We start from the raw sequence: 55215 nt of genomic DNA on the forward strand, positions 1-55215 counted from the left end.
CAACGCCGACTGGAACGCATCCCGGAACATCTTGCACCTGTACCGGATCGGCCACGCCATCGTGGAGGTCCCGGCCGCCGGAAGGCGCGGTCGTAGGGCGGTTAAAACCGTCAAACCTGTCACCGCAAGGTAGACGGGAATCCCCTTCCTGAGCTTGCGAAGGGAGGGGAGAACTTCAAGTCTCGTAGTAGTTTGAACGATCGAGGACGGCCTGGCCGAAGTGGTGAGGGAGGTGCCAGGTGACAGGCGGTAAGGACGACCGGGGGGAGGCCCCGCGGCGGGCGCGGGGTGAGCTGGAAGCAGAGGTGCTGGCTGCCTTGTGGTCGGCGGGCGGTCCGGTGCCCGCGGCTGCGGTCCAGGAACAGGTGCCCGGGGCCGCGTATACGACGGTGCTGACGATCCTGACGCGGCTGTGCGACAAGGGAATGGTGACCCGGCAGCGGGAGGGGCGCAGCCATGTCTATGCGCCCGTGGATGATCAGGCCGGGCATGCGGCTGCGGGGATGCACTCACTGCTGGACGAGGGTGGGGACCGTGCGGCGGTGCTGGCCCGGTTCGTGTCGGATCTGTCGACGGAGGACGAGCAGCTGCTGGAACAGTTGTTGCACGGCGACTTTCCTGACCGGGGCTGAGGCGTGTTGGGGCTGTCCGAGGCCGTCGTGCAAGCCCACGCCACCGCCACGCAGCTGCGCACGCGCTGCCCGCTCTTCTCGGGACCTCGTCACATGGAACCCTGACAGTTGGGCATGAGTGCCGGCCTTCCGGGCCGTGTCAGCTGTGAGCGGACGGCGTCTGCTCTGGCCGGCGTGCCGCTGCAGCACGGCTCATGAATCGCCGCGCCGGCGGTGTTCGCCGTAACACCGGGAGGCCCGTGGCTGTCGGCGCTGGTTCTGGGGCGTCGTCCGATGGGATTTGGCGGGTTCGTGGCGGATGAGTGCGGCCCCGCCAGAAGGACTGGGGGTCGTGGTGGGTCGTGGTCGGGGAAAACCGCGAGAGGGTTCTTCACTCGTCAGCAGGCGGCGGCTCCGGGCAAGCTCCGGCATCAGCCGGTGATCGTGACGTGCGTCGCAGGCCGGGCGCTGATCAACGGGTACGACCCACGGCGTCCGAAACGCGGCCATCCCCCGCACGCCTCGTGGCGGGTTCGTCCCTTCCCGCAGCCCCGGACGGTCGGGCTCTTCGTCGTGGACGGAGGAGAGACGGGACGCGCCGGGCACGTCAGTGCTCGGCGCGTGTCCTTTTCGGGCGGTGGTTACCGGGCGTGCTGCGTGGCCGCACGCGGCTCGGCGGTCAGCAGCGGGTGCAGCGCGCCCCGGTTCAGGGCCGCGACCAGTGGCGTGGCCCAGCGGCGCAGCGCGAGGCTGGTGAGGTAGGCGACGGGGAGGGCGAGGATCGCGGAACCGAGGACGTCGTGCGGGTAATGGTCGCCGACGTAGATCCGGGAGAAGCCCTCCACCACGGCGAACACCGCGGCGATCGCGCTCAGGCGGCGATCCAGCAGGAACAGGGCGGCCACGGTCGCGGCGGCCACGGTGGCGTGCCCGCTGGGGAAGGCGTAGTCGGACGGCGCCGGGCAGGAGTCGACCAGATATGCGTGAGGCATCGACCGGCAGGGTCGCGCCTCGGCCACGATCTTCTTGACCACCTCGGCAGCCGCGAAGGCGACGACGACCGCGACCGGCGCGGCCAGGGCGACGGTCATCGCCTCGGTACCGCGGCGACGGGCGTTCCACCAGCCCATCACCATGAGCACCGCGAACACACCCAGGCCGAGGTTGGTCCACACCTCCATGGGCGTGTTGAGCCACTTGGTGTCGTGGGCGAAGTCCGTGATGGAGGTGAACAAAGAGCCGTCGATACCGGACCCGTCGAAGGCCAGTTGCGCGGTGGCGGCCGCGGTCATGGGCACGTCCTTCCGTGTCAGTGAGGCGGCGCGGAGCTGCCCGGCGTCGCCGGCCAGTCCCCATGCCCGCGATGGCACGCTGGGTGACATCACGGTGAACCGGTGGTGGCCGTCCATTCAATCTACTACATGTAGTAGAAATTCGTTTGCGGCCCAGGCGGACTGCTCGCCGGATGAAGCCCCCTCACCCCGATCGCCGCACTCCTTGCCACCGTCGCCCTGTGTCCGGCCAGAGTGCGCGGCCAGTTCTGCTGCGCCGGACACCTGTCCACACAGTGGGGGTCGCCGGTCAGCCTCCAGTAGGGCGGCGTCGTAGCAGAGAGAGCGCGGGGCCGAGGGCGAGGATGGCGGCGAGGACGGCGTAGCCGTGGGTGAGGGTGGTGAGGGACGCAACCGTAGCGACGAGCAACGGCCCTCCCGCGTCGCCGAGTTCGCGTCCGAGTTCGGCAGCACCCATCGTCTGCCCGAGACGCTCGGCAGGAGTGCTCGAGGCCAGGGCGGCAAAGCCGAGCGGGGTGATCAGCCCGGTTCCGGCGCCGATCAGCGCGGCCCCCAGGAGGATGCCGGTAAGCCCCGGCAGCATGGCGCACCCCGAACCGGCGGCGGTGAGAAGCAGCCCTGCCGTGATGCCTGTACGGGTCGTGAGCCGGCCTTGGTCCAGTGCCCGTCCGGCCTTCGGCTGGACCACGGCCGCGCAGGCGGCCAGCACCGACACGGCGGCACCGGTGGCGATCGTGCCCAGACCGGCTGCCCGCCCGGACACGGGCAGGAAGCCCACCCCGACCGACAGGGCGGCGGTTGCCGCGGCCAATGCCGAGGTTGGGGCGAGGAACGCCGGGTCGGCCAGTCGTCGGGCCAGGTCCAGCACCGTCTGCCGGGCCTTGGGCAGCGGCGGTACGACCGGGACGGCGAGCAGGGCCCACACGGCGACCGTCGCACCGAGCACGGCCAGCACGACGAACAGCAGCCGCAGGCCGCCGGCCCACACCAGCACTCCGCCCAGGAGCGGGCCGAGGGTGTAGCCGATCGACTTGTAGAAGCCGTAACTGCCGAACGCCCGGCCGTGTTTGGCGGCCGGGTTGAGCCGGGCGACCAGTGCGGAGGCGGACGGGGAGAACGCGGAGGCCGCGGCGCCCTGGCCGAGCCGTGCGGCCCACAGCCAGCCGGGGCTGTCGGCGACGACGTACAGGGCGGATGCGGCGGCGAAGGCGACGAGTCCGCCGAGCAGGACCGGGCGCGCGCCGATCCGGTCGGCGAGCGTCCCGAAGACCGGCTTGAGCAGTACCTCGGCGCCGTCGTACAGGGCGAGCAGACCGCCGAGCACCAGCAGTGAGGTGACCGCGCCCTTGGCGTGGCCGCCGAGATTGGCGGCGATCCCGTGCGCACCGAAAGCGGTGGTGAACCCGGCGGCGTACAGCGGCCACATGTGGCGGGCCGGAGCCGTCTGCCCCGTCGGCGCCGTGCTCACTGTTCCGACTCCGGGGCCTGGTGCAGCGCGGCGAAGACGCGCTCCGCGTAGTCCTCGCAGACGGCCACGCACTGCTTGAGCCGCTCGCCGGCCTCGGCCGCCTCCGGGGTCCCGAACACGTCGCGTGCCGTCAGGTCACGGTGCCAGCGTCGCAGCCGCTCCAGCGACTGCTCCTCTTCCTCCAGCTCGGCCAGCGTGAACTTGGCGATGCGGATCTCCTTGGCGATCTCCGCCTCGAACTTGCCGCAGTCGGCGAGGAACTCCGCCCAGTCCGCGGACCGGGCGGCGCCGAACATCTCCTGAAGGCGGACGGCGTCCTGGGGGTCGCGCCCGGACGCGCTCAGCGTCACGACCTGGCCGTCGGCCTGCTCGGTCAGCGTGACCGCCCGCGCGATGCCCTCGGCGAAGACGGGCACATCGGGCATGGCCCAGATGCCCTGGCCGAGCGAGAGCGCGCCGATCCTGCGCAGTTCCCGCCAGACGCCCACCCGGTGCCGTGACGGCTGTGCAGGGAGTTTGATCAGGAGGATGAGCCAGCAGCTCTCTATGCTCGACACATTCTGAAATGTATCAGGCGTTACATCGTGGGACGGCCGCGCGGGTGAACGCTGAAGGCGTCCGTCGGCCCGGGCGGAGATGCCCGGGCGGCCGAGGCGGCCCAGGCGGCCGAGGCGGCGCAGTATTCGTGCGGCCAGGCCACGCGACCGGGCCTTGGTGCGTTGCCGGGCGCGGGAGTTCTGGGAGGCGGCCAGGTGGACGAAGAGATCCTCGTAGGTGTCGACGATGCGCGCGGGGTCGCAGCGATGGGCGGCCCGGCGGGCGGCACGGCCCATGCGGCGGCGGGCTCGTCGTCGATCAGCTCCCTGTCTGGCCGAAGACTCCGCTCCGGCATCTGCGACCAGCACGGATGCCTGTCGTCGGCTCCGTGGCCTCGACGCGGGAGGGGTGATCAGTCCGACGCGCGCCGGCGGCGCACTGCGGCGCGGGCCACGAGCGCGAGAATCAGCACGCCCAGGGCGATGAGGAGATAGGTCGAGTAGCGGTTGACCTCGGTGTAGATGGTGGTGATGTGGTTCCCGGCGAGATAACCGACGCCCGCCCACAGCCCGACCCACAGCGCCGCCCCGAGGGCATTGAAGGCGACGAAGCGGGGCCAGGGCATCTCGGCGGCGCCGGCGACGATGCCGTTGACCTGGCGCAGCCCCTCGATGAAGCGCGCGACGGTGACGACCTTCCCGCCATGGCGGGTGAAGAATTTCTCGGCCTTCTCGTACCGTTCGGGCGGGAGGAAGACGTACTTGCCGTAGCGCCGCACCAGGGCGTGTCCGCCGGTGCGGCCGATGAGGTAGCCGACGTTGTCGCCGAGGATGGCGGCGAAGAAGCCGAGGGCGATGACGGCGACGATGTTGAGCTGCCCGGCCCCCGCGTACACGGCCGCGGCGATCAGGATCGTCTCGCCGGGGGCGGGGACGCCGAAGTCCTCCAGGAAGATCAGGCCGCCTACGGCCCAGTAGCCCCAGTGGTCCAGGATCGGTGCGATGTCACCGAGAACCCCGGGCAACGGTGGTGAACTCATGCGGATCTCGGTCCTTCCGCAACATGGCGAGTCCGGTGGTCATGTGTTTCGGACCGGGCCGCGCCGGGGTGGTCGTGTTCAGGGTATTGCTCGACAGGCGGCCCGTCTGACGGCGCCAGCGGTGGCGAGCTGACGGTGTGGGCGCGGCAAGGCCGGGAACGGCTGCCTCTCCCGGCCGCGCCCCGCAAGCTCCGGGCGGCCGGTTTCATCCGGTCAGGGCGACGAGCCGATACGCCACGTAGGCGGCAGCCGGTCCGAGTGCCAGGAGGGTGGCGGCCGTCAGCCCTCCGCGGGTCGCAAGCCTCTCGCGCGCCTTGTCGGAGACGACGGCGGCGACCCCGAGCAGCATGACGGACGGCAGTATCAGTTCGACGCCCAGATCCAGCAGGATCGCGGCGTCGAAGGCGGCGGTGTGAGAGATCGAGGGGATCATCCGACGTTCTCCGGGTCGGGAGTGGACTGGGTGGCCATACCGTAAGCTACTACATGATGTAGAAAGTGAAGTCATGTCCGTGGCGGCTACAGCTCCCCGCCGACGTGTGGACGTTCTGCCTCGCCCGCGCATGGGCGGCGTGGTAGGTCGGCGGGGAGAAGCGGGGAAGGAACCCGGAAACCATGTCCCTGGGATCACTGTGTCCAGGCAGCGGCGCGAGGCAGCCGCGGTGAACGCCACCTGGCTGCTGTCCACTTACGGCGCGTTCGGGGTCCTGCTCTGCGTCTTCGCCGAGACGGGGCTGCCGGTGGTCGGCTTCCTTCTGCCGGGTGACACCTTGCTGGTCCCGGCCGGGCTGTTGTGCGCTTCCACCGCCCGTAGCGGTCCTCATCTGCCGTTGCTGTCGGTCTTGTTGTGCGCCGCGGCGGGCACCGTCGTCGGCGCCCAGGTCGGGTTCTGGACCGGACGGCGAGCAGGCCGTGCCGCTCTCGCCCGGCTCGGCAACCCGCGCCTTCGCGCAGGTGTGGAGCGAGCGGAACTGCTGCTGTCCCGCTACGGCCATGCGAAGGCGGTGGTGCTGGGACGGTTCATACCGGTAGTGCGCACCGTCCTCAATCCGGTGGCCGGGGCACTTGGGGTCCCGGCGCGAACCTTCGTCCTCTGGCAGGTGATCGGCGGCCTGGTCTGGTCGCAATCGCTCGTACTCGGCGGCTTCTGGCTGGGCGACTCGGTACGTCATCCGGACGCCTACCTCGTGCCCGCGGCGGCCGCGGTTGTCGTCGTCTCCCTGGCCCCTGTGGCACTGGAAGTGCTGCGTGTGCGCCGCACGAATCGCGCCGACCGTGATTCCGGCACCTGATGAACCTCGGCATCGGGTTCGACCGGGGTGGTGCCGGCCTGCGCTGCCGGTGACCTGGGGCTGCTGACGAATCCGCCGGCGGGCTGGCTCGGTGCGGCAGCCGGTCTGCAATCCGCGGTGGGCGTATCGGGTGTGATCGCTCTGGGCGCAGGGCTGCCCGGCGGTGCGGATGTGGCCGGCGAGAGGGCCGGGGACCTTGTGATCGGCGGGGGTCCGTGACGGAGAATGCCTCCATGATCGAAGGCATCCACACCGAGAACGCCCCGTTCGTACGCTTCTCCGACGGCACCGAGCCTCCGTTGTCCCAGGCAATCAGGACCGGTGATCTCATCTTCACCTCCGGTCAGGGGCCACTCGACCCTGTTACGCACGAGATACCGACCGACTTCGAGGACCAGGTGCGGCAGGTTCTGCTCAACCTCGTCGCGGTCTTCGTGGCAGCCGGCAGCAGCAAGGACCTGATCGTCAAGTGCACCTGCTATCTCGGTGACCGTGGGCACTTTGCCGCCTTCAACCGCGTGTACGGGGAGTTCTTCGCCGACTGCTCTCCGCTGCCCGCCCGGACCACGGTCGTTACACAGCTCGTGCGCGATGGCGTGCTCGTCGAGATCGACGGCGTTGCTGCAGTGACCGCGACGGGACGGTAAACGGCCGTGCAGGCCAAGCGTCTTCACGGTTGCGTCGTGGCCTGTCTGCGGTAGTGGGCGGTGCGGGCGGGCTTGGTGGCGTCGTCGCCGGCCGGGCCAGTGCAGGCGGTGTGCGGCGTCGTGGACGGGCCGGGCGCCCGGCGCGGTGAGCAGGTGCTGCTGTTGCGGCGGCGTAGAGGTGATGGCGGGTGGGTAAGGGGACGTCCTTCGCGGCGCGGTGCAGCGGGGCGGTGGGGATCAGCGAGGCGGTGAAAGCGGCGGCGAGTGTGGTGGGCGTGCCGCAAGAGAAGCGCGCCCGGCAGTGTGGTTCGCCCGGGTATCCGGCCCAGACCTGCCAGGTCGGCCCATTGGGACCGGTGCTGGCGTACCGGTGGCGCACGCTGCCGAGGCCCTCCACTGCGAGGAAGGCCCGTGTGCCCTCCGTTTTGATGCTGTGCCACCAGCCGTGGGCGAGAGCGGCGTGTACGCCTCGTGCGGCGCGGTCGCAGGGCGACTGCGTCCCTGTGAAGGCGCGGAAGGGAAGAGGGACATTCACCCGTGCGGGAGGCTCGTGCGCCGAACGGGACGTATGTGGGAGGCAGGGGTGGGGCGTAGGGAAAGCCCCTGCCTCCCACGGGACGGGCCGACGGCGCCGGAAGGCCGACGGCCCGCGTCCGTCGGTTCACGCCCTCGCGGGCCGAGCACCCGCTTCAACGAGGGCTGGATCCGCGATGACGTTCATGCCGAGTCGGATCAGGTACCGAAGCGTCGTTGCCGGCGGTGGAATCCTTCCAGGGCGACATCGAAGTCGGCGCGGGAGAAGTCCGGCCACAGGGTGGACACGAAGCACAGTTCGGCGTACACGGTCTGCCAGGGCATGAACGTGGACAGACGTTGTTCCCCGGACGTGCGGATGACCAGGTCGGGGTCGGGCAGTCCGGCGGTGTAGAGGCAGCCGGCGATGTCGTCGGAGGTCAGGGTGGAAGGAAGGGTGTGAAGGCCGCCCTGCCGCTGGTGGTGAGCGAGCAGCGCCCGGACGGCGTCGGTGATTTCCTCCCGGCCGCCGTAGCCCACCGCGACGTTGACGGTGCGGTGCGCGATATGAGCTGTGCGCTCGCGGATCTGTAGCAGTTCGTCCTCGATCTGCGCGGGAAGCCGGTGCAGGCTGCCGATCGGGCGGATCCGCCACTGTCCTTCGTCGGCGAGCCGGCTGAGGGTGCGGACGATCGTGTGCAGGGCGTCGGCCAGGACGGCGGAATCCCTTCGCTCCACGTTGTCGGCGGAGGCACCCATGAGAGTCACGACGTCGAGATTCTCCTCCACGCACCAGGACAGGAACTGCAGCACCTTCGCCGCGCCCGCCCGGTAACCCTCCTGGGCGGGCAGATGCCGGCGGGCGGCCCAGCGGCGGTTGCCGTCCAGGATCGCCGCCACGTGCCGTAGTGTCCGCGGGCCCGCTTCCGGTGCCGGTGTCGGCCCGACGTCCGTGGTCACCACAGAGGTGACCTGCTCCGCGGTCTGCCGAAGGGGATAGGTGCTCACCGTCCTGCTCCACGGGTAACCAGGTTCAAGGCGTAGTCGGGGTCGCGGACGCCGGGGACGTACGGTACGAGTTCGACGTCCCAGTCGGTTTCTCCCGCTAGATGGGGCAATACCTGTTCGACGATGCGGTCGTAGGCGAGGCACTCGCAGCGGGCGCAGTCCAGGTCGGCCGGCCTGCCCAGCGCGGTGCCGGCCCCGTGGCGGACCGCGGTGTGGATCGACTGCATGGTCGAGTCCTCGGTGAGCTGGCCGATACGGCTCTCTTCATTGGCTTCGTAGTTGGCGGCGCTCATCACGCACGCCGAATAGCCGCCGTCGGCATCGAAGCTCAGACGGTGTCGTGACGAGAGGCACCGGTCGAGGACGGGGATCGGGGTGAGCTTGCCTGAGCGGATGACTCGCTCGGTGGCGGTGTAGCGGCGGGAGGCGTGCGGGACATCGACCACGAACGTGTCGTCGGTCAACTCCTCGGCCCACGCCAGGTCTTCGGTGATCTGCCGCTGCTCGTCGGGAGTGAACGCCGAGGTGACCACGCCGTAGGTCTCCTGGTGCAGCGTCGCCCAGTCGACACCCAGGTCGGCCGCCATGCGGGCGAAGTCGCGGATCTGCGTGTGGTTGGCCCGCTGGATGACCATGGAGACGCCGATCAGCGGCCCGGCGTCGGAACGTTTCTTCACCAGGCCGCGCACCGCATTGATCCGGGACTTGAGGCCGGTCGCCGTATGGGTGGCGCGGAACGCGTCCTCCGTGGTGGCGTCCAGACTGATGCGGACGCTGACCGCGCTGGCCAGCGTGGCCTCCTGCACCGCAGGTCGCATCAGCGGCAGCCCGGCGGTGTACATGTGCACCTTCATGCCGAGATCGGCGATGCCGTGCATGAGTCGTGGCGCGTCCGGCACCAGTAGGGGCTCACCCGATCCGGACAGTCCTACCAGGCGGAAGGTGTCGGGGTAGGCCGCCTTCAGCTCCGCCAGCCGGGCAAGAGTGACGTCGACGTTCTGGTGCAGGTGCAGGCCCTGTCGGTAGCGCTTCGTGGCGGTGAAGCACATCGGACAGTCGTCCGTGCAGGCGTTGGTGACGTCCAGGAAGACCAGGTAGGGAGAGGCGAGTCCGGTGCGGACCAAACGGTCGATGTACCACCGGGGGTTGAAATCGGCGAACTCGGTGATGATCGAGGCGCACGGGACGGTCAGGGCCGCCCCGTCACTGCCGCGAGTGACCGTCATCGCGGTATAGCGATGCCACCACTGCTTGCCGACGAAGGCTTGATCACGAGGGGGTTGCGACACAGTGGTGACAGGAGACATGGCTCCTCCTTGCTCGCTGACATCGGACTGGCGTGTTTCCACACGGCCATGTCGGTAGGTATGTGGTTTCTCACCACCCATGTGATGAGAGTCATATGATTACCTATCAGAGGTTGAAAACGTAAGGGTTTTGCAATGTCTGAGCGTGCGGCTCGTCCGGTCAGCTTTTCCTCATCTGGATGTCCAGAGCCACGTGACACACCCTTGCTGAACGCGGCGGCCCGCTCTTCGGCGAGCCGTCTTCACTCTGGAGGGGCGACCAGCGAGTTGCCCCTCCAGAACCGGTCGACTGCCTCCGCCCGGGGACTTCCAGGCCGGAGGCCGGCATTGCCGTGGCCGGCGGAGTGCACCAGGGGCCGGACCGCGGGTTGGGGTGGGGGCGGGATGTCATTCGGCGATGTCCTTCACCGGTACGCCTCCGGGGTCCGGTACATGACGCCGAGTCAGAGGACCGGGACGCTGCTCCAGGGCCGGACGGCCTCGATCGCAGCCGCGACGCGGAACGCCGTGGTGTCGTCGTAGGTGCGCCCGACGACTTGCACCCCCGTCGGCACTCCGGTCGAGGCGAAACCCGACGGCACGCTCAGCACCGGGCAGCGGCTGGCGATGTTGAAGACCGTGGTCATCGCGGATTCCAGGTAGAAGTCCAGCTCGACGCCGTTGATCACGACCTTGGTCGAAAGGTAGTCGTCGTCCGCGCTGAGCGCCGGGACGGCGGTGGTCGGGCAGAGGAGTACGTCGTAGCGGTCCAGCAGGGCGCCCAGCGTCGTCTGCACAGCGGCCTCGATCTCAAGACCCTGCAGGACGCTGCCGGGCTCGCTGACGGCTTCGGCGGCCCGCCGGGCGAAGTCGAGCGCGTACGTGGTGAGCTGGTCGCCGTGCTCGGCGGCGACCGATCCGATGTAGGGGCCGAAGATTGAACCGAAGTGGATCATCGCTGCCCGCATCACGTCCGCCCGCATGATGGGGACCTCGACCTCCTCGACGACGGCCCCGGCCGCGCGCAGCGACTCCGCGACCGCGCGGGTGTTGGCCTCGACCTCGGGGTCGACCGGCCAGTCCCCGAGGGTGACCGAAAGCGCCACCCGCAGGCCCTCGGCGCTCTCGAACCGCTCGGGAAGGACGAGTTTGGGCCGCAGCGAGACCGCGTCGAGTGGGTGAGGCCCCGCGATGACGTTCTCCAGCAGGGCGCAGTCGCTGACGGTGCGCGCCATGGGACCGTCGTGGCAGTACGTGTCGAGGTTGAACGGCGTCATCGCCGGCACGCGTCCGTACGGCGGTTTGAAACCGACCGTGCCCGTGTTCGAGGCGGGGATGCGGATGGAGCCGCCGATGTCGGAGCCGGTCGCGAGCGTCGTCTCACCGGCCGCGAGTGCGGCGCCCGCGCCGCCCGAGGAGCCGCCCGGAGTGAACTGCGGGTTCCACGGGTTGCGGGTGACACCCCACAGCCGTGACTGCGTGTACCCCGCACAGCTGAACTCCGGGGTCGTGGTCCGCGCGTGCACGATGCCGCCGGCGGCCTGGACCCGCTCGATGACCGGGTGTGTCTGCTCGGCGATCTCGTCCTGGAACGCCAGGGATCCGTCCGTGCTGCGACGGCCCGCGATGGGCTGCTCCTCCTTCGTCGCGACGGCGAGACCCTCCAGAGCGCGGGGCGCCTCGCCCTTGCCCGCATAGCGTGCCTCGGCCTCACGGGCGGCGGCGAGCGCCTCCTCGAAGGTCCGCTCGGCGAGGGCGTTGACTTTTGGCTCGACGGCTTCGGCGCGCGCGATGACCGCGGTCATCAGCTCGACCGGTGACAGGGAGCGGTCGCGGAACCGGCGCAGGGCCTCGGTGGCGGGCAGGTAGGCGAGGTCGGTGAGGTCGGTCATGTGACGGTCCTTTGGGATGAGTCAGAAGAGTCAGGCAAGCGCGCGGCGGCCCGCGGAGATGCGGGCCGGATCCCATCCGGGCCGCGGTACGGAGTCGAGCAGGAGGCGGGTGTAGGGATGCTCGGGGCTGGTCAGGACGGCTGTCGTGGGGCCGGATTCGACGATCTTTCCGGCCCTGAGCACGACCACCTCGTCGGTGATGTGCCGGACGACCGCGAGGTCGTGGCTGACGAAGAGGAAGCCGATGCCCTCGTCCCGCCGGATGCCGGCGAGCAGGTCGAGGATCTGCGCCTGGATGGAGACGTCGAGAGCGGCGACGGCCTCGTCGAGGATGAGCACCTGTGGCCGGGCCGCCAACGCCCGGGCGATCGCCACACGTTGACGCTGCCCGCCGGACAGCTGGCGGGGCAGCGCCGCGGCCTCGCGCTCTCCCAGTCCGACCTGGTCGAGGAGTTCGGCGACCCGCCTGCGCCGCGCAGGCGCGTCCAGCGGGAAGTGCAGGCGCAGAACCTCCTCGATGCACGCGCTCACGCTGATGCGCGGGTCGAGGGACAGGTACGGGTCCTGGAACACCATCTGGACCTCGCGGGCGCGGGCCAGACGCTCGGCGCGGCCGCGGGCGCGTGTCGAACGGTCGCGTCCGCCCAGGCGGACGGTGCCGGCATCGGGTGTCTCGAGGCCGACGAGCATGCGCGCCGTAGTGGTCTTGCCGCAGCCGGACTCCCCGACGATGCCGAGCGAGCCCCCCGGCGGCAGGGTGAAGGAGACACCGTCGACGGCCGCGTGGCCGCCGAACTCCTTGCGCAGTCCTTCCACCACGAGACCGGACGCGCCGCTGTCTTCTCTCACGGCAGTCACAACGGGATCCCTTCTTCGGCGCGCAGGCAGGCGGCCAGGCCCTCGCCGCCGTACTGCTGCAGGACGGGCTTCTCGGCCGAGCAGCGCTCCTGCGCGTGCGCGCAGCGCGCGGCGAACGCGCAGCCGGGCGGCGACTCGGTGAGCGAGACCGGGCGGCCGGGGATGGGCCGCGGTGGCGCCGCGTCGGGTTCGACGCGGGGTGTGCAGGCGAGGAGGCCGGCCGTGTACGGGTGGCGCGGGTGTTCGAACAGGTCGCCTGCGGCCTGCATCTCGACGATTCGTCCCGCGTACATGACGTAGACGCGATCGCAGATGGCCGAGGCCAGTTCCAGGTCGTGGGTGACGAAGAGCATCCCCGTGCCGCGCTCGGCCTGCAGGCGGGTGAGGATCGCGATGACCTCGGCCTGGGTCGTGACGTCCAGCGCGGTCGTCGGCTCGTCGGCGACGAGCAGTGAGGGCCGGCTCGCGAGTGCGGCCGCGATGACGACCCGCTGGAGCATGCCTCCGGAGAACTGGTGCGGGTGGCGTCGCAACGCCCCTCGCGGGTCGCGGATGCCCACGGCGTCGAGGAGTTCCTCGGCACGGCCCGTCGCCGCCGCCGCGGGCACGCCGGCGGCGCGCATTGCCTCGGTGAGGAAGTCGCCCACGCGCCGCATCGGATTGATCGAGGCACGCGGGTCCTGGAAGATCATCGAGACCTGACGGCTCCTCAGTTCCTTGAGTCCGCCCCGGTCCAGCGTCAGTACGTCACGGCCCGCCACACGGACCTCGCCGTCCGTCCGCGCCCTTTCGGGCAGCAGCCCGAGCACGCTGCGGCACGCGACCGACTTGCCCGAACCGGATTCACCGACCAGACCGACGGTCTCGCCCGCCGCGACGCGCAGTGACACACCGTCCAGGATCGGCCGGGCCGCGCGCCCCTCAGGCAGCCGCACGGTGAGGTCGTCGATCTCGAGAAGAGTCTGCTGCACAGTCATCCGCCTCACCGTTCCCGCTTCGCGACCCGGTCGGCGATGCCCTCGCCGACGATGCTGAACGCCACGACGGCGAGCACGATGCACACGCAAGGCGCGAGCGCGGGAAGCATCGCGCCCTGCAACAGCGCGCCCTCACCCTCGTTGATCATCGCGCCCCAGTCGGCGGTCGGCGGCTGTACCCCGAAGCCGAGGAAGGAGAGCGCCGCGAGGTCCATCAGGGCGTACCCGAAGTTGATCGCCGACTGGGCGAGCACCGTCGGCGCGATGTTGGGCAGCAGGTGCCGGACGCAGATCGTCCAGCCCGACCAGCCCTGGACGAGGTACGACTCGATGTACGGACGGGCCTTCTCCTGCTGGGCGATGCTGCGCACCAGGCGGCCTACGTAGGGCGTGTACGCGACCGCCATGGCGATGACGGGCGCGGTCATGCCCGGTCCGGTGACCGCCACGAACATGATCGCCACAAGCAGGCCCGGGAAGGAGAACACCAGGTCCATCGACCGGGAGAGGACCGCGTCCACCCAGCCGCCGCGCCAGGCGGCCACGACGCCCACCAGAATGCCCAGCAGGGTCGACAACGCGACGACCACGAGCGGTCCGAGCAGCCCGGAGCGCGCGCCGTACAGCAGGCGCGACAGCACGTCGCGGCCCGACTGGTCGGCACCCAGGAGGTGGTCGGCGCTGCTCCCGGCCAAGGTGGCCTGAAGGTCGAGGGCGTCGGGGTCGTACGGCGCGAGCAGCGACGCGAACAGGGCGACGGCCACCAGCACGGCCAGCAGCAGGACAGCCGCGGTGAACAGCGGCCCCTGCCCGAACACCCGCAGGCGGCGCAGACCGGGACGCCTGCGCAGGTCGGTGACGTTGGCTGCGGTGGTCATGAGGCACCTCGCCGGGTGAGGGTCAGCCGGGGGTCGATGAGCGGCGTGACGAGGTCCACAACCAGGTTCACCAGCACGAACGCCGCCACGGTGATCAGCGTGATCGCCTGCACCACGGGGAAGTCCTTGACCGTCACCGACTGCACGAGCAGTGAGCCGACCCCGGACACGTTGAAGGCGGTCTCCACGATCGAGGTGCTCACCAGGAGCCCTGCGAGCATCGAGCCGCCGACGGTGACGATCGGTCCGAGCGCGTTGCGCAGCACGTGCCGGCGCACCACGTCGCCCTCGCCGACACCGCGGGAACGCGCCACCTCCACGTGCTCCCGTCCCAGTTGATCGAGCATCGAGGAGCGGGTCACCCGGGCCAGCAGCCCGGCGAGGGTGACCGCGAGGGCGAAAGCGGGCAGGGTCAGGTGGTAGAGCCGGTCCGCGAAGCCGGTGCCGCCGTCGCCGGGCCCGGGGAACCAGCCCAACTGCACCGAGAACACCGAGACAAGCACGATGGCGCTGACGAACGGCGGGGTCGCCGTGGCCACGCCGGTGCACAGGAGCACCACGCGGTCGACCGCCCCGGGGCGCAGCGCGGCGAGGATGCCCGCGAGCACGCCGCCGAGGCAGACCAGGACGGCCGAGTAGCCGATGAGCAGGGCCGTGCTCGACAGGCGCGAGCCGATCAGGGACCCGACGTCGTTCCGGAACTGGACGGAGCGCCCGAAGTCGCCGTGGAGCACATTGCCGACCCACTTCAGGTACTGGGTGAAGAACGGGTCGTCGAGGTGGTACTGGGCGCGGATCGCGGCCTTGGTCTCCGGTGACACCGGGTGGCCCTTGAGAAGGAAGGACACAGGATCCCCGGGGGCCAGGTGTACCGCGCTGAAGACCAGGAAGGAGGTGATCAGCAGCACGGACACCAGCCCCAGGAGCCGTCCGAGGAGGTAACGGGTCATCAGTTCGCCGAGCCGATCTTCGCGGCCCACGGGTAGTACAGCTGGGCGATGCCGGCCGGGGCACCGGTGATCCGGCTGCCCAGGAACACCGAGTGGGGAGCCTCGTACAGAGGGATGGCGGGCAGGTCGCGCAGCGCGATCTTCTGCAGCTCGGCGGTCAGGTCGGCACGGGCGGCCGGGTCGGCGACCGCCGTCGCCCGGTCGAAGAGCGCATCGAACTTCGGGTTCGAGTACTTGCCGTAGTTGCCGAAGTCGCCGGTGCGGAACGACTGGTAGAACTCCAGCGGGTCGGGTGAGTTGATGTAGCCGTTGGTGAAGACCAGGTCGATGCCGGCGCTGGCGTGCGGGTCGGTGAAGAGCGCGGTGTACGCGTCGGGCGCGACCGGCTTGATCTGCACGTCGAGACCGATCTGCTTGCCGGCTGCCTGCACGGCGTTGGCGACGACGGTGATCTCCGGAGTGAGCGTGCTGCTCGCGATGACGACCTTCTTGCCGGTCGCACCGGCCTCCTTGATCAGCTTCTTGGCGCCGTCGATGTCGTACGCCAGGTCGGGAAGGGCGGAGAAGTAGCGGTCCGTCCGGTCCGGGGCGGTCTGCCAGGCGCCCCGCGCGGCCGGGGCCTTGGCCGGGACGGCCACTCCCGCGACCGCGGCCTTGATGATGCTCTGCCGGTCCAGCGCCAGGGACAGGGCCTTACGGACCCTCAGATCGCCGAGCGTGCCCTTGAGGTTGAACACGGCGAGGTCGGAGGCCGCGGTGTTCGGGCCGAAGTACAGCTTGCCCCGCGAGGTCGACTTGAGCTGCCCGATCGAGGTGGACGGCACCAGGTACCCGCCGTCGACGGATCCGGAGAGCCAGGCGTTGGTGCGCGCGGCCGGGTCCTGGATGAAGACGAACTTGACGCTTCGCGCCTTGGGGGTCAGCGTGCTGTCCCAGTACGTGGGGTTCTTCTTCAGGGTGATGCTGTCGCCCTGGGCCCAGGTGTCGAGCGTGTAGGGGCCGGTGCAGTCGACGCCGGCTTTCGGGTTGCCGTAGTCCCGTCCGGTCCTGGCGAGGAACGCGGCGCTCTCGATGGTGCCGGGGGAGGCCGCCATCAGTTCGTTGAGCAGGACGTCGGGCTTGTTGAGCTTGATCGTCACTTCGAGTGGGCCGGTCTTGGTGACCGAGTCGACGTTCTTGAACGCGCTGCCCCACGCCGAGCCCACCGCCGGGTCGAGATGGCGCTTGAGCGAGGCGACGACGTCGTCTGCGGTCATGGTTGAACCGGAGTGGAACTTCACGCCGCTGCGCAGGGTGTACACCCAGGTCAGCGGGTCGGGATGGGCCGACTTCACGGCCAGGCCCGGCTCGATCTTCATGTCCGGAGTGATGCGGAACAGTTGCTCGCAGACGTTCGCCAGGACGGTGTTGGGCGGGTAGTCCCAGGCCTGTGTGTAGTCGAGGGAGTAGGGCTCGGCGTAGAGCGACCAGGAGAACGACGGGATCGAGCCCTTGGCCGCAGGTGTGTCCGCGGAGACCTGGTAGGCGGTGCCGCCCTTGGCGGACCCGGCGCCGGTGGACGAGGCGCCGGAGCAGCCGGTGACGGTCGCGGCCAGGGCGACGGCTCCGGCGAGCAGGGAGGTGGATCGGGAGGCATGCAAGGAACCGACCCCTTTCCGGGGGTGGAGGGTTGTGGAGGTGGCAGCGAGTATTGATGCGGGAACGTTCCCGCACAAGGGTTTGCGGGAACGGTTTTTTAAAGGTCAGGGACGCGTGGACGGCGGCACGCCGGACTGGCAGCATCAGCGCATGACCGAAACTCCGCGCCGCACCGGCCACGGCGTCCCGGCCGCCGTGCCCCGGGTCCGCCTCGTCGACGTCGCCCGCGAGGCGGGTCTGTCCAAGACCACCGTCTCCGCGGCGCTCAACGGCACCGGACGCCTCTCGCCGGCCGTGCGCGAGCGCGCCCGCGAGGCCGCACGCCGCCTCGGCTACCGGCCCAACCCGACGGCGCGGCTGCTGCGCGCCGGGCACGCCAGGCTCATCGGCTACGCCGTGGGGGAATACCCCACGGGCCCCGGGTCCTACATGGACTCCTCCTACTTCACCCAACTGACCAGCGCCGTCGCGACCGCGGCCCTGCGCCACGGCTATGCCCTGGTGCTGCTGCCCACCGGCTCCTCGCCCGGTGAGTGGGCCGACCTGCCGCTCGACGCCGCGATCGTCGCGGACCCGCTCCTGAACGACCCCCTGGTGGAGTACTTCGTCACCGCCCGCATACCGCTCTTCGCCGACCGCTCGGTGGAGGGCCGCCCCGGCACGCACTGGGTGGACGTCGACGCCGACGCCGCCGTACGCGAGGTGCTGGACCACCTGCACGCACAGGGCGCGCGGCGCATCGCTGTCGTGGCACCCGACACCCCGACCCGCTTCTACACGGGCGTCCTGGACGCCTACCGGCGCTGGTGCGCCGAGCAGGGCGCCACACCTTGCGTCACCTTTTCGGCGCGGCCGGGGAACGGCCCTGCCATCGAGGCGGTCGAGCGGTCCCTCACCACGCCCGACCAGCCGGACGCCCTGTTCGTGCTGACCGAGGCCAATCCGCCGCTGGTGCTCGACGCCGCACGCCGGCTGGGCCTGTCGGTCCCCGGAGACCTGCTGGTGGTGTGCGCGAGCGAGGACACCTCGGCCGCCCACGCGGACCCGCCCGTCACGACCCTGAGCCTCCAGCCGGTGAGCGTGGCAGAGAAGGGCGTCGAACTGCTCGTCGCGGCCTTGGAGAGCGGGAGCCAGGAGCCGACGGGCACGCTGGTGCGGACGAAACTGGAGATCAGGGCGTCGTCGGAGCGCGGGGGCGATTCCACGGCTGCGGCCGCGCCCCGACGGCGCGGCCGTCAGGAGGCGGGGTGCACGAGCGTTTCCCCTACGTAGGTCCGCGGAACCCGGGCCGTGTGGATCTCCTCGGCCGGGGCGGTGAAGAGGTCCCGGCCGAGGACCACGAGGCCGGCAAGGCGGCCCGGCCGCAAGATGCCGGCGTCGTCCGGGCCGTTGACGTGGGCCGAACCCGCCGTGTAGGCCGAGGCCGCGGTGGCGAGGTCGAGGCGCTGTTCGGGCAGGAAGCCCCGGTGGTCGGTCGCCCCGGGCCCCGTCCGGTTGAGGGCGGTATGGATCCCGGCGAGCGGGTCGGGGCTGCTCACGGACCAGTCGCTGCCCGCCGCCAGGGTCGCGCCGGCCCGCAGCAGGGAGCCGAAGGGGTCCTGCCCGGCGCCGCGGTCGGGCCCCAGGGGAGAATGGTCAGCTCGTCCATCTGCGGCTCATGTGCGGCCACAGCGGCTGGATGTTGGCGATCGCGGGATGTCGTCGGGATGGACCACCTGCAGGTGGGCGCGGTGGTGCCGGGTGGCGCGGCGGCCGCTGGCGGTGCGGGCCGCCGGTGCCGGCATGGGAGAACCCCGACCCAGGGGCTGGTACCGGCATCGCTCCGCGCGTCGGCCGAGCTCGCGCCGAACCGTGTACTCCAGGACGGCTCAGAAGTGGCGACGGGCTGGGTGGACAGTGCCGACGTCGATCAGTGGCGCCAGGAAGTGCAACAATCCTCCAGACGCTGGAAACACCCACTGATCACTCATTGCGAACGGTTCACGGAAAGCGAGCCGGAACCTGGGAACGGACAGCACTTCGACGCCGGTTCGGGAGGCGTTCGGTTGCCGCGGCCAGGGCGAGATGTGCGCGAGTTTCGACAGCGCTGGGCCTTTCTTGCCGGGCCGAGTGCTGTCGTCGCTCGTCCTCGGGCAAGGTCGTTCCCGCTCAACGAAGGACATAGAGGGCGTCCCCTTTCTTGCGCACGTCCCGTGCGGTCCGGTCAGGACGTGGGCGCGTCCGGCTTCGGCTTCCGTTTCACGTCGGTCACCTCCACGCCCTCCGTCTCCGGGGCCCCGAACGCTTCGACGGTCACTCCCCTACTGGTGCCGGTGACCTCCAAAGCCAAGTGGCTGTCTATGAAGCGCAGGTCGAGTCTTGCCCGTGGCGCGCCCGCGTGGTTCGGCATCCGGTGAATCCGCGACGCCGGGTAGTCCAGGCTCTTCAGCCTCTTGCGCATCGCCTGGTAGCTGGTCGTCTTCGTGTTCTTGAACGCCTCGCTGACGCGCTGTGCGTGCTCGCTGCCGCTGCACTTCTCGATGCCGGTCAGCGGCACTTCCTTGAGCGACGTGGGCTTGGTGGGGGAAGGGGTCGACTTCGGCGGCTCGGGAGCATCCGAAGGAAGGGCAACCGGTGTGTCGCCGTCGGAATTCGGGACACCCGGCGGGGTCTCGCCCGGCCCGTATCTCGGTGTGGCCCCTTCCTCCCAACCGGGCAGGTCCTCCGGGTTGGGCACGACGTCATCACCTGTGTCGCCGGGGGCGTCCGGGTCGCAGCCCCGCGTGATGCGGGTGATCAGCTCAAGGAACCGAATCTCCGGATCCTTGTGCGAAGCATCCAGCGGGGTTGTCGCCGAGACGGCACCGCCTGCGGGGGTTTGATCGGTGGCGGCGTGCTGAGTGCCGCAGCCGGACAGGACCATGCAGCCGAGCGCGGCCACCAGAACAGGCTTCGAGAGGGATATCGATCGCATGCACGCAACATGCAGGAAGCTGACTACTGCCCACATGAGTACTCATACTCACCTACACCCGAGTAACGCTCAGGGCGCTCCACCTGGGCCAGGGGCATCGCCGACGGCAGAGCCTGGCTGCAACGAGCCGCGTGCTTCCCGTTCCGGGCTCTGGCTCAACTTCTGTGATCGGTAGCGCCGGGTTATCCGATTACTGAGTTTCGTCGCGTGATGTCGCTGAAGGGCGTGGCCTGATCTGCAGCGAAGGTCAACCGCAACGCAACGTCAGGCGGAGATCACCAGCAGGAGGTGCACAGCAGGCTGCCCGTGCAGCATTGTGGTCGGAAGGGCTTCCTCGGGCCCGTGACTTGTACTGATCGGTTCACCGCCCAGGTGCTGCGCCGTTAGAGAGCGGCGGCTGCGACAGCCTCTGCGCCTCCCGGGCTTGCGAGGTGGTCCAGGGCCTGGATGGTGCGGATGAGTGTCGCCCGCACCAGGTCTCCGCGCCCGTCCTGGGCCGTCTCGTCCAGGGCGTAGGCGAAGTCCGCGGCCATGTCATTCTCAAAGGGACCGATATCTCAAGTGCCCATAGGTGCTCCCCGCGTTGACGTGCGGTGGTCATCGCACCCACCATCGACAGCGGTCGTCAGGAGGAAAGCGGGGCGCGCTTCCGCAGGAGGGCGAACCCAGCGCGGCCGAGCATCTGACGCTTGGGCATCGTGATCCGGTTGGCATGTCCATCGACAACGCCTGTATGGAGGCTGGGCGGGTCACCGAGCTCTGGCATCGGCCGTACGACGTCTCAGCCCGTCGGTGCGCCGTCCTTGCGCGGTGGGCCGGCGGTAGGCATGCCGAGATCGGCCTGGGCCGGAGTCGTCCGGCAGGCTGCCGTACGCCGCCGTCGGCGGACGACGAAGATCCCGGCGACGGCGGCGACAGCCAGCACGGCGAGTGCGGGCACCCACACGGCGCCGATCACGGAGACGGATCCGATCCCGCCGAGTACGGCCAGCAGCGGGCCCGCGCAGCACACCGCGCAAGCGGCCGCCGCAGCCGCACCGGTGCCGAGCAGGCCCCACGGGCGTGAGGGACGGGAGGGCGGGGTGGTGGTCATTCGGGCGCTCCGAAGAGGTCGGCCAGCATTCCGGCAGCGGCTTCCGGGGCGCGCACGGTCAGCTGAAGGGCGTCAGGGGTCAGGTGCAGTGTGAAGTCGAAGAAGGCGCAGCAGCCCTGCTCAGCCGAGGCGAGCGCTGCGATCTCGCCGGCGAGCCCGGCGTCCGGCGGGAAGGCCAGCCGCAGCCCGTCGTCGATCTCCTCCCGTCGGCCGGCCTTCCCGATGAGCGTGTGCCACCGCTCGGTGCGCTCGCCCAGCTCGGCGCCGCCGAGGGTGCAGGTGACCGGGGCGTCCCGCCACGCCTCTTGCGCTGATTCGGCCGCCCGGCTCGCCGCGGGGCGAGTCGGAGAGAGTGTCACCGGCACGGGCCCGGCCGGGCCCGTGCCGACCGTGGTGCAGCCGCAGTCCGGCCCGCACGCCCCCTCGGGCGCCGGACCCGACAGGGTGGTGTGGACACCGGCCAGGTGAGCGGAGAAGGAGCGCAGCTGCGCGATCCGGCCGTCGGTGTCCGCGATCCTGTCGGCGATCAGCGGCAGCATCCGGGCGCGTACAGAGGCGCACACGCCTTCCTCCCTCACGTCCAGCAGGTCGCGGATCTCCTCCAGCGCCAGGCCCAGCAGCTTCGCCGAGGAGATGAACGCCAGCCGATCCACCGCGTCCTCGCCGTAGACCCGGTACCCGGACGCGGTCCGCTCGGCCGGCAGCAGCCCGGCACTCTCGTAGAAACGCAGCGTCGTAGCCGGGACACCGGCGCGTTCGGCGAGCTGCGAGATGCGGTAAGTCGTCACACCGCCGACGGTAAACCTTCAACCCGGCTCGAAGGTCAAGTCGTGGCTGCCCAGGAGACGCCCTCATCGCAGCGGCGCCCTGGACGCCGACGAGGCTCGCCCTTCACGCCGCCCTGACGAGGCGGTTGGCGAACGTCGACATCGTGTACGTGCCGACGCCCAGGACGACTTCCAGTGCGTTGCGCTCGGTGTATCCGTGTGCCAGCAGGGTCGTGAGCGCGTCATCGTCCACGCCGCCGGCGGTGGACAGCACGTCGAGCGTGAACATCCGGATCGCTTCGAGCCGTTCGTCGGCCAGCGCCCGCTCCTCGCGCAGGGCGGCGATGAGCTCCGTTTCCGCGCCGAGTTTGCGGAGCTTGCCCGTGTGCATGGCGACGCAGATGTGGCACTGGTTGCGTGCGGCGACCGTCATGATGACGACCTCCCTGGCCAGCGGATCAAGCGTGCAGCGCTCGAAACTCGCGCTCAGGGCCAGGAATCCGTTGAGCAACTCGGGCGAGGCGGCCAGCCGCGCCACCGCGTCCGGCATCGTGCCGCCCGATGCTTCGGTCACGGCCTGCATCGCCGATTGCGACTCTTGCGGAGCGCTCTCCATGCTGTGTGCGGCGAACACGGCACCCTCCTAAGATGGTCAATATGGTTGACGATCCGATGGTAAACCAGGTTGACCTTTCAGTCGAGGGTGGTGAAGCGAAGGGCGAGGCTCCGGACCGGCCAAGGGCCGGCTACGAACTCCCACTGCTGCTGTTCGCGGGATTCCGCACGCTCATCGACGGGGTGCACGCCGAACTGGCCCGGCAGGGCCATCCGAATGTGCGTCCGGCGTACGGTTTCGCCCTGCAGGCGATCGGCCTTGAAGGCAGCACCGCCAGCGACATCGCCCGCCGCCTGGGAATCTCCAAACAGGCGGCGGGCAAGACCGTCGACCGCCTTGCCGCCCTCGGCTACGCCGAACGCGCCGATGACCCCGCCGACGCCCGGCGCAGGCTCGTGCGGCTGACCGAGCGGGGGTATGACCTGCTGGCCCGCTCGGCTGCGATCTTCGACCAACTGCGTGCGGACTGGGCCGCCGTCCTGGGCGAGGAACGCCTGCGCGCAATCGAGGACGACCTGCGCGCCACGGCAGCGCCTGGAGACTTCCGGCTCGATGCCGCAGGGTGGATCGGTGGAATGGGCTGACCGGCACTCCCGGGCACTTTGATCCGGACCCGGAACGGGCCCTGGTTGTGCCCTGGTCGGCGAATGCGGCACTGCCAGGGCTTGCGGCCGACCCGGTGGCGGATCGCCGTGCCGCACGCCTTGCATGTCATCACATGTCAGCCGCACGCCCTGCATGTCGCGATCCCCGGCCTTCCCGGGGGACGACCACCACGAGGGCGACGATCTTGGTCCGGAGCCCTACGAAACCGTTGCGATCCCCGGCCGTCCCGGGAGCAGGCCGGAGGGCCCGCCACCTCCACCCCCAGAGCCGGAAACTCCCAGCCGCCGTTCCCGCGCCGCTCAACTCGGCTTTGGCGCACGGTAGGCCTCGCCCCGAGCCAACTCGCGTACCCGGAAGCCATTTCGCGGAGGCGCTCCGTGCTATCTCCCGGGGCGTGATCCCGTCCGCTCCGCAGGGCTGACCACGCGGGTCCGGGCCTCGCGCGGGACGCGATCCATCCGGTGCGCGAAAACCCTTGACACCCGCGATGCCGCACACCCATAGTTCTCGCCGCTGAGCGCAACGGCGTTGCGCTCAGCGCACCGAACCGGAGCGAGAGCCAGACGTCAGGAGGAGCGGGCCATGACCGACGACAGCCCGAAGACCGGTGGGCCCGGAGTCCTCCAGGGCGCCGATCGCGCCCTGCTCGCCCTGCTCTCCTTCACGGAGCGGCGCCCCGAGTGGGGCGTCAGCGAGATCGCGAGGGAACACGGCTGGGACAAGGCCGTCGCCCAGCGCATCCTCACCACGCTCACCGCACGCGGGTTCCTCACCTGCGACAGTACGACACGCCGCTACCGACTCGGGCCCGCTGTGTCCCGGCTCGCCCGCGTCGGCGAGCACAGCGGCGTCCTTCCCTCGCTCGTCCGGCCCATTCTCGCCGGACTGCTGCGCGAAACCGGGGAGAGCGTCGTACTGAACGTGCCGAACGGCAGCGGATACCGCTGTGCCGCCGCCGTCGACGGCACCGGTCCCGTCCGCTACACGGCCATCGTCGGTGCCCTCATCCCCGGCCACGCCGGGGCCTCGGGGCACGCGATCTTCGCCCACTACCCCGAGGCGGAGATCCGGCAGATCTTCGGAGCGAGCCCGCTCCAGCGCTTCAACGACAACACCGTCACCGACTTCGACGAGCTGCTCAGCGTCTATCAGGACGTCCGGGAGAAGGGCCACAGCGTCAGCCTCGGCGAGTACGACGAGGCGGTGGCCGCCATCTCGGCACCCGTCTTCCAGGCCGGCACCATCGCCGCGTCACTGACGGTCATCGGCCCCTCGCACCGAATCGAGCGCGACGCCGACCGCATCACCAAGCTCGTCGTCGAAGGAGCACGCGAGGCCTCGGTCGCGTTCGGCCCCTGACGCCCCGCGCCCTTCGGGCCGGCCGCGGAACGCGACCGCTCTCCCCGGCATCCGCCGCCGTACCGCCTCATGCCTCCGTACTACGTCCCGCATCCGCCGCACCACTTCCCCATCCCTCCCCATCCTCCCTCTCCTCCCCTGTCCCCGTCCCCGCGCCGTGTGCCGCCCACGCGCACGCCGCTCGGTCCTGCCTGCCCGCAAAGGGGCGTCCCGTGTCGCACCACACCTCAGTCACCGCCGCCAACACCGAACCGCCCACCGGGGACATCCCCGGACCCGGTCACCCCCGCGTCCGGGAACCCGTCGTCTTCGTGGTCCTCGCAGCGCTCTCCGTCCTCGGCGCGCTCATCGGCGCCGACCTTGTCGCCAAGCTCGGCATATCCGCCAACACCTCCGTGGTCGGCGCCCTCATCGCCATGCTGGTCGGCCGCATCCCGATCGCGGGGCTGCGCAAGATGCGCTCGGTCCACCGGCAGAACCTCGCCCAGAGCGCCATCTCCGCCGCCACCTTCGCCTCCGCGAACGCCCTGCTCTCGTCCATCGCCGTGCCGTTCGTCTTCGGCCGAGGGGACCTGGTGTGGCCGATGCTCGCGGGCTCGTTCATCGGTCTGCTGATCGACACCTGGGTGCTCTACCGCGCGTTCGGGTCCCGGCTGCTGCCCGCCGACGCGGCCTGGCCGCCCGGCACCGCTGCCGCAGAGACCATCAAGGCCGGCGACAAGGGCGGCAAGCGCGCCCTGATCCTGGGCGCCGGTACCCTCGTCGGGCTCGGCGGCACCCTCCTGAGCCTGCCGCTGTCCGCCGCCGGCGTCGCCTTCCTCGGCAACGTCTGGGCTCTGCTGATGTTCGGTATCGGTCTGGGTCTGCGGGAGTTCAGCCCCACCGTGTTCCACACGGACCTCGGCGCGGGCTTCGTGCCCCACGGCGTGATGGTCGGAGCCGGCGTCGTCGCGCTCGGCCAGGCCATCCGGCTCATCGCCCGCCGCCGCCCCGCTCCGGCGAGCACCCCGCCCACGCCCGCCGAGCCCACCACGCCCGCCGACCCCACGACCGCCGTCACCGTCGACGAGCGCGCGCTGCGCCGCACCCTCGTACGCGGCTACGCCCTGTTCACCGGCGGAGCCGTGATCCTGGCCGTCGCGGGCGGCCTCATCAGCGACATGAGCCCGCTCGGCCTCGTCGGCTGGATCCTGTTCGCCGCGTTCGCCGCCCTCGTGCACGAGCTGATCGTCGGGCTCGCCGCGATGCAGTCGGGCTGGTTCCCGTCCTTCGCGGTCACCCTGATCTTCCTCGTCTTCGGCCTGCTCATCGGCATCCCGTCCGTGCCGCTGGCCCTCCTCGTCGGCTACGTCTCCGCCACCGGACCCGCCTTCGCCGACATGGGCTACGACCTCAAGGCCGGCTGGATCCTGCGCCGTGACCACCAGCCCTGGGACCCGTTCGAACGCGAGGGCCGCCGCGAGCAGTTCCGCGCCGCGATCATCGGCTTCGCCGCAGCGCTCGTCGTCGTGGCCGTCCTGTGGCAGTCGTACTTCCGCCAGGGCCTGGTCCCGCCCGTCGCCAAGGTGTACGCGGACACGGTCAAGCACGGCCTGGGCGACCCCGGTGTCCTGCGCACCATGCTGCTCTGGGCCGTCCCCGGAGCCCTCATCCAGCTGCTCGGCGGCCCCCGCCGGCAGATGGGCGTGATGCTCGCGACCGGCCTGCTGATCCTCACCCCGAACGCCTGCTGGCTGGTCCTCGCCGCACTCGCCGTGCGCGTCGTCTACCGCAGGCTCCGCGGACCCCGCGCGGACGAGGAGCTCAACCTCGTCGGCGCCGGCCTCATCGCGGGCAGCTCCCTCGGTGACTCCGCCCAGATCGTCAAGGTCGGCTGAGCGTCCCCTCACCACCCGCAATTCCCGCAGTACCGCAGTAGCAAGGAGAAGTACCCCATGGAGATGTTCAGCCGCCTCGAACCCCGCGGTGAGTACCTGAGCTTCGAACTCGCCCTCGCCGCCCGCAAACTGGTCGAGCAGGTCATGCTCGTCAAGCCCGGCGAGCACGTCGTCCTCACCGGCGACACCAGCAGTGACCGCCGCGTCGTCGAGGCGACCGCGCAGGCCGTCGCCGCCGCGGGCGCCCACCCCGTCGTCGTCTGGTACGAGACGCTGCACAGCTCCTCCATGGAGCCGCCGCGCCCGGTCGCCGGAGCCATCGCGGACGCCGACGTGTGGATCGAGTTCGCGGTCTCCTACGTCATGCACTCGGACGCCTTCCGCACCGCCATGGCGAACGGCTGCCGGTACACCAACCTCACCGCCATGGACGTCCACATGCTCGTGGCGACCGTGGGACGCCCCGACTTCGAGGGCGTCATCCGCCTCGGCAAGGCCCTCGTACGCCTCCTGGAGCAGGCCGACGAGGTGCGCATCACGTCCGCGAACGGCACCGACATCACCGGCCGCAACGGCGATCGCCCCATCAACCTGCGCGGCAAGCCGGCCGAGAAGCCCGGCGAGACCGTCATGCTCTCCGGACAGATCTCCTGGAACCCCCTGGAGGAGACCCAGGACGGCGTCCTCGTCTTCGACGGCGCGCTGTGGCCGCCGGATCAGCTCGGCCTGCTGCGCTCCCCGGTGCGCTGCACCGTCGAGAAGGGCGTGGTCACCAAGATCGAGGGCGGCCAGGACGCGGACGTCTTCCGCCGCTGGATGGAGTCCTGGGGCGACCCGAACATGTTCCGCATCGCCCACTGGTCGCTCGGCTTCAACCCGGGCGTGCCCGCGCCGACCGGACGCATCGTCGAGGACGAGCGCGTTTTCGGCTGCGTGGAGCTCGGCATCGGCACCAAGGGCGCCTGGATCGGCGGCGAGCCCTGGGTGTCCGCCGCCCACACCGACGGTTCCGTCCTCGGCCCGTCGATCTACCTCGACGGCGAGTGCATCGAGCGCGACGGCGTGTACGTGCACCCCGAACTGGTCGAGATATGCAAGGAGTTGGGCGTCGAGGGCTACTAGGACCCGTCGTCACATTCCCGCCTGCCGGGCGACGCCCGGCCCGCCCCTCGGGCGGACGACGGGAATGTGGCGACAGGCCCTGACCGCCCTCACCGGGGCGCCCCACCGCGAGGGGGGGCGCCCCACTGCCGCACGACCTTCAGGAGCCAGTCATGACCCCCTACCGCCACAGCGGTCTCGTCTGCGTCGACCACACCCTCGACGTGCCACTCGACCACACGCGCCCCGACGGCCCGGCGATCTCCCTGTTCGCCCGTGAGGTCGTCGCCGAGGAGCACGAACACCGTGACCTGCCCCGGCTGCTGTGGCTCCAGGGCGGACCCGGCGGCCGGGCCGAGCGCCCCAACGCGGCCGGCGCCTGGCTGCGCCGCGCCCTGCAGGAGTACCGCGTCGTCCTCCTCGACCAGCGCGGCACGGGCCGCTCCACGCCGGCCGACCGCACGACACTCGCCGCTGTCCCCGACCCCGCCGCCCATCTCACCTGCTTCCGCGCCGACTCGATCGTGCGCGACGCCGAACTCCTGCGCCGCCACCTCCAGGGCGACCGCCCCTGGACCGTCCTCGGCCAGAGCTTCGGCGGGTTCTGCGCCCTGACCTATCTGAGCCTGGCGCCCGAGGGCCTCGGCCAGGTGTTCATCACCGGCGGCCTGCCCACGCTCACCGGCAACGCGGACGACGTCTACCGCGCCGCGTACCGCCGCACCCTCGCGCACAACGAGCGCTACTTCGCCCGCTATCCGGGGGACCAGCGCATCGCCGACGCCGTCGCCGCGCACCTCACCGACCACGACGTGCGGCTCCCGGGCGGCGAGCGGCTGACGGTGCGCCGCTTCCAGACCATGGGCGTCAACTTCGGCACCGCGTCCGGCTTCGACACGCTCCATTACCTTCTGGAGACGGCCTTCGTCGCCGGCGCCCACGGCCCCGCCCTCTCCGACCCGTTCCTGCGCGGCATCGACGCCACCGTCTCCTTCGCGCCGCGCCCCCTCTACGCCGTGCTGCACGAGTCGATCTACGCCCAGGGCGGCCGGGCCACCGGCTGGTCGGCGCACCGGATCCGTGGGGAGTTCCCGCAGTTCCAGGCCACGGCGACCGGTCCGCTCCGCTTCACCGGCGAGATGATCTACCCCTGGCAGTTCGACGAGGACCCGGCGCTCGTCCCCCTCAAGGACACCGCCGAGCGCCTCGCCCACCGCACCGACTGGCCCGCCGTCTACGACATGGACCGGCTCGCCGCCAACGAGGTGCCGGTCGTCGCGGCCGTCTACCACGACGACATGTTCGTCGACCGCGAGCAGTCCTTGGAGACGGCCGGGCTCGTGCGGAGCCTGCGTGCCTGGGTGTCCGAGACCCACGCCCACGACGGCGTGAAGGCGGACCCCGCGGTCCTCGACCACCTGATCGCGATGGCGCAGGGCAAGGCCAAGAGCTAAGGGCAAGGGCTGAGGACAAGGACTGCTCCAGAGGCCCTGTCGGGCGGATCAAGGCATGGCCGGCTGAACACTTCCTCAGGTTCGGCCGCCGCCCGGAGCCGTGCCGATCAGGGCCTTTGCCGCTCCAGGATCGCCGGCGAGCCGCCCGGGGGCGCGGATCTGCTCCTGGTCCGGGGCCCCGGCCTTCGCCGGCCGGATCGCCTCGTGGATGCCGTTTCCGTCGCCGCGGGGAGCATGACGAAGAACACGCGGCTGCCGGCCTGAACCGCCACCGCGCCCGGCGCGGCGGCGGTTTTCCTGTGGCTCACTCCCGGTCTACCGCGACGGTGTGTCGTACTCCGGTGTGACGGCGAGCAGTTCGGACACGTCCGAGCCGACCGGCACCTCCCGCGGCGCCATGCCGCGGCGGAAGAGCCGCGCGTCGTTCTCGCCGCCGATGGCGGCGCGGGTTCCGGCCACGCGCAGCCAGGAGCCTTCGCGCAGACCGAGCACCGGCACGTCGTTCTCCTCGAGGAATTCCGTCAGGCGCTCCTCGCGCGTCTCACCCTTGTGCCTGGAGCGCGGATCGGGGTCGAGGTAGTGCGGGTTGATCTGGAACGGCACCAGTCCCAGTGCCTCGAAGGACGGGGGCTGGACGATCGGCATGTCGTTGGTGGTGCGCAGTGTGGGAGCGGCCATGTTGGTGCCCGCGCTGGCGCCCATGTAGGGCAGTCCGTTCCCTGCCGCCTTGATCAGGGCGTCCCGCAGGCCCGTCCGGTACAGGGCGGTCAGCAGCCGGAAGGAGTTGCCGCCGCCGACGAACACGGCGTCCGCCTCGGCGAGCCGGCCGACCGGGTCACCGTCCTCGTGTACCCCGTACACGTCGATGCCGGCCCCGGTGAGCGCGCCGCGCACCTTGGCGGTGTAGGCGTCGTGGTCGGCGAGCGCGTACGGCACGAACGCGAGCCGTGCCCGGGCCGGCAGGAACGCGGTCACGGTGTCGAGGGCGTGTTCCAGGTAACCGCGGCCGTACTGGGTGGAGTTGGACAGGAGCAGCAGGTTCAAGGGGTGTTCCTCACCATGGGATTCGTTGCTTCAGGTCGTGCGGGTGCGCGGGCGGCGGTGGTGCTGGGGCGGGTGCGTCAGCCGCTGCTCCAGCAGGCGTGCCGCCTTGCGCAGCGCGTCGAGCCGGTCCTCGGGGCCGTCCGGGAAGCGTTCCCTGGCGGCCCCCAGGCTGAGGCTGCCGTACGGCTCGGCGCCGAGGAAGACCGGCACGGCGACGGTGCCGATGCCCGCGTCGTACTCGCCGACCGTCCACGCGTACCCCTGCGCCCGCACCTGACGGAACTCGCGTTCCAGCTGGTCGGGATCGGTGACCGTGCGCTCGGTGAAACGGGCCATGGGGCGGCCGCGGAAGAGCCGGCGGCGCTGCTCGTCGGGCAGGAACGCGTAGTACGACTTGCTGGTCGCTCCCGCGTGCGCGGGGTACAGCTCGCCGACCAGAGGGTAGTACCGCAGCGGCCCTTCCTCGCCCTCGACCGCCGCCACGCACCGCATGTGGAAGCTGTCGGGCAGACAGAACAGGACCGTGTCCCCGGTCGCCGCGCGCAGTTCCTGGAGGACCGGTTCGGCGAGCATCTCCAGCGAGCCGGAGCGCTCCCAGAGGCGGCCCAGCCGCAGGGCGGCGGGACCGATCCGGTAGCGGCGGGTCGCCGGGTCGGACACCAGGAAGCCGCGTCCGGCCAGGGTGGACAGCAGTCGCTGTGCGACCGAGGTGTCCCAGCCGAACTCGGCGGCGACCTCCGTCACCCCCCAGTCGGGCCGGGTGCGCTCGAACGCCAGCAGCACCAGCAGGGCGCGGTCGACGGTCTGCAGCGCCCCGGCCGGGGTCTTCCGGTCGACGGGGATGTCAGGCACGGCAACTCCTCTCCGAGTGGCGTCCGCTCCGAATGACGTCCGCCCGCCCGTCCATCTCGCCATTCAGACCTGAATTGCAGATAACGGGAAATAGTTGCGAAGAAGGTTAACGGATCCTGAATCTGCTGTCAGCACCGACCCGGGTGCGGATCAGGAGAAGCTGCCCATGTTGAAGTACGTCCTGGACATCGTGGATCTGCTGGACGATCCCGATGCCGACGGCAAGCGAGTCGCCGCCTACCTCGACTCCGTGGCGGGCCCCGCCGGCTCCGGCGCCCAGGTCACCACCGTCACCGGTGAGCGGGGCTCCACGGACTTCGTCCTCGTGCGCGTGGCGGGCCGCACCGGCCGCAGCCGCGGCGGCGCCTCGCGCACGCTCGGCGTGGTCGGACGGCTCGGCGGTGTGGGTGCCCGTCCGCAGATCACCGGCCTGGTCTCCGACGCGGACGGCGCGATCGCCGCGATCACCACCGCCGCCAAGCTGCTGGACATGCGCCGCCGCGGCGACGTGCTCGACGGCGACGTCATCGTGGCCACCCACATCTGCCCGAACGCCCCGACCGCACCGCACGACCCGGTGCCGTTCATGGACTCGCCGGTCGACATCGCCACCATGAACCGGCACGAGGTCACGGACGAGATGGAGGCGGTGCTCTCCGTCGACACCACCAAGGGCAACCGGATCATCAACCACAAGGGCCTGGCCCTGTCGCCCACCGTCAAGGAGGGCTGGGTGCTCAAGGTCAGCGAGCAGCTGGGGGAGCTGCTGGCCGTGGTCACCGGTGAGCCGTTGGTCACGTACCCGGTGACCACGCAGGACATCACCCCGTACGGTAACGGCGTACATCACATCAACTCGATCCTTCAGCCGGCCACGGCGACGACCGCCCCGGTCGTCGGCCTCGCGGTCACCTCGGCCGCGGCGGTGCCCGGCTGCCAGACGGGCGCGAGCCACGAGACCGACATCGCGGCCGCCGCCCGGTTCGCCGTCGAGACCGCGAAGGCCTACGGCGGCGGACGCCTGGACTTCCACGACGACGTGGAGTTCGACCAGCTCGTGTCCCGCTACGGCTCGCTGGCGCACCTGCAGACCCTCGGCCGCGCATCCAGGGAGTCGTGATCATGGCTGCTCACAAGAACACCGCCACCGCCCCGGACGCCACCGGCCACAGAGCCCTGGGCAGCGACGACTACGCCCTCGCCCGCGTCCCGCGCGAGGAACGGCTCGGCTTCTGGACGATGCTGCTGCAGTGGCTCGCCCAGTCCGGATCGATCTCGCAGTTCACGCTCGGCGCCACGATCGGCGTCGGAATGTCCTTCGGCAACGCCTTCCTCGCCTTCACCCTCGGCGCCGTGATCCTGGAAGTCGTGATCTTCGCGATCGGCCTGGCCGGGATGCGCGAGGGCCTTGCGACACCCCTGCTGACCCGCTGGGTCGGCTTCGGCCGCAACGGCTCCGCGCTGGTCAGCCTCGTCATCTCCATCAGCCTCGTCGGCTGGTTCGGAGTGCAGAACACGATCTTCGGCAACAGCGTCTCCACCCTGGTCGGCGGCCCGTCGTGGCTGTGGTGTGTCGTCGCGGGCCTGGCCATCACCGTCCTGGTGGTCTTCGGCTTCCGGTACATGGCGATCTTCGCGAAGATCGTCACCCCGCTGTTCTTCACGATGGTCGCCTGGTCCGTCACCGACGCCCTGAGCAAGCACTCGATCTCCGACCTCGTCCACTCGCCGGCCCCCGGCCCGGCCATCCCGCTGTCGGTCGCCGCGACCGCCATCGCGGGCGGCTTCATGACCGGCGCGATCGTCGCACCCGAGATGACCCGCTACAACAAGAAGGGCGCGCACGTCTTCGTGCAGAGCGCCTCGTCCATGATCCTGTCCGAGTACATCGTCGGCCTGACCGGTGTCCTCCTCGGCCACCTGGTGGGCACCAACCAGGTCTCCCAGATCGTGCTCTCCACCTCCGGCGTCTTCGGTGTGCTGGTCGTCCTGATGTCCACGGCGAAGATCAACGACTGGAACCTCTACGGCTCCTCGCTCGGCGTCGTGAACTTCTTCCAGGTCGTCTTCCGCAAGCGCCTGCGCCGCGGCGCCGTCACCATCGTCCTCGGCCTCGCCGGCACCCTCCTGTCCGCGGTCGGCATCATGACGCACTTCACCGACTTCCTGTCGGTCCTCGGCGTGGCCATCCCGCCGGTCGGCGGCATCATCGTCGCCGAGTACTGGGTGGTGCGCCGCATGCGCGGACCGCTCGACGCCACCCGCGATTCGCAGACCCTGCCCGCCACCTCGCCGGTCTGGGTGCCGATGTCCCTGGTCATCTGGGCCGCGGCGTTCTGCGTCGGCAAGTTCTACGACGGCGGCATCCCCGCCCTCAACTCCCTGCTCACCGCCTTCGTCCTCTACTGCGTGCTCGGCCTCGCCGGCTGGGTCAAGACGTACGGCACCACCACCCTCGACGACGAGACCGCCGACGGCGCGGGGAAGTCCCCGACCACCACCGGCACCGCCCCCGTAGGAGCGTCATGACCACCGCCCCCTCCCTCGTCGTCGCCTCCGAGGAGGCACAGCGCGAGGCGATCGAACTGTGCGCGGAGCTGATCCGCTTCGACACCTCCAACCCCACCAGCAACGAGCGGGCCTGCGCCGACCGCGTCGTCGAGCTCCTCGCCGAGGCCGGCATCACCTCGGAACTGGTCGAGAGCGCGCCGGGCCGCGCCAACGTCGTCGCCCGCATCCTTGGCAGCGATGCAGCTCGTGGGGCACTGCTCGTCCACGGCCACCTGGACGTCGTACCGGCCGACCCGGACGAGTGGCAGGTCCCGCCGTTCTCCGGCGAGATCCGCGACGGCTACCTGTGGGGCCGGGGCGCCATCGACATGAAGGACACGGTGGCGGTCATGCTGGCCACCGCCCGGCACTTCGCCCGCACCGGCACCCGGCCCTCGCGCGACATCGTCCTGGCCTTCCTCGCCGACGAGGAGGCGGGCGGCAGGTACGGCGCGCACTGGCTGGTCGAGCACCGGCCCGAGCTGTTCGCCGGCGTCACGGAGGCGATCGGCGAGGGCGGCGGGTTCAGCTACGCGCTCGACGACACCCAGCGGCTGTACCCGATCGAGAACGCCCAGCGCGGCATGGCCTGGATGGAACTGACAGCCACCGGCCGCGCGGGCCACGGCTCCTCGCCCAACGACGAGAACGCGGTCACCGACCTGGCCGAGTCGCTCACCCGCATCGGCCGCCACACCTTCCCGATCCGCCTGATCGAACCGGTGCGCGCACTGCTCGCCGAGGCCGCACGGCTCCAGGGCGTCGACATCGACTTCGACGCCGACGACCTCGACACGGAACTGGCCAAGCTCGGTCCCGTCGCCGACTTCACGCAGGTGGTGCTGCGCAACTCCGCCAACCCCACCATGTTCTCGGCCGGCTACCAGACGAACGTGATCCCGGGCCGGGCCACCGCCCGCGTCGACGGCCGCTTCCTGCCCGGCCACGAGCAGGAACTCGTCGACACCATCGACGCGTTGCTGCTGCCGTCGGTCACCCGGCAGTGGGTCAACCACGACATCGCCATGGAGACCTCCTTCGACGGCCCCCTCGTCGACGCGATGTGCGCGGCCGTACGCGCCGAGGACCCCGACGGCCATCCGGTGCCGTACTGCAACCCGGGCGGCACCGACGCGAAGGCCTTCACGAAGCTCGGCATCCGCTGCTTCGGCTTCAAGGGACTGAAACTGCCCCACGACCTCGACTACGGCCGCCTCTTCCACGGAGTCGACGAACGAGTCCCCCTCGAAGGCCTGCGCTTCGGCGTCCGGGTCATGACCCGCCTGTGGCAGAACTGCTGAACCACGCCGTGGGGCTCGGCGAGAAGACGCTCACCGAGCCCCACGGGTGCCCTCGACGAGCCGCGTCAGTGCCGGTCGGCCACTCGCCCGGCGACCGAGAACCCGGCTCCGCACTCCCCGCATGTCGCGCAGCCGAGGAGACGGGTGAGTCCCAGTGCACATCCCCGGCTGCATATGCGAACTACGCAGGACGGCGGAGGAGTTACGCAGCCGTTTGCACACGGCGGTGTCGTGTTTGCTGCGCGGTTGTCGTCACGCATCCGTTCGGAGCGCCCCAGGCCCTGCGGGGGTCGGCCCGACACCGGGTGAGACCACGCCCTGTCGGGTGCTGTCCCCGCAGGACCGAACTCGCCCAAGACGGGCTTCCCCGGCGTCGGGGGAGTAGGCGCAGTGCAGCAGCCGATCGGATTCGGTCGGCAGGTAGTCGCCCAGCGAGTGGGTGAGTCCGGCGAACGCTACAACGACCTGCTCGGCGATGGCACCGCGCTGCTGTCGAGACCTGCGTCCCATCGGCACCACGTACCGACGAGGCTGTCCACCCTGTAACCACTCGTGCGCAGGGTGCCCGGCGGCCGACAGATCATGGCAGCCGTCGCTACTGCGTGATCGTCCAGCCGCCGTCGACGACGAGTACGGCACCGTTGACGTACGCGGCCAGTGGGGAGAGCAGGAAGAGGATCGGCCACGCCAGTTCGTCCGGCGTTCCCATCCGGCCGAGCGGGATGCGGCCCAGCACCCGTCGGCCGGACTCGGACTGGGCGAAGCCGGTGAGGCGGGGTGTGTCGGTCATCCCCGGAGCGACGGCGTTGCTGCGGAAGGCCGTGGCGTGGTGTGCGGCGAGATGGCGCACGTAGCCGGCGAGTGCGGCCTTGGCCGCCGAGTACCAGTCGCTCGCGGTGCCGATCCGGTTCCCGGCCACCGAGGCTGTCGCCACCATGGCGGCGTGCGGAGGGAGTTCCCGTGACGACCAGGCCTCGGTCATCGCCCGGGCGCCGCCGACGCCGATGCGCATCGCGTCGTCGAAGCCGATCGGGACAGAGGACGCCGGCCCGGCGTTGTTGACCAGGAACGCGGGGTTCCCGAACCGCTCGCGCACCGTCGCGAAGCCGTGCTCCACGGCAGCCGGATCGGAGATGTCACCGACGTGGGTGTGCAACCGGTCGCCGACGCCGGCCTCGTCGGCGAGAGTCCCCAGGCCGTCCGGGTTCAGGTCCCACGCCGAGACGCTCAGTCCGAGTTCGAGGCCGCGGCGGGCCACCGAGCGGCCGATGCCGCTCCCGGCACCGGTGACGAGCATCGCCTCACCAGGGGCGTATCCGAGGCCGATCGCGTGCGGTGTGGTCATGGGTGGCTCCGTTCCATGGTTGACGTCCTCCCCCTCGTGAGCGAGGGGGATTCCCCTATGAGGGGGTTCGGCCGGTCGCCCGGCTTACGGGTTCCTGCTTCACAGACCGGCTGATGCCGAGGTCTCCACAGGCTGACACCGCGAGCCCCGCGGCCTTGATGTTCTTCGCCGCGTTCACGTCGGCATGATCGGTGTTGCCACACCCAGGGTGCTTGCACCGGAAGACCGCTTGGCTCTCGCGGTTGCCTTCGGTGACGAACCCGCAGGCGTGACAGCGCTGCGACGTGTACGCGGGATTGACTTTCAACACGGTCGTGCCCGTGTAGCGGGCAGCGCCCAACAGGGCGAGTTCGAGGCGGTGCCATCCCTTGTCGAGGATGGCCCGGTTCAGTCCGGCCTTGGCCCGCACGTTCCGGCCCGGCGCCCCGGCGGTCCCGGCAGCCGACGCCGACATGTTCCTCGTCCTGAGTTCTTCCAGGACGACAAGCGCGTTCTGCACGACGATCCGGGCGGCCGTCTGCGCGCAGAAGTCGCCGCGCCGGTCGGTGACACGGCCCATGATCTTGTTCATGGCCGCGATGGTCCTGTGCCGATTCGCCGACCCGCGCCTGGTACGCGCGAGGCGTTGCTGGAGCCGCCGGTAGCGCACCGTCTCACCGGCCGTGATGAACGCCCGGTCGTGGAAGTCCCCGTCGGAGGTGACGGCGGCGGTCTTCACCCCACGGTCGATCCCCACAGCCGTGCCGGGCATGGCATGCCACTCGGGCGTCGTGGCGCCGTCGTCCACGAGAAACGACACGAACCAGGGCCCGGACTTCTTCGACACGGTTGCCGAGCGGATCTCACCGCCCAGGGGACGGGACCAGCGGAACCGCACCCATCCCAGCTTCGGCAGCTTCACACGCCCCCACTTCCGGCCCAGCCGCTCCACCGTGATCTGCTTCGCGTCGGGGAACCGGAACGAAGGAGACCAGCGGGCCCTGGACCGCCAACGCACCTTGAACGTGCCGTGCTCCCGGCACGCCCGGTCCAGATCCTTCAGGGTCTGCTGGAGCACGTGCGACGGCGCGGCCCTCAGCCACGAGTGCTCGCGCTTGGCATCGGCCAGCTCTGCGCACTGCGGGGCGTAGTTCATCCACGCCCCGCGTCGCCGGTACTCCCGACGCTGCTCCAGGCCGGTGTTCCACACCGCACGGCACACATCCGCGAACTCCTGACACTGCACAGCCTGCCCGGCCGTCAGCTCAAGCCGGTACCTACGGCCCGACAGCATGAAACACCCCCCTCAGCCGAAGCGATCAACCTAGTACACGCCACTGACAACCCAGCGAACTCCGCCGCAACTCGGCTCCAGCGCGAGGATGGGCTAACCCCGCCCCAAAGGACGGGGCTTGCGCCCAAGACCTACGGTCAGATGCCGTAGCCGCCGTCGACATCGAGCTTCTGGCCGGTGACGAATGCGGCGCGGTCGGAGGAGAGGTACTCGATCGCCTCGGCGACGTCCTGGGCACTGCCGAAGGTGCGCAGCGCGATGTTGGACCGAGCGACCTCGAGTGCCCGTCCGTTCAGATCGCCGGAAGCCATCAGGCGGGCCGACATCCCGTCCTCGAGCATGCCGGGCCCGACGCAGTTGACCCGCACGCCGTATCGGCCCTCCTCGGCCGCGAGCGCCCGGGCGAGTGACTCGACGGCCCCCTTCGGGGCTGCCGAGAGCCCGTCGCGGACCGGGTAGCGCCGGGTCGCGGCGGTCGTGACGACCGTGATCGACCCTCGGGTACGGCGCAGTCCGGGCAGCACCGCACGGACGAGGTTGAAGAAGCCCCCGACGTCCTGATGCACCTGGTCGGTGAACGCCTCCGGTGCGACCCGGGACAGATGGATCATCGGCACGTGCGGCCCTGCCGCGTGCACCACCGTACGGACGTCACCGACCGTGGCCTCGGCCTCGGCGACGAACCCGGAGACCTGCTGCGCGTCGGAGAGTTCGCAGGCGCCGGCGTAGGCCACGCGATCGCCGAGCTCGTCGATGAGCTCAGTCGGACGCTTGCTTCGGTACGCGACGACGAGAGGGACACCCGCCGCCGCGAGCCGCCTGCAGACAGCGCTGCCGATGCCGCCGGCCGCGCCGGTCACAAGAGCCGTACCACGTGTGTCCATCTGCGGTGTTCCCTTTGCCGAAGAGCCGGGTTTGACGACGTATTGACTGGTGTGAGTTGCGTCATGCTAGCTTACCCAACCTAACAAACGCTTGGTTCGTTCAGTGAAGGGCTGTGAGGGATGAAGTTCCGTCTCATGACGACCGCGGGCGCCACGGCGGCGCTGGCGCTCGTTCTCGCAGGATGCGGCTCCGAGGCTGGTGGCAGCGCCGGCGGGGGCGACAAGGGTGAGTACCGCGTGCTGGTGCTCGGTGGTCTGAGTGCCGAGGGCGCGCTCGCCGACAACGCCTCGATGTCGGTCAACGCCGCGAAGGCGGGCGTGGACTTCGCCAACGAACTGGGCGGTGTCGGGGGTCGCAAGGTGACGATCGAGGTCCTCGACGACGGTGCCGACCCGACCGCGGCGGTCACCAAGCTGCGCGAAGCGATCGGCAAGGGCAAGCCGGACCTGGTACTCAACTCGGGTCCGTCCGCGGTCGCGGAGGCCACCCTCCCGATCCTCAACCAGAACCGGATCCTCTCGTTCAACATAGGTCCGACCGCCACCTCGTCCGACCCGTCGAAATTCCCGCTGAACTTCGACCTGTCGCCGGGCCCCGCCGACCAGATCGCCGCGTATCTGCCCTACTTCAAGGAGAAGGGCTACGGCCGCGTCGGGATCCTGCACGGCAACAGCTCCTACGGCGAGGCCTACGGCGAGGTCGCGGAGAAGGCCTTCAGCGACGCCGGTGTCGACGTCACCGCCAACAAGGAGTACGACATCGCGGCGCTCGACATGACCGCGCAGATCGAGGCGATCAAAGCCACCAAGCCGGACGCGCTCGTCCTCGACGCCTATGGGGCGCCCCTCGGTTACGTGCTCAAGGGCCTCGAGAAGACCGGCTGGGACATCCCGGTCATCGGAGACACCTCCGTCGCCGCCACCGACCTCGTCGCGACCCCGCCGCCGAGCGGCGTGCTCGGCACCAGCCAGGTGAAGAACCTGGTGATGCAGGTCTACGTCAGCACCAAGCACGACGAGGCCGCCACCGCGGTGAACAAGGGTGTCGCGCGGCTGAAGAAGCTCGGTGCGATCAAGTCCACGCTGATCCTCGCCTACAACTACGACGCGCTTCCGCTCGTCGTCGCGGCGGCGAAGTCGACCGGCTCCACCGATCCGCAGAAGATCGCGAAGGCTCTGGAGTCCTCGACCGTCCAGGACAAGGCGAAGACCGCGGTCCTCTCCCACTACGGGTTCACCGCCAAGGTCCACCGTCCTTCGAATGTCGAGAAGGAGTTCGCCTTCATCCCGCCGTCGGCGATCAAGGACGGCCAGTTCCAGTAAGTCGGGCGCCCGGGAAGGTCCGGCGCGGGCCGGAGCTTCCCGGGCCCGGAGGTGTCCGGGCACCGCGACCGAAATCATCGTGAGGATCGGAACATGACCCTGCTCTGGGGCGGCCTCGCCCTCGGTGCGGTGTATGCACTCGTGGCCATCGGCTACAACATCGTGTACATATCCGCCAAGTCATTCAATTTCGCACAAGCGCAGCTGATGATGGCCGGCGCCTTCGTCGCGTACAGCGGCCTGGTCGACTGGAAGTTCTCCACCCTCCTCGTCCTGCTGGTCGCAGGAATCGCCGTCGCGGCGCTTGCCGCTCTCGAGTTCTTCGTGGCGATCCGGCCCGTGCGCGACCCGCACAACATCCTGGTCACCACGCTGGGCGCCGCGATCCTCATCGACGGCGCGGCCCAGCTGACCTGGGGCAGCCAGCCGCTCACGGTGCCGTTCTTCGCCGGGGACAAGGCGGTCACGCTGCTGGGCGGCCGGGTCTATCCGGCCGAGTTGTTCCTGATCGGTCTCGCGGTCGCACTGGTGGTGCTGCTCGTCCGGTTCGGCCGCCGCTCGATGACCGGGCTGGCGCTCCTGGGGATGTCCGAGGACCGCGAAGCCGCGCAGTTGCGTGGTGTCAACGTACGGGCCATGGCGTTCGGCGCGTTCGTCGCGGCCGGAGCACTGGCAGGGCTCCTCGGGGTCTTCGTCGGGCCCAAGACCTTCGCTGTGTCGACGCTCGGTGCCGCGCTCGCGCTCAAAGGGTTCGTCGTGCTTGCCATCGGAGGCTTCGGCTCGATGGAGGGCACCCTGGCCGGCGGCCTGGCCGTCGGCCTGGCCGAAGCGCTGGCCTCGCGATACCTCGGCAGTGAGTACGCCAACCTCACCGTCTTCCTCATCCTCATCGTCGTGCTCCTGGCCCGTCCCGCAGGGCTCTTCGTCCGCGCCAAGGAAAGGATGGTGTGATGCGCCTGCTGCGTCGTGCCGGCGACCTGCCGCTGTGGATCGTCCCGCTCGCGCTCGGCGTCGTGGTGCTTTTCCTGCCCCACCTCGGTGCCAGCGCCTCTTTGATCCGTCAGGTGCAGCTCGCACTGATCCTCTCGCTTCTGGCCGGCGGCCTCAATCTCAGCCTCGGGTTCGCCGGTGAACTCGCCCTCGGCCAGGCCGCGATGTACGCCGGCGGTGCGTACGCGGCGGGCCTGATGTCCCGGGCCGGACACACCGACCTCGCGCTGCAACTGGTGGTCGCCGGTCTTGTCGCCCTGCTGGTCGGCATCGTCACCGGTATCCCCGGCCTGCGCCTGGGCAGTTGGTCCCTGGCGATGACCTCCTTCTTCCTGGTGCTGCTGATCCCCGATGTGATCGCGATCTTCAAGGAGCACACGGGCGGCCGCAACGGGCTCAGCGGCATCCTCCCCGCGACGCTCTTCGGACAGCCGCTCAGCTCCGGCGACTACTACATGGTCATCGTCGTGGTGACCGCCGCCTGGTTCGTGATCATGCGGAACATCGCGGTGTCGCGGCACGGGACCGCGCTGCGCGTGCTCAAGCAGTCACCCGTCCTGGCGGCGTCGATGGGCATCTCCGTCTTCCGGATGAAGCTTCTCGCCTATGCCCTGGGCGCGATCCCCGCGGGACTGGCGGGCGCGCTCTTCGCCGGCCTCGACCTCTACGTCTCCCCGGAGACGTTCTCGTTCACGCTGGCGACGACGGTGCTCGCCGCGTCGATCCTCGGCGGCTCCGCAAGCGTGTACGGCGCCCTCATCGGCGCGTTCGTGCTGCAGTTCGGCCTCAACCAGTCCGGTGAGTACGAGCGTTACTCGCTGCTCGTCACCGGTGGCTTCCTGCTCGTCGGCGGCGTACTGCTGACCGGTGGGCTCAGCGGGCTCGCCCGGAGCGCCTGGGCGAAGGTGCTCGCGCGGGCCCCGCGCGAGGAGCCCCGGCCCGACAGTGATGCGGAGATGCTCCCGCTGACCGGGGCGCCGCTCCATGTGCGGGGTGTGTCCAAGGCGTTCGGCGGCAACCAGGCGCTCGCCGGAGTCGATCTCACCGCCGAGCCCGGCCGTGTCACCGCGCTCATCGGCCCCAACGGCTCGGGCAAGACCACGCTGCTCAACATGATCTGCGGCTTCTACCGCACCGATGCGGGCACGATCCGGCTCGGCGACCGTGAACTTCAGGGACGCGGGCCCGACAGGGTCGCGCGAGCCGGTGTGGGGCGCACCTTCCAGACACCGAACATCCCCGAGGGGATCACGGTGCTGGAGGCGGTCATGTCCGGCCGGTATTCCACCCACCGGGTCACGGTGCTGGAGGCGGTTCTGCGGCTGCCGCGCTACCGCCGGGTGCGGCGCGCGGACTTCACCGAGGCGCGTCGTGTGCTCGATCTGGTGGGCATCCGCCATCTGGAGGATTTCGAAGCGGTCGCCCTGCCGCTGGGACAGCGCAGGCTCCTGGAGGTCGCCCGCTGCCTGGTTCGTCAGCCTGGTGTGCTGTTGCTCGACGAGGTCGCATCCGGCCTCGACGAGGACGAGGTGGACCGGCTCGCCGAGGTCGTTCGGCGGGTCCGCGACGCCGGCGGGACGGTGGTGCTGGTCGAGCACAACTTCCAGCTCGTGCTCTCGCTGGCCGACGAGATCGTCGCCCTCGCCCACGGACAGCTGATGGCCCGTGGCACGCCGGAGGAGATCGAGAACGATCCGAGGGTGATGAGCGAGTACCTCGGCATCGAATCCGCCGAAGCAGGCGGGGACCAGCTCGTGATGAGCGACCTCATGCCCGGGCCGGCCGCCGGAGGAGAACAGTGACCGACGCAGCTTCCACCGCGGCACCCCTGCTCGAGGTCCGTGCCCTCGCCACCGGCTACGGCGATCTCCGGGTCGTCCGGGACGTCTCGCTGGAGGTGCGGCCCGGCGAGATCACCGTTCTCCTCGGCCGCAACGGTGCGGGCAAGACCACCACGCTCCGGGCCATTGCCGGACTGAACAAGGTGCTGGCCGGCGAGGTGCTCTTCGAGGGCGCGGACCTCGCCAAGGCCTCGCCCCACAGCCGGGTCGCCCGCGGAGTGGCCTACGTGCAGGAAGGGAAGAGGGTCTTCCACTCCCAGACGATCGAGCAGAACCTGCTGCTCGGCGCCTTCGCCCGCAAGCGCCGGCGCAGCCGGCTGCGAGAGGACGTGGAGCGGATCTACGAGATCTTCCCCGTCCTGGGCGAGAAGCGCCGGATGCCCGCCGCGAGCATGTCCGGCGGGCAGCAGCAGATGCTGGCCATCGGTCAGGCGCTGATGGCACATCCCAAGCTGCTCATGCTCGACGAACCGTCCGGCGGGCTGGCCCCGGTCATCGTCCGCGAGGTGATGCAGCGTGTGCACGAGCTGAAGGACACCGGCATGGGCATCCTGCTGGTCGAGCAGGCCGTGGAGGCTTCCTTCGCCGTGGCCGACCACGTCGTGGTCCTGGACACCGGGCGTACCGTTCTCTCCGCGCGGGCGTCCGAGGTGAACGACCTCACCGTCCTGCGAGACGCCTACTTCGGCAGGCCGCCCGCCGCCTGACGGGCCGTACGTACGGGGGACGGGCGGATCACCGCCCGTCCCTCGTACGTCAACGGGCCGCTTCCAAGGCCGCGCCCGTCCGCCACGCGTCGAGGTGGCGGCGCAGGAGATCCGGGATCGCGGTCGACGCCCCGTCGGGTGTGACGGTGACGACGGTGATCTTCGCCCGGCCGACCAGGACGTCGTCGGAGGTACGACGCATCTCGTGGCACATGTCGAAGGAGCGCCGGCCGACCCGGCCCAGCCGCAGCTCCGCACGGATCTCGTCGAAGAGGCCCACCGGGACCAGGTACTCGCACTCGGTCCGGCAGGTGACGCTCCAGAAGCCGTGCTCCTGCGCGAGACGGTCCTGGCGCAGTCCGTTGAGGTAGAACCACTCGCTCTGCATCCGCTCCATCCAGGGGAACCAGGCACCGTAGTAGAGGATCCCCGCCGGATCGGTGTCGGCGTATCCCAAGCGGAACGTGAGGGTGTGCAGAGGTCCGGCCGACGTGGCCGCGCGCGTGCTCATCCAGGTCCTTTCGATCCGTGCGTTCGAAGTTCAGGCATGACGGGGGAAGTTGGTCCAGCCCTTGCCGTCGACTCGGGCATACCACCCGGAGGCGGCCAGGGTGCCGCCGTCGACGGGCAGGGTGTGGCCGGTCACGTACGCGGCGGCGTCCGAGGTCAGGAACTCGATCACCCGCGCGTATTCGTCCACATGGCCGAAGCGGCCCAGGGGAACCCAGGTCCGGACCCGGTCGGGATCGCGGTCCCCGATCATCAGCGCGGCCGGGGTCTGCTCGCTGTCGGCGAGGTCGGGAGCGATCGCGTTCACCCTGATCCCGTGCCGGCCCACCTCGACCGCCAGGCTCTTGGTGAACGCGACCACCCCGGCGTTGTAGGCCGAGTAGACGACATGGCCCGGGATACCGCGGAGCGCCTCGACAGTCGCGTTGTTGACGATGCAGCCGCGCCCGCGTTCGACCATCCCAGGGAGAACCGCGTGGGTCAGGCGCAGGACGTGCAGCAGATTGAGCTGGTGCATCCGGTCCCATTGCTCCGGGTCGCTGTGCAGGAAGTCGCGGGCCGCCGGACGGAAGTCCCCGACGTTGTTCACCAGGACGCCGACCTGGCCCAGTTCGTCGGCCGTGGCAGTGATCCGGGCGACGGTGTCGGCGTCGGTCACATCGCCGCTCACCACGACACAGCGTCCGCCGCCGTCCGTGATCTCCGCGCACGTCACTGCTGCGGCGGCCGCGTCGATGTCGTTGAGCAGCACCAGGTCGCCGCGTCGGGCGAGGCGACGTGCGGTGGCGCCGCCGATACCCAGGGCACCGCCGGTCACGATGCTGACTTGACGTTCCGTCATCTGTGCCTCCATCTAAAGCAACCTAGCACTTGTTTGGTTCGTCATCTACGATGTCAACCACCCGGACGAGAAGGGCGACACGTGGTGGTCAGCTTCGACATGAGGGGCAAGGTCGTACTCGTCACCGGAGGCGCCCGCGGCGTGGGGGACGGCATCGTGTCGACCTTCCTCGAAGCCGGTGCCGATCTGGAGATCTGCGGGCGCAGCCTGCCGCAGGACCTCCGGGCGGTCGAAGGCCGGCGACCCAGGTTCTCCCAGGTGGATGTCCGCGACGCCGACCAGGTGAGCGCGTGGATCGCGGACGTCGTCGACCGGCACGGCCGCCTCGACGTCGTGGTCAACAACGCCGGCGGCGCACCGTTCACGGACTTCGCCTCCGCATCACCCCGCTTCCACGACAAGATCGCCTCGCTCAACCTGATGGCCGCCGTCTACGTCTGCCACGCGGCGTACCCGGCGCTGCGCAGATCCGGCTCCGGCTCGGTCGTCAACATCACCTCGATCTCGGCACGCAGGCCGAGCCCCGGCACGGCGGTGTACGGGGCGGCCAAGGCGGCGGTGGAGAGCCTGACGGGAAGTCTCGCCGTGGAATGGGCACCCGACGTGCGAGTCAACGCGGTCAGCTGCGGCCTGGTCGCCACACCCGGCTCGGCCGACCACTACGGCGACGCAGAGCAGTTCGCGCGGGTCGCGGCGACCATTCCCCGCGGCGTCTTCGCCAAGCCCGAAGAGATCGGCGCCGCCTGCCTCATGCTCGCCTCGCCGCTCGCCGGCCACATCACGGGCGCCGTGCTCAACGTCGACGGCGGCGGGGAGTGGCCCGCCTTCCTGCAGCACACGCCCAACGCCTGAGCGAGGCCACCTCCCTGAAGGGAGGGGAGCGCGAGAGACGTCGCGACCGAAGGAACCCGAGGGCGCCGCCCCTGACCCCGTGGGCCAGGGGCGGTTGTTGTACGCGGTCAACTGCCGTGGGACAGGTCCTTCTTGAGCACCTTGCCGCCGGCGTTGCGCGGGAGCGCGTCGGTGACGACGAACGTCCGCGGCACCTTGAAGTTGGCCAGTTGCTCCCGGCAGTAGGCGGTGAGCTGCCCGGCGTCGAGTACGGCGCCCCGCCGCGGCACCACGTAAGCCCGGCCGACGGATCCCAGCCGCTCGTCGGGGACGCCGACGACAGCTGACTCGATGAGGTCGGGGTGGCGGCTGAGCACGTTCTCCACCTCGGCGGGGTACACGTTGAAACCGCCGACCGTGAACATGTCCTTGATCCGGTCCGTGATCTTGAGGCAGCCGTGCTCGTCGAGGCGGCCGACGTCGCCGGTGCGGAACCATCCGTGGCGGTCCACGGCCGCCGCGGTCGACGCCGGATCCTCGAAGTAGCCGAGCATCACGTTCTCGCCGCGCAGCCGGATCTCGCCGTCGGTTCCCACCGGGACCGGCGCACCCGACGGATCGACGACCTCGATCTCGACACCCGGCACCGCCGGACCGGTGGTCTCTGCGACATGGCGGGGATCCTCGCCCGGCCGGGACTGGGTCGCGACGACGCACTCCGTGAGGCCGTAGGCCTGGGCGACGGTCTTGAACCCGAGCACGTCCCGCATCTGCTCGAACAAAGACTCCGGCACCGATGCGGCGCCGGCGATCGCGAACCGCAGGGAGGACAGGTCGAAGTCGCGCAGCCGCGGATGGTTGATGAGCGTGGTGAAGATCGTGGGCGCCCCGGGCAGGACGGTGATCCGCTCGCTCTGGACCAGTTCCATGAGCGCGACCGGGACGAAGGTCGGCACCGGATGGATCGCGGTTCCCGCGGTGAGCGCCGAGACGATGCCGGCCTTGTACCCGAAGCCGTGGAAGAACGGGTTCACGATCGCGTACCGGTCCCTGTCGTCGAGCCCGGCCCCGCGCGCCCAGACCTCCGCCACACCGATCGTCTGGCGGTGCGCGCTCATCACACCCTTCGGGACGCCCGTGGTGCCCGAGGTGAACAGGATGTCGCACACCGTGTCCGGCGTGACTCCGGCGGCGGCCTCGGCCACCCGGTCGGAGGCGATCGAGTCCGCCCGGTCGAGGAACTCCGTCCAGCCGATCGTCGCGGGGTACCCGCTCTCGGCGACGTCGACCACCGTGTGCAGGTGCTCCAGTCCGAACAGGCCGCCCGAGCGGGCGCCCTCCCCGGCCTGCTCGAGCATGGCCAGGTAGTCGGCGCCCAGGAAGCCGTTCGCGGTCACCAGTACACTCGCCCGGGACCGTGCGAGGATCACTCTGGCCTCGTGGCCCCGGTAGCGCGTATTGAGCGGCACGACGGATGCTCCGAGATTCTGGGCGCCCAGCAGTGCCAGGATGAACTCGTGCCGGTTCGGCACCCAGACCGCCACCCGGTCGCCCGGCGCCACTCCGGTGGCCAGGAACGCGCGACTGACCCGTTCGACCGACGCCGCGAGCCCGGAGTAGCTCAGCCTGACGTGGCCGTCCACGATCGCCGGCCGGTCTGCGAACTGCTCGGCGCCGTAGGACAGTAGGGCGGGAACCGTACGTGGTGTCATGGACCAGACTCCTAGTTGAGCAAGTGCTTGTTAGGTACACTGCGTCTGGGCACCATGATCTGTGTCATGAACGCCCATGCGCAGTGCCGACCGGCGCAGCAGAAGGGAACGGGGAGATGGCGACGACTCAGGCCGCAGGAAAGGGCCGCAGGCGAGGCAGCTCGACCAGCTCCGCACGCCGGGCGCAGCTTCTCGCCATCGCGGCCGAGATGTTCGCGACGCGTGGCTACGCCCAGACGACGGTCCGCGACATCGCGGACGAGGCGGGCATCCTGTCCGGCAGCCTCTATCACCACTTCTCGTCGAAGGAGGCGATGCTCACAGAGATCCTCCAGGGCTTCCTCGGCGGCCTCCATCAGCGGTTCGTGCAGATCGTCGAAGAGGGCGACAACCCGAAGGACATCCTCGACGAGCTGATCCGGTGCTCGTTCGCGACCATTCACGAAGCCCCGCAGGCCGTCGCGCTGTACCAGAACGAGTCCTCGTTCCTGGCCACGGTGCCCGGGTTCGACTTCGTCGCCAAGACCAGTCGGGACATCGAGCAGGTGTGGCTCGGCGTTCTCGACGCGGGCCGGATGTCCGGCATCTTCCGCAAGGATCTCGACCGGGACCTCGCGTACCGCTACATCCGGGACGCTGTCTGGTCCGCCGTCCGCTGGTACCGGCCCGGAGGCCGCTTCAGTTACGAGACCATGGCGGAGCAGTACCTCGTGATGCTGCACGACGGCCTGCTCAGGCCCTGACTCCCGGCCCGGCGGGCGAGACCGGGCGTTCAGGCCCGGACCTCGCGCTCTCGCAGGCCGGCCGGGTCGATCACCTCGCGGATCAGCCGCAGTTCGGCCTCGTCGGGGAGCCTGGTCGTGGTCGCCGTCGAGACGTCCAGGGTGAAGCCCGTCTTCTCGGCCACTTCGTCGGCGGTCACTCCGGGGTGCAGCGAGCGGACTTTCAGCCGGCCGTCGGCGTCGTAGTCGAGCACGGCGAGGTCGGTGACCACCACGCCGAGCCTGTGGAACCGCAGGGATGTGCTCCGATGGGCGCGGGCACGGTCGTTGCCGACACCGCAGACCACGTCGACCTGCTCGACGAAGACCCGGGGCGAGTGTGACGGCACCCAGTAGTCGACCCGGTGGTTGACGGTGTTGCCCGGCGCGCCGCGGACTCCGATGAGCTGTCGTCTCGGCCGGCGCCAGTCCCCGATCGCCGAGATGTTCTGGTTGCCGTACCGGTCGAGCTGGCCGGCACCCATCATGCTGTGCCGGCGGCCGGTGCCGAGGATGTCGAAGACGCTCCGGAGCGGGGCCCAGCCTTCGATGGTGCCACCGGCAGCGGCGCCCCGGCCGAGCGGCGGGGGCTCGCTCATCAAGAAGCACTCCCCGTCGGTCAGGACCAGATCGGGGGAGTGGGTCAGCCGCGCCAGCCTGGCGCTGATGGCCGGGATCGTCCCGACCGCGTGGGCCAGCACCTCGCCCGCACCGCGCCAGGCGTCGCCGCAGGCGACCGCGCAGATCTCGGCCCTGGTCGCGTCCGTACTCACCGCTGCTCCCCGCTGTCGGTCCGGCTCTGGTGGTGGGCTTCGACGGCGCGCAGGTAGTCCGCCTCGTCGCCGCCGAGGAAGGTCTCCCGGAAGGCGTTCCAGGACGCGGCGTCCTGGGCGGCGGCCACGTAGTGCTTCTGGAAGGCCTCGTCGCGCCCGTAGTCCGGCTCGCATGAGGTGAAGTGCGCGCCCCGCGGCGCCTCGACCACCGCGGTGACGAACATCCGGCTGAGCAACAGGGACTGCGGCGGTCCGAGCTTGCTCAGCTCCGCGGTGTCCACCAACTGCTCGACGCTCATGATGCAGCGGTCGGAGGCCCTGGCGAACAGGTCGTCGAAGTAGGGGTCGGGGCCCAGGTACTGGCCGTTGCCCTGGGCGTCGCCGCGGTTGAGATGGATGAGCGAGATGTCCATCCGCACACCCGGCACCGCGACGTACACGTCGTCGTCGTACGGCGAGGCGACCGTCTTCATCCCGGGGTTCATGCTCATCACGTCGCTGGCGAGGCCGGCTCGTGCGGGCAGGAACGACAGCCGACCGGCCCCCGCGCGCAGTGCGGTGACGAACATGCCTTCGTCGTACTCGGCGGTCTCGAGCGCGCCCGACTCGCGCGCCGCCCGGAAGTGGGGGTCGAGCGGGATGCTGTCGAGCGACACGAAGCCGTAGACGAGCTTGCGGACCTTGCCGGCGGCGCAGAGCAGCCCTACATCGGGGCCGCCGAACGTGACGACCGTGAGGTCCTGGACGTCGCTGCGCAGCAATGCGCGCACCAGCGCCATCGGCTTGCGCCGCGAGCCCCAGCCGCCGATGCCGATGGTCATGCCGGACTCGACCTGGCTCACAGCCGAGGCGAGCGACATGGTCTTGTCGGCCACGCCATCCCCTCCCTAAACCTAGCGCTTGTTTGGTAGCGTAGCCGGGTGTGGCGCGGTTGTCACGAGGGTGGTTGCGCGGTTGCCGGTTGATCAAGCGCTTGGTTTGGAGTGGGGATGGAACATACGGCAGTGACAGGCAGCGCCGCCGGTCGTACGGCGGTGGGCGAGTGAGCGGTATGCCCCGCCGTCGCCTGGGCGACCTCGAGGTCTCCGCGCTCGGGTTCGGTGCCATGACGCTCACCCAGGTGCCCGGTCACGACGTCGAGCGCGGGGTTCGTGCCGTGCACGCGGCGCTCGATGCCGGGATCACCCTGTTCGACACCGCGGACGTGTACGGCCCCACGGGCGGTTACGGCGTGAACGAGACCGCGCTCGTGGCGGCGCTCCGGTCCTGGCCCGGCTCCCTGGACGACGTCGTCGTGGCGACCAAGGGCGGCCATACGCGACCCGGTGAGACCACGTGGTGGATCGACGGGAGCGCCGCGCACCTGCGCCGCGCCTGTGAGGAATCGCTGCGCCGGCTCGACTTCGACGCGCTGCCGCTGTACCAGCACCACAGGCCCGATCCCCGTCGGCCGTACGCGGAGTCGATGCAGGCACTGCGGGACCTGTACGACGACGGCCTGGTGCGGCGCGTCGGTATCTCCAACGCCGGTGTCGAGCAGATCCGCGAGGCCACCGCGATCCTCGGTGACGCGCTCGTCTCGGTGCAGAACGAGTACTCGCCCGGCCGGCGGGTCGGTGAGCAGGAGATCGCACTCTGCGAGGAACTGGGGCTCGCCTTCCTCTCGTGGGGCCCGCTGGGCGGCATGCGGGAGGCCAAGGCTCTGGGGTCCTCGACGGCGGCGTTCGCCGAGGTGGCGGCGGAGCGCGGGGTCAGTCCGCAACGCGTGGCCCTGGCCTGGCAGTTGGCCCGCTCGCCGGTGATCATTCCCATCCCGGGGGCGAGCCGCCCCGAGTCCGTGCGGGACTCGGTTCCGGCGGTGGAGCTGGTGCTGACCGAGGCCGAGCTCGCCGCCCTCGACGGGGTGGGCCGGTGATCTCAGTGCGGCGGTTCGACCAGTTCCACCCGGACGCGGTCGGGGTCCAGTACGTAGACGACCCGGTGGCCGGCGAGCGGCTCACCGGCCACGATCGGTGCGGACAGAGCGGTGGCGCCGCGGCCGCGCAGCCGCTCCAGGGCGGCATCGAGGTCGGGCACCAGGATGGCCACATGGGCGGCGCCGACATGGCCGTTGTCGGGGTCGATGACGACATCCGAGCCGCCGACGTACTGGAGCAGCTCGACCGTCGTCGTGCCGGCCGCGGCGGTGACGAACGCCTGGCGGACGATGACCCCCGGGTGCCCGGTCACCGCGTCGACGCGGGGGCCGCGGCGCTCGTAGGGGCCGAGCCGCTCGCCACCGAGCAGGTCCTCGTAGAAGGCCAGCGAACGTTCCAGATCGCTGACGGTGATTCCGACGTGGTGGACGGCTGTCATGGTCGATGTCCTCGGTGTCTCGGCGTTGCCGGTCAGATCGCAATCTAGCAAGCGCTTGGTTAACGTGAGGGAGGAAGTCATGTCCGGCCTGGTTGACCTGACGGGGAAAGTGGTGCTCGTGACCGGTGGGGGGCGCGGTCTCGGCGCAGCCCACGCACGCACCCTCGCCGCACAGGGCGCGAGTCTTGTGCTCACCGACGTCACCGCGGAGCCCGCCGAGGAGACGGCCGCCGCGCTTGACGGGCAGCATCTGGCCGCCGCGCTCGACGTCGGTGACCGTGAGGCGTGGGACCGTGTCGTCGCACTGGGTGTCGAACGGTTCGGCAGGATCGACGGGCTGGTCAACAACGCCGGGCTCTGCCTGGCGGCGCCGTTCCTGGAGACCAAGCCCGACATGTTCGAATCCCAACTCCGGGTCAATCTCTACGGCGCGGTGCACGGCATGCAGGCCGTGGTCCCGCACATGCCGGCCGGCGGCTCCATCGTGAACATCGCCTCGGTTGCCGGACTCTTCGGCTGGCGCAACTCCACGGCGTACTCGGCGTCGAAGTTCGCGCTGCGCGGTCTCACCCACTCGGCGGCGCTCGATCTCGGCGAGCTGGGTATCCGGGTCAACTGCGTGTGTCCGGGCGCCGCCGACACGGCGATGCTGTCGCAGGAGTCCCGCGCCGGCCGCGGGGTGGTGGCGGACCTGCCCGTCCCCCGGGCGGCCCGCCCCGAGGAGATCAGCGCCCTGGTCGCCTTCCTGATCAGCGATGCCGCGAGCTACTGCACCGGCCAGGACTTCGTCGCCGACGGCGGGATGAAGGCGTGACCTGCTACGAGATCAACGGCGTCGTCCCGGCTGTGGACCCCACGGCGTTCGTCCATCCTTCCGCCACGCTGATCGGCGACGTCATCGTCGGGGCGGACTGCTACATCGGGCCGAGTGCCAGCCTGCGGGGCGACTTCGGCCGAATCGTCGTCGGCGCCGGCTCGAACGTGCAGGACGCCTGCGTGGTGCACGCGTTCCCGGGGGCCGACGCGGTGCTCACCGAGGAGTGCCACATCGGGCACGGAGCGATCCTGCACGGATGCCGGATCGGGCGACACGTCCTGGTGGGCATGAACGCCGTGATCATGGACGGAGCCGACATCGGCGAGGGCTCTCTGGTCGGCGCGTGCAGCTTCGTGCGCGCCGGCACGACCGTGCCGGTCCGCTCGCTCGTGGTCGGCAATCCGGCGACGGTGGTCCGTGAACTGGACGAGGACATGCTCGCCTGGAAGCGGGACGGTGCCCGCGTCTACCAGGAGCTGGCCGAGCGGAGCCGAAGGACGATGCGGCCCGTCGAGCCGCTCACCGCGCCGGAGACTCACCGACGCCGGGTCAGTACCGGTCCGGACGTCTCCCGGCCCCTCCACGAGCTCCGGGCCGAGCGTGCGAACCGGAACGGTTCCCCGTGACGTCCGCGCGACGGGAACTGGTGAGTGCGACCAGGGCGCTGGTCTCCGCCGTCGGGCGGACCGCGATCGGCCATCTGGAGATGCACCGGCTGGCGGCCCGGCTCCGCGAACTGACACCGACGCTCGAAGCGTCCCGGCTGCCCCGCGTGCCCCGCACCCGCTTCGACGACGCGGTCGGGGCACCGGAGTACGCCTGGCAGCGGGACAACCCGGCGCTGCCGGGCGTCGAGATCCGGTTCGTGGACGGTACGGCGCGGGCGGAGCTGCCGGACGGTCTCGACCACCTCTTCGAGGGGCCGGAGAACCTGGTGCACGGGGGCGTGGCCGCGATGCTCATGGACGTGGTGCTGTCGAGTCTCGTGCAGTTCCACGGGATCCGGTGCGTGACGGCGTCGCTCACCGTCGACTTCCGCCGGCCCACCCCGCTGCACCGGCCGCTGACCCTGACCGGCCGCATCGACGAACTCCACGAGCGCAAGGCGCTGGCCTCCGGCAGGGTGCTGCACGCGGGGGTCCCGACCATCGAGGCGCGAGGCGTCTTCGTCCGGGTCACTCCCGAGGAGGGGAGCTGAGCGCCGGGGAGGGGCGCCGGGCGTTCTCGACGAGGGCCCGTCGGTGCTCCGCGGCGCGGCCGAACAGCTGCGCCGTCGCGTGGGCGCGCTTGAAGTAGAGATGCGCGTCGTGCTCCCACGTGATCGCGATACCACCGTGCAACTGCACCATTTCCGCGGCCACATGGTGGAACGCGTCGGAGCACCATGCCTTCGCCAGGGCCGCCTGCCGTTCGATGTCGTCCGGTGCGTGGTCCACCGACCAGGCAGCCGCCCACGACATCGACCGGGCGGTCTCGACGGCGACGAGCATGTCGGCGCACCGGTGCTTGAGGGCCTGGAAGGAACCGAGCGGCCGGCCGAACTGCACCCGCTCCTTCAGGTATTCCACGGTGAGGTCGAGGGCGCGCTGCGCGGCCCCGGTCTGCAACGCGGTCGTGGCGATCGCCCCGAGGGCGCGTAGCCGCGGCAGCACCTTGGAGGCGTCGGCGGCGAGTACCCGAGCGGGCGCACCGTGGAAATCGACCGCGGCGAAACGGAGCGTCGGGTCGACGCCCGGTGTCGCCGCCACGACCGTACCCGGCTCCCCGGGCCTCACCTCGAAGAGCCCCGGGCCGGTCCCGGTGTCCGCCACGACGATGAGCAGATCGGCACCGACGCCGTCGAGCACCAGCGTGGCACGGCCGTCCAGCTGCCACGGTTCGCCCGGCCTGGCGGTCACGCCAGAGCCGTCCAGCGGCCATCGGCCGCCGTCGTCGGCCCAGCACAGCGCGGCGACGCTGCCGCCCTCGGCCAGCGCGGGGAGCAACCGCTCGCACGCCTCGGAGGATCCACTGAGCAGCAGCGCCTGGGTGGCGAGCACACCGGAGCCGAGCAGCGGCGAGGGCGTCAGGCCCGAACCGAGCTCCTCCAGCACCAGATGGGTCTCCAGGGAGGAGAACCCCGCGCCGCCGTACGCCTCCGGCACCGCCAGCGAGGCCGCGCCGATCTCCTCGCACAAGGCACGCCAGAGTTCCGCGTCGTAGCCGAGGTCGCCGGCGACGACCGCGCGCAGGTCCAGGGCGCCGGCACGCCTGGTGACCAAGGACCGGACCGTGCGGACCAGCTCCCGCTGCTCGTCGGTGAGGCCGAAATACATGGGATCAGCTCCTGACCAATGCGTCGAGCACACGTGTGCGATGCGCGGCCGTCGTTCCCCACGCGCCCACCAGGGCGCGCACCTTGAGGAGCCACGGGCTCAGGTCGAACTCCGGGGTGTAGCCGACCGCACCGTGGATCTGCGGCGCGGTGCGATCGGCGAGGTACGCGGCGTCCGTGCAGGCGGCCACCTTCGCGGCCGATACGTCGCGGGGCGCGTCGCCGGTACGGGCGGCCGGTTCGGGAGCCGCACCGCGAGCGAGTGGCCGGGCGAAGTCCAGGCTCACGCGGACGTCCGCGAGGGCGTGCTCGACCGCCTGGTACGCACCGATGACGCGGCCGAACCGGCGGCGGACCCCGGCGTACGCGACCGACTCCTTCAGCAGCAGCGCGCCCGCGCCGAGCAGGGTCGCGGCGCACGCGAGTGCGGCGGCGTCCGGCGCCACCGCAGGGCGGTCCGCGCCGATGCGGCCGACGGGCTCACCCGGTTCGACGTCGAACATGCGCCGGTCGGGATCCACCGGCTCCCGGGCCTCTCGGGCGACCACGGACCAGTGACCGCCGGCCGGGGTCCGCTCCCACTGGCGATGGGCTCGGGCGCCGTCCTCCGTGTTCATCGACGGGAGCCGCCCCGGACTGTGCTCGGCCGGCCACGTCCGGGCCTTCGCCCTGAACGCTGCTTCCTGTTCGGTGAACTGGAGCGTCATGCCGGGCCTGCCGCTCGCTTGCCGGCGGCTGCCATCGCGCGCGCGTCGAGCCCGGCCAGTGAGTCGGCGCCGACCTCGGCGTTGTGCGCGTGTGCCGCGTGGTGGAGGCCGAACACCGAGTCCATGCCGGCGCGCAGGCCCATCAGGTCCTCGGCCTGGTTGACGGCCTTCTTCGTCAGCGCCAGCCCCAGGCGGGGCATGCCCGCGATCCGCTCGGCCATCGCGAACACCGTGCGCTCCAGGTCGGCGCGCGGCACGACATGGTTCACCATGCCGAGCTCATGAGCGCGCTGTGCGGTGAACCGGTCGCCGGTGTACAGGAACTCCTTGGCGGCGCGCGGGTTCATCACCCAGGGGTGTGCGAAGTACTCCACGCCCGGGATGCCCATCCGGACCACGGGGTCGGAGAAGAACGCGTCGTCGGAGGCGATGACGAAGTCACAGGACCAGGCCAGCATCAGTCCGCCCGCGACGCACGCGCCCTGGACCATCGCGATCATCGGCTTGGGGATCTCCCGCCAGCGTCGGCACATGCCGAGGTAGACCTCCGACTCGCGGGCGAAACGCGAGTCGACGCCCTGCTTGTCGGTGTGGTCCCACCAGAGCACGGCCTTGCGCTCGAACGACTCGTGGATGTCGCGGCCGGGCGTGCCGATGTCGTGACCGCCGCAGAAGTGCTTGCCCTTGCCGGCCAGCACGATCGCCTTCACGTCGTTGTCGTCGACGGCGCGGGCGAACGCCGCGTCCAGCGCGTACGTCACCTTGGCGTTCT

The 55215-nt window shown here is 70.4% G+C and carries 55 protein-coding genes and 1 pseudogene (1 of these 56 only partly in view); 22 read left to right on the top strand and 34 right to left on the bottom strand.

Features of this window, described 5'->3' with window-relative positions; genetic code table 11:
• Positions 1 to 239: 239 nt before the first annotated feature.
• On the top strand, positions 240 to 632 hold the full coding sequence (locus ACWD5D_RS16250; protein ID WP_451373346.1) for a BlaI/MecI/CopY family transcriptional regulator: 393 nt from the start codon (positions 240 to 242) through the stop codon (positions 630 to 632).
• A 620-nt stretch (positions 633 to 1252) separates the two neighbouring features.
• Here ACWD5D_RS16250 and ACWD5D_RS16255 read toward each other — a convergent pair.
• The 5 genes from ACWD5D_RS16255 to ACWD5D_RS16275 all read right to left on the bottom strand — a co-directional run bounded on the left by ACWD5D_RS16255 (position 1253) and on the right by ACWD5D_RS16275 (position 5380).
• Complete coding sequence (locus tag ACWD5D_RS16255) at positions 1253 to 1903, bottom strand: phosphatase PAP2 family protein (RefSeq protein ID WP_451373347.1); 651 nt, start codon at positions 1901 to 1903, stop codon at positions 1253 to 1255.
• Between the two features lie 289 nt (positions 1904 to 2192).
• Positions 2193 to 3329, bottom strand: coding sequence for an MFS transporter (locus tag ACWD5D_RS16260; RefSeq protein WP_451373555.1), 1137 nt, complete (start codon positions 3327 to 3329; stop codon positions 2193 to 2195).
• 38 nt (positions 3330 to 3367) lie between these two features.
• Complete coding sequence (locus tag ACWD5D_RS16265; RefSeq protein WP_451373348.1) at positions 3368 to 4204, bottom strand: Chromate resistance protein ChrB; 837 nt, start codon at positions 4202 to 4204, stop codon at positions 3368 to 3370.
• Between the two features lie 116 nt (positions 4205 to 4320).
• The gene (locus ACWD5D_RS16270) at positions 4321 to 4947 is read right to left on the bottom strand and encodes a DedA family protein (RefSeq protein WP_451373349.1); all 627 of its coding nucleotides are present in this window, start codon (positions 4945 to 4947) and stop codon (positions 4321 to 4323) included.
• Positions 4948 to 5152: 205 nt separating this feature from the next.
• Positions 5153 to 5380 carry a hypothetical protein gene (locus ACWD5D_RS16275; RefSeq protein ID WP_451373350.1) on the bottom strand — a complete coding sequence of 76 codons (228 nt, stop codon included), beginning with the start codon at positions 5378 to 5380 and terminating at the stop codon, positions 5153 to 5155.
• Between the two features lie 199 nt (positions 5381 to 5579).
• Between ACWD5D_RS16275 and ACWD5D_RS16280 the strand changes: the two genes are divergently transcribed.
• Together ACWD5D_RS16280 and ACWD5D_RS16285 are read left to right on the top strand one after the other, a co-directional pair.
• The gene (locus ACWD5D_RS16280) at positions 5580 to 6239 is read left to right on the top strand and encodes a DedA family protein (RefSeq protein ID WP_451373351.1); all 660 of its coding nucleotides are present in this window, start codon (positions 5580 to 5582) and stop codon (positions 6237 to 6239) included.
• A gap of 233 nt (positions 6240 to 6472) precedes the next feature.
• On the top strand, positions 6473 to 6886 hold the full coding sequence (locus ACWD5D_RS16285) for a RidA family protein (RefSeq protein ID WP_451373352.1): 414 nt from the start codon (positions 6473 to 6475) through the stop codon (positions 6884 to 6886).
• Here ACWD5D_RS16285 and ACWD5D_RS16290 read toward each other — a convergent pair.
• The 9 genes from ACWD5D_RS16290 to ACWD5D_RS16330 all read right to left on the bottom strand — a co-directional run bounded on the left by ACWD5D_RS16290 (position 6813) and on the right by ACWD5D_RS16330 (position 16888).
• Positions 6813 to 7421, bottom strand: a complete 609-nt coding sequence (locus ACWD5D_RS16290; protein ID WP_451373353.1) for a DUF317 domain-containing protein — start codon at positions 7419 to 7421, stop codon at positions 6813 to 6815. The genes ACWD5D_RS16285 and ACWD5D_RS16290 overlap by 74 nt on opposite strands.
• Before the next feature lie 197 nt (positions 7422 to 7618).
• Complete coding sequence (gene uppS / locus ACWD5D_RS16295; protein WP_451373354.1) at positions 7619 to 8407, bottom strand: polyprenyl diphosphate synthase; 789 nt, start codon at positions 8405 to 8407, stop codon at positions 7619 to 7621.
• Positions 8404 to 9714, bottom strand: coding sequence for a radical SAM protein (locus tag ACWD5D_RS16300; RefSeq protein ID WP_451373355.1), 1311 nt, complete (start codon positions 9712 to 9714; stop codon positions 8404 to 8406). The genes uppS and ACWD5D_RS16300 overlap by 4 nt, the downstream gene beginning before the upstream one ends.
• Positions 9715 to 10157: 443 nt before the next feature.
• Complete coding sequence (locus ACWD5D_RS16305) at positions 10158 to 11585, bottom strand: amidase (protein WP_451373356.1); 1428 nt, start codon at positions 11583 to 11585, stop codon at positions 10158 to 10160.
• A 30-nt stretch (positions 11586 to 11615) separates the two neighbouring features.
• Positions 11616 to 12443: an ABC transporter ATP-binding protein gene (locus tag ACWD5D_RS16310; protein WP_451373357.1), complete on the bottom strand. Its 828-nt coding sequence runs from the start codon at positions 12441 to 12443 to the stop codon at positions 11616 to 11618.
• Entirely contained in the window at positions 12440 to 13420 is a 981-nt protein-coding gene (locus ACWD5D_RS16315; protein ID WP_451373358.1) for an ABC transporter ATP-binding protein, read from the bottom strand. Before ACWD5D_RS16315 ends, ACWD5D_RS16310 begins: the two co-directional genes overlap by 4 nt.
• 5 nt (positions 13421 to 13425) lie before the next feature.
• Positions 13426 to 14298 carry an ABC transporter permease gene (locus ACWD5D_RS16320; protein WP_451373359.1) on the bottom strand — a complete coding sequence of 291 codons (873 nt, stop codon included), beginning with the start codon at positions 14296 to 14298 and terminating at the stop codon, positions 13426 to 13428.
• On the bottom strand, positions 14295 to 15248 hold the full coding sequence (locus tag ACWD5D_RS16325; RefSeq protein ID WP_451373360.1) for an ABC transporter permease: 954 nt from the start codon (positions 15246 to 15248) through the stop codon (positions 14295 to 14297). The genes ACWD5D_RS16320 and ACWD5D_RS16325 overlap by 4 nt, the downstream gene beginning before the upstream one ends.
• Entirely contained in the window at positions 15248 to 16888 is a 1641-nt protein-coding gene (locus tag ACWD5D_RS16330) for an ABC transporter substrate-binding protein (RefSeq protein ID WP_451373361.1), read from the bottom strand. The genes ACWD5D_RS16325 and ACWD5D_RS16330 overlap by 1 nt, the downstream gene beginning before the upstream one ends.
• A 148-nt stretch (positions 16889 to 17036) precedes the next feature.
• Here ACWD5D_RS16330 and ACWD5D_RS16335 point away from each other — a divergent pair, with 148 nt between their 5' ends.
• A complete protein-coding gene (locus tag ACWD5D_RS16335) occupies positions 17037 to 18158 on the top strand; it encodes a LacI family DNA-binding transcriptional regulator (protein WP_451373362.1) in 1122 nt (373 codons plus the stop codon).
• Here ACWD5D_RS16335 and ACWD5D_RS16340 read toward each other — a convergent pair.
• From ACWD5D_RS16340 to ACWD5D_RS16365, 6 genes and pseudogenes are all read right to left on the bottom strand, one after another.
• Positions 18122 to 18658 (bottom strand): annotated as a pseudogene (locus ACWD5D_RS16340) (amidohydrolase family protein); the annotation flags it as partial. The gene ACWD5D_RS16335 and the pseudogene ACWD5D_RS16340 overlap by 37 nt on opposite strands.
• 431 nt (positions 18659 to 19089) lie before the next feature.
• Positions 19090 to 19806 carry a hypothetical protein gene (locus ACWD5D_RS16345; protein ID WP_451373363.1) on the bottom strand — a complete coding sequence of 239 codons (717 nt, stop codon included), beginning with the start codon at positions 19804 to 19806 and terminating at the stop codon, positions 19090 to 19092.
• A 416-nt stretch (positions 19807 to 20222) separates the two neighbouring features.
• Positions 20223 to 20393: a DUF4259 domain-containing protein gene (locus ACWD5D_RS16350; protein ID WP_451373556.1), complete on the bottom strand. Its 171-nt coding sequence runs from the start codon at positions 20391 to 20393 to the stop codon at positions 20223 to 20225.
• Positions 20394 to 20620: 227 nt separating this feature from the next.
• Entirely contained in the window at positions 20621 to 20932 is a 312-nt protein-coding gene (locus ACWD5D_RS16355) for a hypothetical protein (protein WP_451373364.1), read from the bottom strand.
• Positions 20929 to 21720, bottom strand: coding sequence for a heavy metal-responsive transcriptional regulator (locus ACWD5D_RS16360; protein ID WP_451373365.1), 792 nt, complete (start codon positions 21718 to 21720; stop codon positions 20929 to 20931). Before ACWD5D_RS16360 ends, ACWD5D_RS16355 begins: the two co-directional genes overlap by 4 nt.
• Positions 21721 to 21823: 103 nt before the next feature.
• The gene (locus tag ACWD5D_RS16365) at positions 21824 to 22282 is read right to left on the bottom strand and encodes a carboxymuconolactone decarboxylase family protein (protein WP_451373557.1); all 459 of its coding nucleotides are present in this window, start codon (positions 22280 to 22282) and stop codon (positions 21824 to 21826) included.
• Between the two features lie 65 nt (positions 22283 to 22347).
• Between ACWD5D_RS16365 and ACWD5D_RS16370 the strand changes: the two genes are divergently transcribed.
• From ACWD5D_RS16370 to ACWD5D_RS16390, 5 genes are all read left to right on the top strand, one after another.
• Entirely contained in the window at positions 22348 to 22899 is a 552-nt protein-coding gene (locus tag ACWD5D_RS16370; RefSeq protein WP_451373366.1) for a MarR family winged helix-turn-helix transcriptional regulator, read from the top strand.
• 604 nt (positions 22900 to 23503) lie between these two features.
• Positions 23504 to 24280 carry an IclR family transcriptional regulator gene (locus tag ACWD5D_RS16375; RefSeq protein WP_451373367.1) on the top strand — a complete coding sequence of 259 codons (777 nt, stop codon included), beginning with the start codon at positions 23504 to 23506 and terminating at the stop codon, positions 24278 to 24280.
• Positions 24281 to 24492: 212 nt separating this feature from the next.
• Positions 24493 to 26157 (top strand): OPT/YSL family transporter, encoded by a 1665-nt coding sequence (locus ACWD5D_RS16380; protein WP_451373368.1) that lies wholly within the window; start codon positions 24493 to 24495, stop codon positions 26155 to 26157.
• A gap of 57 nt (positions 26158 to 26214) precedes the next feature.
• Positions 26215 to 27279: a hypothetical protein gene (locus ACWD5D_RS16385; RefSeq protein ID WP_451373369.1), complete on the top strand. Its 1065-nt coding sequence runs from the start codon at positions 26215 to 26217 to the stop codon at positions 27277 to 27279.
• 152 nt (positions 27280 to 27431) lie between these two features.
• The gene (locus ACWD5D_RS16390) at positions 27432 to 28712 is read left to right on the top strand and encodes an alpha/beta fold hydrolase (protein ID WP_451373370.1); all 1281 of its coding nucleotides are present in this window, start codon (positions 27432 to 27434) and stop codon (positions 28710 to 28712) included.
• 315 nt (positions 28713 to 29027) lie between these two features.
• On the opposite strand, the gene pepE is transcribed toward ACWD5D_RS16390, so the two are convergent.
• A complete protein-coding gene (pepE, locus tag ACWD5D_RS16395; protein ID WP_451373371.1) occupies positions 29028 to 29756 on the bottom strand; it encodes a dipeptidase PepE in 729 nt (242 codons plus the stop codon).
• Between the two features lie 30 nt (positions 29757 to 29786).
• On the bottom strand, positions 29787 to 30671 hold the full coding sequence (locus ACWD5D_RS16400; protein ID WP_451373372.1) for an IclR family transcriptional regulator: 885 nt from the start codon (positions 30669 to 30671) through the stop codon (positions 29787 to 29789).
• A gap of 103 nt (positions 30672 to 30774) precedes the next feature.
• Here ACWD5D_RS16400 and ACWD5D_RS16405 point away from each other — a divergent pair, with 103 nt between their 5' ends.
• From ACWD5D_RS16405 to ACWD5D_RS16415, 3 genes are read left to right on the top strand one after another with little or no spacing between them, the layout of a single operon-like run.
• Positions 30775 to 31728, top strand: coding sequence for a DUF1177 domain-containing protein (locus tag ACWD5D_RS16405; RefSeq protein ID WP_451373373.1), 954 nt, complete (start codon positions 30775 to 30777; stop codon positions 31726 to 31728).
• 2 nt (positions 31729 to 31730) lie between these two features.
• Positions 31731 to 33137 (top strand): cytosine permease, encoded by a 1407-nt coding sequence (locus ACWD5D_RS16410; RefSeq protein ID WP_451373374.1) that lies wholly within the window; start codon positions 31731 to 31733, stop codon positions 33135 to 33137.
• Positions 33134 to 34459 (top strand): M20/M25/M40 family metallo-hydrolase, encoded by a 1326-nt coding sequence (locus ACWD5D_RS16415; RefSeq protein WP_451373375.1) that lies wholly within the window; start codon positions 33134 to 33136, stop codon positions 34457 to 34459. Before ACWD5D_RS16410 ends, ACWD5D_RS16415 begins: the two co-directional genes overlap by 4 nt.
• Before the next feature lie 595 nt (positions 34460 to 35054).
• Here the strand turns inward: ACWD5D_RS16415 and ACWD5D_RS16420 are convergent.
• The 3 genes from ACWD5D_RS16420 to ACWD5D_RS16430 all read right to left on the bottom strand — a co-directional run bounded on the left by ACWD5D_RS16420 (position 35055) and on the right by ACWD5D_RS16430 (position 37961).
• Positions 35055 to 35804 (bottom strand): SDR family NAD(P)-dependent oxidoreductase, encoded by a 750-nt coding sequence (locus ACWD5D_RS16420; protein ID WP_451373376.1) that lies wholly within the window; start codon positions 35802 to 35804, stop codon positions 35055 to 35057.
• Between the two features lie 55 nt (positions 35805 to 35859).
• Positions 35860 to 37077 carry an RNA-guided endonuclease InsQ/TnpB family protein gene (locus ACWD5D_RS16425; protein WP_451373377.1) on the bottom strand — a complete coding sequence of 406 codons (1218 nt, stop codon included), beginning with the start codon at positions 37075 to 37077 and terminating at the stop codon, positions 35860 to 35862.
• A gap of 137 nt (positions 37078 to 37214) precedes the next feature.
• Entirely contained in the window at positions 37215 to 37961 is a 747-nt protein-coding gene (locus ACWD5D_RS16430) for an SDR family NAD(P)-dependent oxidoreductase (RefSeq protein WP_451373378.1), read from the bottom strand.
• Positions 37962 to 38081: 120 nt separating this feature from the next.
• On the opposite strand from ACWD5D_RS16430, the gene ACWD5D_RS16435 reads away from it, so the two are divergent.
• The 4 genes from ACWD5D_RS16435 to ACWD5D_RS16450 all read left to right on the top strand — a co-directional run bounded on the left by ACWD5D_RS16435 (position 38082) and on the right by ACWD5D_RS16450 (position 42822).
• Entirely contained in the window at positions 38082 to 39284 is a 1203-nt protein-coding gene (locus ACWD5D_RS16435) for an ABC transporter substrate-binding protein (RefSeq protein ID WP_451373379.1), read from the top strand.
• Between the two features lie 93 nt (positions 39285 to 39377).
• Complete coding sequence (locus tag ACWD5D_RS16440) at positions 39378 to 40235, top strand: branched-chain amino acid ABC transporter permease (protein WP_451373380.1); 858 nt, start codon at positions 39378 to 39380, stop codon at positions 40233 to 40235.
• Complete coding sequence (locus tag ACWD5D_RS16445) at positions 40235 to 42076, top strand: branched-chain amino acid ABC transporter ATP-binding protein/permease (RefSeq protein ID WP_451373381.1); 1842 nt, start codon at positions 40235 to 40237, stop codon at positions 42074 to 42076. Before ACWD5D_RS16440 ends, ACWD5D_RS16445 begins: the two co-directional genes overlap by 1 nt.
• On the top strand, positions 42073 to 42822 hold the full coding sequence (locus ACWD5D_RS16450; protein ID WP_451373382.1) for an ABC transporter ATP-binding protein: 750 nt from the start codon (positions 42073 to 42075) through the stop codon (positions 42820 to 42822). Before ACWD5D_RS16445 ends, ACWD5D_RS16450 begins: the two co-directional genes overlap by 4 nt.
• A gap of 49 nt (positions 42823 to 42871) precedes the next feature.
• Here the strand turns inward: ACWD5D_RS16450 and ACWD5D_RS16455 are convergent, their stop codons facing one another.
• Together ACWD5D_RS16455 and ACWD5D_RS16460 are read right to left on the bottom strand one after the other, a co-directional pair.
• On the bottom strand, positions 42872 to 43333 hold the full coding sequence (locus tag ACWD5D_RS16455; RefSeq protein ID WP_451373383.1) for an acyl-CoA thioesterase: 462 nt from the start codon (positions 43331 to 43333) through the stop codon (positions 42872 to 42874).
• A 30-nt stretch (positions 43334 to 43363) separates the two neighbouring features.
• Positions 43364 to 44173 carry an SDR family NAD(P)-dependent oxidoreductase gene (locus ACWD5D_RS16460; protein WP_451373384.1) on the bottom strand — a complete coding sequence of 270 codons (810 nt, stop codon included), beginning with the start codon at positions 44171 to 44173 and terminating at the stop codon, positions 43364 to 43366.
• A gap of 81 nt (positions 44174 to 44254) precedes the next feature.
• On the opposite strand from ACWD5D_RS16460, the gene ACWD5D_RS16465 reads away from it, so the two are divergent.
• Positions 44255 to 45025: an SDR family oxidoreductase gene (locus ACWD5D_RS16465; protein WP_451373385.1), complete on the top strand. Its 771-nt coding sequence runs from the start codon at positions 44255 to 44257 to the stop codon at positions 45023 to 45025.
• A gap of 107 nt (positions 45026 to 45132) precedes the next feature.
• Here ACWD5D_RS16465 and ACWD5D_RS16470 read toward each other — a convergent pair whose 3' ends face one another.
• On the bottom strand, positions 45133 to 46716 hold the full coding sequence (locus ACWD5D_RS16470; protein ID WP_451373386.1) for an AMP-binding protein: 1584 nt from the start codon (positions 46714 to 46716) through the stop codon (positions 45133 to 45135).
• 116 nt (positions 46717 to 46832) lie between these two features.
• On the opposite strand from ACWD5D_RS16470, the gene ACWD5D_RS16475 reads away from it, so the two are divergent.
• The gene (locus ACWD5D_RS16475; RefSeq protein ID WP_451373387.1) at positions 46833 to 47459 is read left to right on the top strand and encodes a TetR/AcrR family transcriptional regulator; all 627 of its coding nucleotides are present in this window, start codon (positions 46833 to 46835) and stop codon (positions 47457 to 47459) included.
• A gap of 29 nt (positions 47460 to 47488) precedes the next feature.
• On the opposite strand, the gene ACWD5D_RS16480 is transcribed toward ACWD5D_RS16475, so the two are convergent.
• Positions 47489 to 48250, bottom strand: a complete 762-nt coding sequence (locus tag ACWD5D_RS16480; protein WP_451373388.1) for a CoA-transferase subunit beta — start codon at positions 48248 to 48250, stop codon at positions 47489 to 47491.
• Positions 48247 to 49125 carry a CoA transferase subunit A gene (locus ACWD5D_RS16485; RefSeq protein ID WP_451373389.1) on the bottom strand — a complete coding sequence of 293 codons (879 nt, stop codon included), beginning with the start codon at positions 49123 to 49125 and terminating at the stop codon, positions 48247 to 48249. Before ACWD5D_RS16485 ends, ACWD5D_RS16480 begins: the two co-directional genes overlap by 4 nt.
• A 176-nt stretch (positions 49126 to 49301) precedes the next feature.
• Here ACWD5D_RS16485 and ACWD5D_RS16490 point away from each other — a divergent pair, with 176 nt between their 5' ends.
• Positions 49302 to 50165 carry an aldo/keto reductase gene (locus ACWD5D_RS16490; RefSeq protein ID WP_451373558.1) on the top strand — a complete coding sequence of 288 codons (864 nt, stop codon included), beginning with the start codon at positions 49302 to 49304 and terminating at the stop codon, positions 50163 to 50165.
• Between the two features lie 2 nt (positions 50166 to 50167).
• On the opposite strand, the gene ACWD5D_RS16495 is transcribed toward ACWD5D_RS16490, so the two are convergent.
• Positions 50168 to 50605, bottom strand: coding sequence for a VOC family protein (locus tag ACWD5D_RS16495; protein WP_451373390.1), 438 nt, complete (start codon positions 50603 to 50605; stop codon positions 50168 to 50170).
• 79 nt (positions 50606 to 50684) lie between these two features.
• Between ACWD5D_RS16495 and ACWD5D_RS16500 the strand changes: the two genes are divergently transcribed.
• From ACWD5D_RS16500 to ACWD5D_RS16510, 3 genes are read left to right on the top strand one after another with little or no spacing between them, the layout of a single operon-like run.
• The gene (locus tag ACWD5D_RS16500; protein ID WP_451373391.1) at positions 50685 to 51419 is read left to right on the top strand and encodes an SDR family NAD(P)-dependent oxidoreductase; all 735 of its coding nucleotides are present in this window, start codon (positions 50685 to 50687) and stop codon (positions 51417 to 51419) included.
• Complete coding sequence (locus tag ACWD5D_RS16505) at positions 51416 to 52048, top strand: gamma carbonic anhydrase family protein (protein WP_451373392.1); 633 nt, start codon at positions 51416 to 51418, stop codon at positions 52046 to 52048. Before ACWD5D_RS16500 ends, ACWD5D_RS16505 begins: the two co-directional genes overlap by 4 nt.
• Entirely contained in the window at positions 52045 to 52620 is a 576-nt protein-coding gene (locus tag ACWD5D_RS16510; protein WP_451373393.1) for a PaaI family thioesterase, read from the top strand. The genes ACWD5D_RS16505 and ACWD5D_RS16510 overlap by 4 nt, the downstream gene beginning before the upstream one ends.
• On the opposite strand, the gene ACWD5D_RS16515 is transcribed toward ACWD5D_RS16510, so the two are convergent.
• The 3 genes in view from ACWD5D_RS16515 to ACWD5D_RS16525 are tightly spaced (at most 4 nt apart) and all read right to left on the bottom strand, a layout consistent with a single transcriptional unit that may run on beyond the window.
• Positions 52598 to 53737: an acyl-CoA dehydrogenase family protein gene (locus ACWD5D_RS16515; protein ID WP_451373394.1), complete on the bottom strand. Its 1140-nt coding sequence runs from the start codon at positions 53735 to 53737 to the stop codon at positions 52598 to 52600. The two genes, ACWD5D_RS16510 and ACWD5D_RS16515, sit on opposite strands and share 23 nt — an antisense overlap.
• Before the next feature lie 4 nt (positions 53738 to 53741).
• On the bottom strand, positions 53742 to 54443 hold the full coding sequence (locus ACWD5D_RS16520; protein ID WP_451373395.1) for an acyl-CoA dehydrogenase family protein: 702 nt from the start codon (positions 54441 to 54443) through the stop codon (positions 53742 to 53744).
• Positions 54440 to 55215, bottom strand: the 3' portion of a protein-coding gene (locus tag ACWD5D_RS16525) for an enoyl-CoA hydratase (protein WP_451373396.1). 106 nt of this gene lie beyond the right edge of the window; the window shows 776 of its 882 coding nt (coding positions 107-882); its start codon lies off the right edge, out of view; the stop codon is at positions 54440 to 54442. Before ACWD5D_RS16525 ends, ACWD5D_RS16520 begins: the two co-directional genes overlap by 4 nt.

This window comes from Streptomyces sp. NPDC002520, assembly GCF_053595235.1.

Coding starts and splice junctions, on each gene's coding strand:
- ACWD5D_RS16255 (WP_451373347.1), bottom strand. CDS start 1,903: ATGACCGCGGCCGCCACCGCGCAACTGGCCTTCGACGGGTCCGGTATC.
- ACWD5D_RS16260 (WP_451373555.1), bottom strand. CDS start 3,329: ATGTGGCCGCTGTACGCCGCCGGGTTCACCACCGCTTTCGGTGCGCAC.
- ACWD5D_RS16265 (WP_451373348.1), bottom strand. CDS start 4,204: ATGGGCCGTGCCGCCCGCCGGGCCGCCCATCGCTGCGACCCCGCGCGC.
- ACWD5D_RS16270 (WP_451373349.1), bottom strand. CDS start 4,947: ATGAGTTCACCACCGTTGCCCGGGGTTCTCGGTGACATCGCACCGATC.
- ACWD5D_RS16275 (WP_451373350.1), bottom strand. CDS start 5,380: ATGATCCCCTCGATCTCTCACACCGCCGCCTTCGACGCCGCGATCCTG.
- ACWD5D_RS16285 (WP_451373352.1), top strand. CDS start 6,473: ATGATCGAAGGCATCCACACCGAGAACGCCCCGTTCGTACGCTTCTCC.
- ACWD5D_RS16300 (WP_451373355.1), bottom strand. CDS start 9,714: ATGTCTCCTGTCACCACTGTGTCGCAACCCCCTCGTGATCAAGCCTTC.
- ACWD5D_RS16305 (WP_451373356.1), bottom strand. CDS start 11,585: ATGACCGACCTCACCGACCTCGCCTACCTGCCCGCCACCGAGGCCCTG.
- ACWD5D_RS16315 (WP_451373358.1), bottom strand. CDS start 13,420: ATGACTGTGCAGCAGACTCTTCTCGAGATCGACGACCTCACCGTGCGG.
- ACWD5D_RS16320 (WP_451373359.1), bottom strand. CDS start 14,298: ATGACCACCGCAGCCAACGTCACCGACCTGCGCAGGCGTCCCGGTCTG.
- ACWD5D_RS16325 (WP_451373360.1), bottom strand. CDS start 15,248: ATGACCCGTTACCTCCTCGGACGGCTCCTGGGGCTGGTGTCCGTGCTG.
- ACWD5D_RS16335 (WP_451373362.1), top strand. CDS start 17,037: ATGACCGAAACTCCGCGCCGCACCGGCCACGGCGTCCCGGCCGCCGTG.
- ACWD5D_RS16355 (WP_451373364.1), bottom strand. CDS start 20,932: ATGACCACCACCCCGCCCTCCCGTCCCTCACGCCCGTGGGGCCTGCTC.
- ACWD5D_RS16365 (WP_451373557.1), bottom strand. CDS start 22,282: ATGCAGGCCGTGACCGAAGCATCGGGCGGCACGATGCCGGACGCGGTG.
- ACWD5D_RS16370 (WP_451373366.1), top strand. CDS start 22,348: ATGGTCAATATGGTTGACGATCCGATGGTAAACCAGGTTGACCTTTCA.
- ACWD5D_RS16375 (WP_451373367.1), top strand. CDS start 23,504: ATGACCGACGACAGCCCGAAGACCGGTGGGCCCGGAGTCCTCCAGGGC.
- ACWD5D_RS16385 (WP_451373369.1), top strand. CDS start 26,215: ATGGAGATGTTCAGCCGCCTCGAACCCCGCGGTGAGTACCTGAGCTTC.
- ACWD5D_RS16390 (WP_451373370.1), top strand. CDS start 27,432: ATGACCCCCTACCGCCACAGCGGTCTCGTCTGCGTCGACCACACCCTC.
- ACWD5D_RS16400 (WP_451373372.1), bottom strand. CDS start 30,671: ATGGCGAGATGGACGGGCGGGCGGACGTCATTCGGAGCGGACGCCACT.
- ACWD5D_RS16405 (WP_451373373.1), top strand. CDS start 30,775: ATGTTGAAGTACGTCCTGGACATCGTGGATCTGCTGGACGATCCCGAT.
- ACWD5D_RS16410 (WP_451373374.1), top strand. CDS start 31,731: ATGGCTGCTCACAAGAACACCGCCACCGCCCCGGACGCCACCGGCCAC.
- ACWD5D_RS16415 (WP_451373375.1), top strand. CDS start 33,134: ATGACCACCGCCCCCTCCCTCGTCGTCGCCTCCGAGGAGGCACAGCGC.
- ACWD5D_RS16420 (WP_451373376.1), bottom strand. CDS start 35,804: ATGACCACACCGCACGCGATCGGCCTCGGATACGCCCCTGGTGAGGCG.
- ACWD5D_RS16425 (WP_451373377.1), bottom strand. CDS start 37,077: ATGCTGTCGGGCCGTAGGTACCGGCTTGAGCTGACGGCCGGGCAGGCT.
- ACWD5D_RS16430 (WP_451373378.1), bottom strand. CDS start 37,961: ATGGACACACGTGGTACGGCTCTTGTGACCGGCGCGGCCGGCGGCATC.
- ACWD5D_RS16435 (WP_451373379.1), top strand. CDS start 38,082: ATGAAGTTCCGTCTCATGACGACCGCGGGCGCCACGGCGGCGCTGGCG.
- ACWD5D_RS16440 (WP_451373380.1), top strand. CDS start 39,378: ATGACCCTGCTCTGGGGCGGCCTCGCCCTCGGTGCGGTGTATGCACTC.
- ACWD5D_RS16445 (WP_451373381.1), top strand. CDS start 40,235: ATGCGCCTGCTGCGTCGTGCCGGCGACCTGCCGCTGTGGATCGTCCCG.
- ACWD5D_RS16455 (WP_451373383.1), bottom strand. CDS start 43,333: ATGAGCACGCGCGCGGCCACGTCGGCCGGACCTCTGCACACCCTCACG.
- ACWD5D_RS16460 (WP_451373384.1), bottom strand. CDS start 44,173: ATGACGGAACGTCAAGTCAGCATCGTGACCGGCGGTGCCCTGGGTATC.
- ACWD5D_RS16470 (WP_451373386.1), bottom strand. CDS start 46,716: ATGACACCACGTACGGTTCCCGCCCTACTGTCCTACGGCGCCGAGCAG.
- ACWD5D_RS16475 (WP_451373387.1), top strand. CDS start 46,833: ATGGCGACGACTCAGGCCGCAGGAAAGGGCCGCAGGCGAGGCAGCTCG.
- ACWD5D_RS16490 (WP_451373558.1), top strand. CDS start 49,302: ATGCCCCGCCGTCGCCTGGGCGACCTCGAGGTCTCCGCGCTCGGGTTC.
- ACWD5D_RS16495 (WP_451373390.1), bottom strand. CDS start 50,605: ATGACAGCCGTCCACCACGTCGGAATCACCGTCAGCGATCTGGAACGT.
- ACWD5D_RS16500 (WP_451373391.1), top strand. CDS start 50,685: ATGTCCGGCCTGGTTGACCTGACGGGGAAAGTGGTGCTCGTGACCGGT.
- ACWD5D_RS16515 (WP_451373394.1), bottom strand. CDS start 53,737: ATGTATTTCGGCCTCACCGACGAGCAGCGGGAGCTGGTCCGCACGGTC.
- ACWD5D_RS16520 (WP_451373395.1), bottom strand. CDS start 54,443: ATGACGCTCCAGTTCACCGAACAGGAAGCAGCGTTCAGGGCGAAGGCC.